Source organism: candidate division KSB1 bacterium (assembly GCA_034521575.1).
Classification (GTDB): Bacteria; Zhuqueibacterota; Zhuqueibacteria; order Residuimicrobiales; family Krinioviventaceae; genus JAXHMJ01.
Genome location: JAXHMJ010000001.1, coordinates 1 through 57671, shown reverse-complemented (window position 1 = coordinate 57671; position 57671 = coordinate 1). Strand labels below are relative to the sequence as shown.

Genomic DNA, 57671 nt, shown 5'->3' with positions numbered 1-57671 from the left:
CCACCAGCATATCCGGATCATTCCAGTGTCCCGGTTCAGCATAACGCCATAATGAATCCTGTCCGAATCCAATTTCCGACATGCTGGTCCAGGTATCACGGATATCCCCGGTGGTGCGCCATAAATTACCGCCCGCTTGTTTACCCCACTGCCAGACGTTCCCCATGCCGTATTGGCACAGACTGTACACAATATCACGGTCCGCCTCGGTAATGACATCGCGCATCCGAAAATAGGGCTTTTGCAGTTCGTCCAGACTGTGATCCTCGGCAATGCGTTCATAACTGCACCAGTCATATTTCAGATAATCCACACCCCAGTCGCAATAGGTGTGGATATCCTGTTCTTCATGCCGATAACTGCCCAGGTAACCGCCGCAGGTCAGCGGTCCGGGAGAAGAATAAATACCGAATTTCAGGCCTTTTTCATGAACATAATCGCCCAAAGCTTTCATATCAGGAAACTTGTCGTTTGCCCGAATCTCGCCGGTATACGAGCGCGCCGGCGCTTCCCAGCCGTCGTCTATATTGATGAACGACCAGCCGTAATTCACCAGTCCCGTGGAAACCATAAAATCCGCCGCCTCGCGAACTTTGGCGTCCGAGACGGTCAGTCCCCAGCAGTTCCAGCTGTTCCAGCCCATGGGCGGTGTCAGGCTGAGCTGGTCACCGATTTTGAACGTCATTTCTTTCTCATCCATCCCCGCTTCATTGTCTACCCTCACAGTCACCGAATAATCATCCGCTGTTTCCACCCGGCCGGTGATGATACCGGTACGGGGGTCCAGTGTCAATCCGTCAGGCAAATTCTCAGCGCTGAATTCAAGCGGCCGTTTGCCACTGACCGGGATGCGGTACAAAAACGGATTGCCCGGTCGCTGTCCATACACCATCGGTCCATTGATAGACGGCGCATCTCCGGGAGGTGGTGTTAAAATATAAGGAACCTGTTCGCGGAACGCGACCGATTTATCAAAATTTCTTGCCGTAAAAACATATTCAGCCTTGTGCATACGCTGCAGATCACAGTTAAATTCGTATTGAAAAGAATCCAGGGCGCCCGAGTTCAGATCAACAGCAACGCTTTTGGTGTAAATTTCCCGCCCCTTGTCCAGGGTTTTGATGGAAACCGTGAATTGCCCGTCAAACTCGTAACGGTCAGAAACATTACGAAAATACAGGGTCCGGCCAAGCTGTTCATTTGGATTTGATTTCAAATCCGGTATAGGCTTTTTGGAATTGCAGATAATCTTTGATGCCCAGCACATGCACGGACAGCGGCTTGTCCGCATTCAATTCCGTGGACAAGCGATCCACATACAGTCCACCGTTGCCGCCGTGATCGTGCACCCGAACGGCCAGTGTATTAATCTCTCCCCATTGAATGCGTTGATCATCAAGGGAAAGGACATAACGGCGTTCGTATTGATAGGCGTCCGGATCACCGGTAAACTCCGGCGGTGTGTCGTACTGTCCTGCAGCAATCAATTGGCCGTTTTGTCCAATCAGTTTTCCGTTCAGAAAGGTCTGTTCCGTATCATCAATGGTGCCCAGATAAAATTGTATGCTGTCCTGAAGAACCGATGTCGATTTGAACGATTCCGGCAGGTCAAACCGTATGCGGTACCAGGCAAACCCGTCATAGGATTCTAGCCCCTGCTGCTCCCAGACTCTGGACGGGGACAGGGACTGCCACCCGGCATCATCATAATCCGGTTGTGCCCACATGAGACTGTCGCCGGTTTTGAACGCCCAGGGGCGTTCCAGGTCGATTGTTTCCGTTTGCTTCTTTTCCCCGTTTGAACAAGCCAGCAAAAACATGAAAATTACAGCTGATAAAATAAAAAATCTCATTTTCCATACTCCCTGTTCAATAAATAGATCCGCAAAAACAAAAACATAATTTGGCTTTCAACAAATGATCGACAAGACTAAACTGATTTCAAAAATTCGTGCATGAGTATCATAAATATCGTGGATGTTCAGAGCATAGCCGAATCCTTGAATCCCTCTCCGATGTACGGATCATAGTTTTCGGTATAACCGCAGGCGCCGGCCAAGAAATTCCAGTAGGCATGCACTCGCACATCAGGGTCGTCAAAATATCCTTTTTCAAAACAAACCATGCAAATATGATAAAAAACAGATTCAGCTTCATAACGCCTCCCTTTTTTCAGCGCAGCAAGGTGCATTTCCGCATGGAAACCCGATCTCCTGAAATCATTTTGATAATATAGGCGCCGCCGGACAGATCAGCCGCATTCCAGGCAAACGTGCTGCACCCCGGCATCGACAAAATCCTGCATTAACGTCCGCACTCGCTGCCCCCGGGTGTTATAAACATCAAAGCGCGTATATCCCGCTTGCTCCAGTTGAAATCGAATTCGGGTCGATTCATTAAAGGGGTTGGGGTAATTTGCCGCCAGCCCAAATTCATCCGAACGACCCCGCCCCTGAGCGTCCCTGACCCGACTGAGGGCGTCCACGCGAATTCGGTACACCGCATCTCCGGAGGTGATATAAAGAGTCCGGCGGTCAGCATCTCCCCAGGCGCAGTTGCTGGTCTGGCCGGGTACCGCAAGGGTGTCCAGTACCGTGCCGTCCGGGGCAAACACCCACACGCCAATCGGTCCGGTGCTATACACATGCCCCGCTGCATCCACAGCCATGCCGTCCGCATACCCGTGCGGCTGCATATAAGCAAACTGCCGTTTGTTGACCAGGACAGAATCATCCCGGACATCCCAGACGTAAATGCGTCTCGTTTCCGAATCATTGACGTACAGATGCGATTCATCCGGCGAGAACACAATGCCGTTGGGACGGTTCAGGGATTGATCCAGTAAATACAATTCACCGTCCGCAGAATAGCGGTAAATGCCGTAAAACCCCAGCTCTTCCTGATGCGACTGAATGCCATAAGGCGGATCAGTGAAAAACACAGACCCATCGGATTTTATCGCCATATCATTGGGACTGTTCAGTCGTTTCCCCTGGTATTCTGTCGCCAGTGCGGTCCAGGTCCCGTTTTCCGGCAGTCGGGCGACCTGACGCTCAGCGTGCTGCGCCAGCAGCAAATGTCCTGCTGAATCCAGCGCCAGCCCATTGGACTGTCCGGAGGGACTCAGAAATTCACGGATGCCGTCGGACTCTGTCCACTGGTAAATGGTATTGGCGGGGATATCACTGAACAGCAGAGAACTGTCCATCCAAACCGGCCCCTCGACAAACTGAAATCCCTCTGCTATTTTTTCCACTTTTGCATCCGGCGACACAGGAGACTGGGCAGCCGCCCCTCCGAAACACAACAGGATTGCAAACAACCCGGCCAAAGCATGCATTGTTTCTCTCCTCTCCGAAAACCCCGTGGGATTCCGAAATGGGTACCCACAGGGTTATTTGAATTTATTGAACGGTTTGATCGAGCGGCAGGCCCATGCTTTCATACAGGCTGCGGCGCCCCGCTTTGTCGCCTTTTAGAACGTTTTGAGCATGTTCAGCCACCTGTTTGGCAACGCGGCGCGGCACCACCACAACACCATCGCCGTCCGCGACCACGACGTCACCGGGACAGACCAGTACGCCGCCGATGCTGACCGGCCGGTTGACCGATTCAATTTCGTTACGCCCCGGACGAATCCCGCGTCCTTTGTGACGCAGATACAGCGGAACCTGCTGCTTGGCAATCTCGTCCGTGTCCCGCGACGAGGCATCAGTAACCACACCGACCGCGCCGGCTTTGTGCCAGGCTAAAATATTATATGAGCCGATAGAGCCGATATCTTTTTCCTCCACATCATCGATCACCACCACGCTTCCTTGTTCGATCAATTCCGTAAACGCTTCGTGGGAATATTTTGTATAAAACTCACCTTCCCACTGGGAAAAATTGTCCAGATTCTCCGGCAGCGGCCGCTTTTGCGTGGGAACATAGCGGACCGTAATGGCAATGCCGCGGAATTGATGCGACAAATCTTCAAAATCTTGCCAGTCCGGATGAATCGACGGATCCACCAGTCCAACGCCGGGCAGTCCCACCGCATCCATACCGTCGGACACGTCAGCGACGCGCAGTTCTTTGTACAGTTGCAATAGTTCTTCATTCTCTTCCTGGGTGTATACCTGGGTTTCGATGTAATTTATACCTTTTTCCAGCTCAGCCTTGTCCTGAGCCCAGACTATTGCGCTCATCAGACAGACACTCAAGAACATCATCAATACAGTCTTCATATCCTTCTCTCCTTTTGTTGATTCATACTCATCGCTCTCTAGCGATTCATTAAATTCTAACCATTTTCACCCAATATTAAAAGTAAACAAATGTCACCTTTTCCATAACAGTCAGTTCAACAGTCGCTGGCTGATTCTTGCGTCAAACCGGTGTATCATTTATAAAAAATCTCAATCCGGCTCATTTGAGTTTCGGCTGTCAGTTTGATTTTGATATAGCGCGCCTCGCTTTGCAAAGCGTTTTGGCTGAACAGAACCGGCCGCCAGTATCCGTAATACCCTTCTCCGGTGTCAATCGTATTGAGACCGCCCTCCACGCGCTCGTACTCTTTTGCATCCGCAGATAGCCATATCTCTGCATTTGCCTCTTTTGTCCGGGTAAAGGTATAAATATTCCAGCCGCAGATCGTGCCGGGGACACGATAGATCAGTTCATCACCGGACTCTCCGGATAGTCGCTGCATATCTTCTTTAAAACTGCGGTCATTCTCTGTCGATACTGTCCAATTGCCGCTTGAATGATACAGTCGATTCAAATGCCCCATTTCATCCACCAAAGCCTGACTGCCGATCTTGACGGACATCACGTTGGAGGGATTGGACCAGCCGGAGGCGTTCTTGGCGATCACCCTATAAAAACAAGTGGTTCCCGGCCTGGCGTCACGGTCGTGATAAAGCGGCATATACTGGGTTGCCGCATCGGAAATATTATAGCCCACAGTCGCCCAGGGACCCTTTGCAGATAAGCTGCGCTGTACGTCATAAGCGCGAGCCCCTGTGGAACCGCGCCACGAGATCTGGGCCACATGATCAATCGGCAGCAAAACCGGCGCATTCGGCACCGGCGGCATGGGATTGTCCAGTCCCTGAATCTCAAAAGCCTTTTCCCGCATTAAATCAATGAGCCGCTTTTCATCAGTACTCTTCCCCGGAATCAAAGCCGGGCCAGTGATAGGCCTTGAACACGCCGCCGCCCAAAGGTTCCGAATGCCAGTAAAATCCGCCGTGATGCCGGTGATAGCGCAGGCTCCAGATCAAGGCGCCGGGAATGGGGTTATCCATGACCCAGTCCAGATATTTTTCAATAACCGGAGTTCCGACAAACCCGAATTCACCCAGTACATACGGCTTGCGGCCGTTGATGTGGTCCAGGTTGATTTGAATATGCTTGAATATTTTTTCCGGGTCTGTTTCATAATGATGAGAAGAGATAATATCCACATTCGGATCGGTAATCGATTCCTCGCGCACCGGACGACTGTCAATGGCATGATAGCCGTCCATCAAAAGATGATTGATATCCAGATTTTTGATCAACCGGGCGATTTCCCTGGTCCATTCATACGGGCAGACCAGCTCATTGCCGGTTTCCCAGCACATGATCGCTTTGTCATCGCGGTATTGGACACCCGTGACGGTATTTTCGCGGGTAATCACATACTCGATGGTTGTTTTGAAATCGTCAATGAGCTGACGATCGGTGTAAAAATCGTCCTCGGATTTTGCCCGGAATGCGGCGTATTGGGGACGGCCGCCCATCCATTTCCACTGATTCAGGAACGGTAAAATAACACGAACACCAACCTGATTGGCAATAGCCAGCACCGTATCCATGGTGGCAAAAGCGCGTTCATTGAATTCGCCGGGACCCAGTACATACTTGGGTACGCCTTCGGCGTCCTCTTCAGAGCGTACCGGAAATGTATAGGCGCGCACCACCCGACCGCCCATCTGCTTGACGCTTTCCAGCGCATCGCGGATTTCGTACGCTGTTGGCAAAGCGTACTCGTGTTCGCGTGTAAAAGCCATTTCATCTTCCACAAAATTAAGATTCGGGATATTCCAGGAAATAAAGCGGAATTCCTGCTCGCCCTGCATCAGTCGCGAACCGTCAACTGTGATAAATTCTTTGAAAACAGATTGGGTCTGCGCCGGCAGCTGCGATATACACCCTAAAAAAACCAGCGTTGCTATCGTTATTGTTCTCATTCTCATAATGTCTCCTGATAAATCAGAATTTACAGCTGCAGGATAAAAGCAACCGGATTCTGCAGCCATCACAGAATCCGGTTGGTAACGATCCGATCTAAATCAACATTTTAATATCCGTCGCCCTGGATTTTGTCGTACCAGTTCTTTTTCAAAAAGAGGCTGGTTGCGGCGATAATCAGCGCGCAGACACCGGCTGCAAAGAATTTCAACGTCACAATATAAATGGCAATCGCCACCAGCGCCGTCTGCCAGATGGTTCCGACCACCACATTGATCATATCGCGGCTGAACACACTGTCATTGACAAAGGACGGATCCTCGGCCACCACCTTTTCATGAATGGGTTTCCAGAATCCCCAGGGCCTTACCTTTTTATAAAAATCCTTCAAAACCTCTTTATCAGATGGCGGGGTTATCAGCGTTGCAATGATACAGCTGGTCAGGGCGATCGCCAGCGTGATCGGGAAATAATAAATCTGACTGCCGCTGGGAATGAATTTGGCGAAAATCAGCGCCGGTACCAGTCCGCCGACCATACCCCAGAAATACCCGTATCCGTTAAACCGCCACCAGTACCATTTCAGCACATTCGAAGCCACATAACTGCCGAACAGACCGGATACGATCCATTTCAGCACACTGTCGATGTTCTGGGTGAAAACACCCAAAATCATACTGATAATCACCAGTCCCAGACCGATGAACTGGCTGACGCGGGCAATATGTTTGCCTTTGGCTTTGGGATTGATATAACGCAGGAAAATATCATTGACCAGATACGCCTGTCCGGCATTCAAAGTGCCGGAAAAAGTGGACACAAATGCAGCTGTGAGTCCCGCTAACAGCAGCCCCAGAAAACCGACCGGTATAAACTGCGCCATAGCAGACGGCAAAATCTGTTCAAAATCAATCCGACCGCCGATCAACAGGTTCAGCTTGTCAAAATACAACAGTCCCAATACAATAAAGCCGGTGATCATCAAATACCGGAACGGCATCAAAATCACAGACACCGAACCGCTCATCATACCCGCTTCTTTCGGATTACGGGTGGACAGAACTTTCTGCATGTCGTAATTGGGCGCAGGCCCGGCCATGGAGACCAGAATTCCCTTGAACAACAGCATCATCATGAAAATCGAAAACAACTCATATCCGTCATTATCGATGACCCGGTTGACCTGCGGGATAATATTGTTCCAGTCCAGGCCCAACCTCCAGCCGAAAAACGGATTAAACCAGCCGTCCGGTACATTCAACTGCCCCACTTCCGCCAGTTTGGTCATGGCAATAATGGCCACCACAATCGACGACAGGGTGATGATCGTATACTGGATCAAATCCGCCCAGACAATACCGGCCATACCGCCCAGCAGACAATACACCGTTGCCGCCAGGGTAAAAATGACGCCATAGACGTGCGGCACAAACTGCGGCGGTACAATACCCGGATTAAATCCAAAAAATCCGGCCACCGTATCCCAGGGGACAAAGATCATGATAAATTTTCCCAGTCCGATAAATCCATACGCGAGAAAGCCCAAACAGCTGATCAGAGCAAACACCACCACAATCATGTGTGACCAGCTGGTGTCCCTGCGGTCGCCGAACCGGGTGCGCAGCCATTCCGCGCCCGTGGTGGCGCCGGAACGTCTCAGCCATTTTGACAAAAAAATCATCAAAAAGATTTGATTGAATACCGGCCACAGCCAGGGAATCCAGATACTCTTCAAGCCGTAAATAAATCCGATCGTGACCAGCCACATCGTGCCGGAAATATCCAGCATACCGGACGCATTGGACAATCCCAGCAAATACCAGGGCAGGCGGTTGCCGCCCAGCAGGTATTCCTTTTCGCCCTGCTCCGCCCGCTTTTTCATCATAAACCCGATCGCCGTGATGGCGATCATGTAAAGCGCAATAATAATCAGATCAATCGTCTGCAGCTTCATACTTTCTCCTTTCCTTTACAGACTCTGTTTCACCGGATCTCTAGTTTCCGGGCGTTTGCTACATTCAGTTTCGCTTCCTGTCGGGTTTCAACCTTGTTCCCGTAAACGCGCAAATTGTCAATGACCACGTTCTCCACCGCATGCTTTTGATTGTAACCCGCGATGACGGAAAACGGCAGCGGCCCGTCCAATATGCTTATATTTTCAAATACGATATTCTTGATATGTCCCCGGTGTTCCGCATGCGCCTGTTTTTTACCCTCCGGCACTTTTTGCACGCCGTCCCAGGCGCCGTGCAGATAGTTCTTCTCGCGATAGGCCGGGTCCGGATGCCGGTCCAGACTGTATTGCGACAAAAAGACCGCCAAATCGATGAGTTTATGATCGGCATTTTCCACCCGGATATCCCGGTAGGTGACATCACATACCGTTGCATAATCGCCGTTGTGTATACTCATCACGGCACCGCGGTCCACATGAATCACATCGCAGTTTTCAAACAAAAGTTGCCGGACCGAATCGGCGCGCAGTTCAAATCCGATCTCCAGGGCATTGCCCCAGGACATGTTCCAGAACACCGAATTGCGCACCGTGATATTGGAAACGTTTACACCCTTTTTCGGTGTTTTCGGATATTTTTCATCGCCGCCCCAGGTTTTGATCACCACACAGTCATCATTGGCTCGGATAAAGGAATCATCAATATGCACATCCTGACACCCCACCATATCAATACCGTCCGAACCGAATTGATGATTGAGAATTTTAACATTTTCGATGCGTACATTGCGGCAGAACATGGGTTCGATGGTCCAGGTGGGATTGTTAACAATAAAAATACCCTCGATGCTTACATCGCGGCAGTGCTTTAACAGAATTTTACGATTTGCCGGCTGGGACCTGCCCGAACTATAGGCGCTGCCGTCCACCACACCCCGGCCGATGATCCGGATATTCTCAGCGTGCTCGGCGACAAAATACCCGCGCACCACCGCACCGGGTTCCAAAATGACGGTCTGATCGCTCTGCAGCTGAATCTCACCGGGCTCGTAGAGTCCGCGTTCGAATACCAAAGCATCTTTATAGATCTCGGGATCCGGAGAAAACGGTGGATTGGCAAACAGATACAGGGGGTGGGTGCTCTCACCGTTCAGCTCGACAGACAACTGTGCCGGTGCATCCAGATGAAAGCTGATGCTGTGATTCGTATAATCGAAATCAATATTATCAAACTTGGGACGAATATCCACCCAGCGAAGATCCTGTGCGGTTTCAATGCGCACATGCAGGACGCTATCCACATCAACGGAACAAAAATCAAATGTATCCGTTCGTGCCACAAACAGTTTTTCCCCATTCACATAGACATTATACATCTGAGAGGCAGCAAAACCGTCAAGGGGTTGATCAAATGCATACACCATGGTTGATAATAGAAAAAACGCAAAAAACAGTCTCATGCTCCGCTCCTCGGAAATCGTTTTCGCAACGTTTAACATAGAAATTTATTTAAAAAATAGCAAGTTTTAAGAAAAAATTTTCAGACTTGATCCGTCTGTTCATTTAATTTTTTTATCTATAAATATGATTGATTTTGATAAACTGCAAGCTGTTTACACAACCGAATCCTTTTATTCATTGCATCTCGAGGTGGGTGATGTCCGCGGACAGGGATGCATTTACTGTTACATAAACGCCCTGAATCAACTAACTGAACGCACTGTGGCATATCATAAATTTTTTGCTAAAATTGATGACCAGCAGACAGATAAAAATTATCTCTGCCGTCATCAGACACGCCCCGGAAAAAACTCACAGGCCCCACGGGTGAGTCAATTTGCAGGCAAAATGAAATTCCCGCTATGGGCTGTTTTAGCATTAAAGCGTTGTTACTCATCTCGGTCAAAGTTGCATTTGTGGAAACATACCCTTTTTTGTACACATTGATGCGATAGCGAAAATGCAGATCATCTCTGGTATCATAAATCAGCTGACCGGAAATCAGTCCATAGCGCTGACGTTGTCTTTGAATCGCAAGTGCTGTATTTTCTTTTGTGATCGATTCTGTCAACTTGATGCCGCCTAATATCAACCAATTGCGGCTGGGCTGAATACCACCGGAAAAACGAAGGTTCTTTTGGTTGACAGCAAGTTGACCGATAAACCTGCCGCGTTGATCGTAGCGAAAGAGAGCGTGCTGCTCATAATAGATTACATTATACAGCGTAAGGAGTGTAGCAAACAACCGATCATTCACAATCGACAGTCCCGCTTTTTGAGAGGTATCGCCCAGGCGGACAAACGGCATAAAGCGTTCGCCCCAGCCGATAAAATTAAAATGTGTTATTTGCAAAAAGCCGCGCAACCCCTCTGTATCATTATATCCGAATCCGATATTTACCGTTCGGGGATATTTTTCCAAAACATAAATATGAACAACGACTTTATGATCTGCAACAGGTTCAAGTTCGATCCATACTTTTTCAAACAAACCACTGGCATAAATCCGTTGAATACCGGCTATGGCTTTATCCGCATCATACAGATTTCCCTCTTTTAATGAAAATTCATTGAAAAGCAATGACCGGCGCGCGCGTTCGTTTTACTTTATAATGCATCACAAACCTAAAAACTATATTTGATTTTAAAATAACCCATATCATTATCCTCATATTGACCAAACCGGCCCTGGTCGCCGGTGAACAAATTGGCGCCCAAAAGGATCTCAAAGCCGTCGGACAAATCATAATAGAGACGCGGCCGAATCAGGGCATCATTATGATTCAGACCGATATAGGAAAACAGTTCCAGCGTCAACGTCTCGCGCAAAAAATCGCGCCGCGCCCGCACGGTCATGGTGTTTTCAAACTCGTCCTGTTCAATACCCGGTTCATAGTCGAGAATCGCCTCCTGAATAAACTGACCGCTGCATTGAATATCCCAGATGCTGTAATCCAGACCCAGCAGATAGTGCATATAATCTTTTTCAACCACCGCGTCCGCAACAGTCGGATCAGCGGTGTTGAAATACTTGCCGCGATAAAAAGCGCCTTCGCCGCGCATGACGACGGGACCGAGTGTCGTGCTGAAACTACCGCCTCCAAGGGTCAATCGATGATGCTTTGGCGTGACGGTCAGGGCATCAAGCTGTCGATTTTGCGGATCAAACCGTTTGCTGATGTGCAAAGTCGGATCATCATCCCAGGCAGTACCGGCCATGATTTCAACGTCAAGAGCCGAAGTGAGAGCGGAATACTTTATAAACCATTCGCTGTTTTTTAGCGATCCCTCGACCTCTTGTTGTGATGTGTCGAATTGCGGCGTTATGGGGAAATCCATACGCGGACGCCAAATCGAGCCTTCTTCCGGCATACGCGTCGGTGTGAACACCGGCAGCCACACCAGTTCCAAAGCGTGATTTCCAATATAATAATCCGCTTTAACCGCGGTAACACCCATACGGATTTCTTCAAAGTCCGGCAGCAAAAACTCGCGTAAATCTTTGGGAGACACAATATCGGTGATGAACACGCCCTGGGCTTTGCCCCAGATAATCTGCTGTTTGCCCACACGCACATCCATGGAACGAAAATAAATATCAATATAGGCCTCGCGCAGCCCGATTTTCTGGTCGCGGTCGCGGTAATGATAAACATACGGATTGGCCTTGAATGCCACATCACCCTTGCTATGCCGCAATTCCAGGTCAAGCGTATTCTGCACAATCAAATATTCGGTATCCTCACTCGTCAAAACACCGGTATACTGACGCACATAACCGTTTATTGACAAGCCTTGCGCCAGAAGCGGATGAACAGCAAACAACAATACCAGTCCTGCCAGAATGAACCGCAGGGCTTTTGGTTTTATTTTGCAATTCATTGAATCCCCCTTTTCATCATGCGTTCGGTAAATTGACGGTCCGGAATCCCTGTGTCAATCTTTAAATCCTTTAGTTTCATATCGGTGGTGTGATCTTTTTGCACATTGTGCATTTGACTATGGGTGATAATCCAGTAACTTTCAATTTCTTTATATTCTTTCACAGTCAGAGTTTTTAGATGACCTCCATCTTCATCATAGAATTCCTTTTTCAGGCCGATCCATTTGCTCGGAATTACCCAACTCAGCGTACGCGAATACATATAATCGTCTTCTTTGGGTATACTTTCTATCACGTAGCATTCGGCGCCGTCGAGTTTTTCCCGACGCAGCAATTTGTGAGTATCCTCGGACGGATGGCGGTCGCCCAGATCATCATAAGTGAAATCAGAGCCCATGAAATAATCACTTTTACTGTCACTGGAAATTCGTTTTATACGTCTCAGCGCCGGTAAATAGATCCACTGGTCGTCATCACGTCCGGTTTCGTCGTAGCTCCAGTTCATAAACGACGTGTTTCGCACATCGGCCGGGGACAGAAAAAACATGATCTTTTTTTCCACATCGCCGAAATCTTTGATAAATTGTTTGATTTCACGCACTCGTTGATCACCGCGCGAATTAATCAGGGTCATGGTGAGACGCCCCTCTTGATCCGTGCCGGTAGGCCGGTTGAACACGTTTTGAACAATGTCCAATCCGGTCAGGTCATTTTGTCCTAATGCGGCGAGCGGTAAAATAACCACTGCGAACAACAGTCTGATAATAATGTGATTAATTTTCATTGTATACCTCCATTAGGTTTTTTATTGTTTTTTTTTGAAAAATATATTAAGCAGTACCAACAGCAAATACATAATGGTAACCGTTCCCAGAAAACTGGTGAACATATTCATGGACACCAGCGCGCCCAGAGCCCGGTTGGGAGGGAACACCGACGCCAGCAACACCAGAAATCCGGCGATCACCACCAGCGCATTGTACGCAATGGCCCGTCCGGAATGCTGCATGGTTTTACGACCGGTTTGTTTCTGATCGCCGGTTTCAGCCGCATAAATCTTGTAGCGTTCGATAAAATGCACCGCATAATCGATACCGATTCCGATGGCGATACTGGACAGCAACGCGGTGGTGGTGCTCAACGGAATATTGAGCAGCCCCATAACACCAAAACTGATAATGGCGGTGATGGTAATCGGCACTGCCCCGATCACACCGGCGCGGAAATTTTTAAACATCAGGGAAAGCAGCAGCACCACCAGCACAAGAGACAACACCAGGCTTTTGATTTGTCCCTGTAAAATCAAATCCGTAAAAACCAGCCCCTTGTACCCGGAGCCGGCATAGTTGAGGGTCACGCCGAGTTTTTCAAAGAGGGGTTTATGCTTCTCAATACGATCCATCGCGCTGTTCAGCGCCATGGAATTATCGCTTTTTAATTGAAATGTCAAATTGGCTTTTTCATAATTGTAATCCACCACCTGCCACAGGTTTTCCGGATCACCGGACATTTCGTACAGCAGCAGATATTGCGCGACCAGTTCCTTGCTGTCCGGTATAACATCATATTCGGCGCTGTCGGCGTGCATGACTTTATTCATCCGTTTCAGATAATCAGTCAAAGCAAACGAGTTTCCCACCACATAGAGCGAGCTGTCTACATCTGTTTGCAGGCGGTTAACGGCGCGTAAAACGCGGGGCTGCTTGAACGCATCCGGTTGTTTCCCGGCATCCAGAATCACATTCAGCGTGGTCGTGCCGCCGAAATGCTTGTTGATAAAGGCATCGGTCTGCACAATATCGCTGTCTTTTTCAAACTTTTCCAGAAAACTCGAATTGATCCATACCTTTGTGGCGCCGAAAACGGACAGACCCACAATCACCGCGGTAATGCCGAGGGTGACAACTTTATGGCGTACCACCTGCCGGGCAATGGCATTGAAAAACTTGTTGTTGCTTTTTACCCCATTTTCGTCTTTGTGCTTCCAGCGGGGCAGACCGAAAACCAGAATTCCGGCCGGCAAAAGCAACAATGAAAACACCATAGCCATCAATACACCAAAAGCGGTAAAGAGACCAAAGTATTTAATCGGATAGACCTGAGACGTCAGTAGAGAAACAAATCCGACAGAGGTGGTAACCGACGTCATCACCACCGGTCTCCACATTTCTTTCAGCATGTCAAACACGGCTGTTTTGCGGTCAGCATGCGGATTTTCTTTCAAAAAAAGATGCAAATGACTGTATAAATGAATACCGTCCGCCACTCCGATGGCGATTAACATCACCGGAATCATGGTTGACACCGCGTAAACAGGAATCCGAAGCGCCGCCATCAGCCCAAAGGCCCAGACCACACTGAACAGCACCACCAGCAGCGTAAAAAGTCCGGCCTTGAAACTGCGCTGCACCAACAGCAGCACCACAATAATCACCGCAATGACAACAGGCACCATGCGCTGCATATCCCGCGGCCCCAGATACGCCATGGTGCCTTCCACAATCGGCCGACCGGCCACATGCAGATTCTCCGGTCCCTCGTATTCTTTGGCCAGATCGAGCAGTCGGTGATAAAAATCCTGCGAAAAGGCATCATCCTCGATTTCCGCAATGATGACCGTCACCGTTTCCCCGGTATTCACCAGGCGTTCATAAATCATCTCATTATCACGCACACTGTTGCGCAGGGCTGTCAATTCCTGTTCGGTTTGCGGCACGTGTTTGAAAAACGGTTTCACATCCAGACCCGATTCGGTGCCGATGATATTATCCGCCGTGTAAAGAGACGTGACATCATCTTTATTGATTTCATCCATCTTTTGCAGTTTTTTCGTCAGATCTGTCACCTTTTGCAAGGTAGAGGACGTATAAATCCCGTCCGAGTTTTCGACGGCAATGATCACCCCGTCCTTGATATTGAACCAGTCCTCAGCCTGATCGCTGTAAACAAAGGCCGGGTGGTCTTGCGGCATATACTCGTCTAGGTCGGTCTGCATGCGCGAGTATTGTCTCATGACCATGAAAAAGATGACCGTTATCAGCGTCATGATCAGCAAAACTGTTTTGGGAAATCCGAGAATACGTTTAAAAAAAGTTTGCATAGAACATCCTCACTTTTGAGTAAACATTCACTCACTTTAATTCAAAAAAAATTATTTTCTCAATATTTGTTCAACCGTCTTGCAAAGTTGTGCGCCCTGTTCTTGCAGGTCGAACGCATGCCTCGACAGCCGCCACCGGGTCACCAAAAGCCGCAACGCGCCGATCACCAGCATGGTTAGTTGATCCGGTGGAACATCATCGCGCATTTGCCCGCGTTTTTGTCCCTCGTCTATAATGCCGGCAACATGATCCAGAGTGCCCTGCATGATCGTAAAAACATGGTCTGCAAGTTGTTTTTCATTTTGAAAAATTTCCTCGGAAAAGATGACCGCCGCCATAGCCGGATTGGCGGCAAATTGCTCAAAATGTTGAGTGAAAAGATTTTCCAATTTTGCCACGGGAGAATTATCCTGATTCTCCATCTGTTTTTGTGTTGAAATATTGTATTTTTTAAATCTGTTTAAAATCCCGACCAATATATCTGTTTTGCTGTCAAAATGCCGATAAATCGCGCCTTCTGGTCCGTCCTAATTTTTTGGATATATTTTTTATGGTCAATTGCTGAATGCCCTTTTCGGAAATTAACTCAATGGAAACATTCAGGATATCCTGCTGTCGTTCAGTAAACTCTTTCATTTCCGGCCCATTGTTAGTAAATATTCACTTACAATATAAAAAATTATTCCTCTTTTGTCAAGTGATTTTATAAATTCTATTCTTGAATAGAAAAAAATGATTTCATTTTAGATAAAAAAAGTGTAAAATATAGCCATCTATGCTGAAATCTTTACACATCGAGGAGGCTCAGTGCCGCGCTCAAAGTTTTCCCCTGGCTTTTATCTGTTTTTGGCAATCTGTATTTTCCTCTTTCTATTTAATCAGACACAGGCGCAATCCCTATCCCGCGATTTCAATATCAACATCGCCATCAACCAGGTCGGGTATCCGACGGATGCATACAAACAGTGCGTCTCGCTTTCCGGTGCAGCTGAAGCATTTCATGTCATTCAATTACAAACCGGCGATACGGTTTATACCGGTGAATTGAGTGCGGCAAACGGAGATTTCGGCGATTATAAAACCGGCGTATTTACACAGATCACCCATCCCGGCCGCTATTATATCAGGACTCATGGCGGCCGTTCCTATCCATTCCTCATTTCCGATGACGTCTATAACGCCGCGCTACAAGCCACGCTCAATTATCTGCAGGTACAGGGTTCAGTAGACAGTCCGGTCAGAGGATTTTTCCGGGTTTCCCGCACACGTCCGCACCTGCGTTCCGGCAGCTGGGTGGGAGATATGCCGCTTTTGTCGCTGTGCATCATGGCAGAAACCTTTCCGCAGCACGACAAACGCGATGAATGGCTGTCCGCTGATGATCAGCCCTTACGGCACGATCAAAGCTGGCAGACATCCGAGTACTGCATACCGCATGTGGGGCATACCCTGTGGTTGTTCTCTGAAATGCATAAATAAAAAGGACAATATGAAAAAACTCTACATACACATTCTTTTGATCACAGCTGCATTGTCTGCTGTCAACTGCTCTCGGAATAATGAAAACATGTTCTGGCAAATCGATACCCGGCAGCAATGGCTGTCGGCAACCGATTCGCTCTCTGATCTGCTGATTCAAGAAAGCGATGATTTAAACGGCGTTATTGACCTGATGGGCACCGGCGCCCTCCTGCTCGACAAAATTCAAAACACGCCGTTTCAGAAAACAACCCCCTTTAAATCCAGCGGTGAATGGATATCTGCATGGCAGGATGCGCAATCCACTGTTCAACTGCGTTCCTTTGCCGCTACCGTCCTCTGCTACGGCAACCCCATTGACATGCGCCGGAACTGGGTCAAATTCACCGGCAATCCGGTGCTGTCCGGTTCAAACACTCTGCTGCCGCTGAACCGCAACAATATCACAAATGAAACCCTGCTGCTGCCCGAACCGGGCGGTGTGCCTCAGGATCAGTCCATTGTACGCGGTACCGGCAGATGGAAGGACAAATGGCTGTTGTTTTTCAATCACACCCCGGACAAATGGCCGAATGAGTATTACTGGAGTTTTGCCGTCGCGGACAGCCTGTCGCCTCTCAAACGCGGCATCAACCCGTTCCGAATCGACAGCACGGTTTTTCCGCTTTACGGTCCTATCCACGGTCAGGCGCCCAATGACTGGCTGCACGTGAACGGTGTCTGGTATGCCCCGGACGAAACGTCTGACGGCGACTCGCATATGTGGATGAGTGAGGATATCCTGAACTGGCAGGATTTGGGTCCGATCCAGGGCATCACCGGCCACGATCCCGGTATAGTCTGGGACGGAGAATTCCTCTACCTGTTCAATGAAACCGGTGAATCGCTAACTTTTAATCGAATGCAGTCACTGACCCGGGTCGATAAGGGAGAAAAAATTCTGGACGTCGGTGATCACACCGGCGATGCGGATCTGGGCTATTTCAACAACCGCTGGCATATGTTTTTCGACGACGGAGCGCATCTGCATTATAATATCGGCTATGCCGTAACCCGTGCGGAAGACTTTCCTTACGGCTGGCAGCTGCAAAACGATATTTACGGTCCGTTTAATCCGGACCAGGGACAGCGCTGGGATGATGATACGGATAAAGGAAACCGTTTTGGCACCGGCGACGCCGATTTTGCCGTCGAAGACTATACCCTGTACCTGTTCACCGAGCGCCCGGTCGGCGCCGCCTATAGGGAACTGCCGGAACTGTTTGAAAACACCGGTCAGACCGTCTTGTTCAATATTGAATCGGATTCCAATGCCGACGGTGTAGCGGATGATTCAACCGGATGGATGAATCTTGAGCTGGGTGTGCATCATCTGTTTCTGCCGAACAAAATAACCGGTTCCCGGTTTCGCGTACATTTTAAACTGCAGAGTGACAATCCGGAAACCGCTCCCCTGATCCGGGAATTCAGTCTGTTCAAATAAAAATCAGATCTCTGCACTATGTGAAATCTGCTGTAAGCTATAAAGAAAAGAGGACAGTATGAACACGTTCCAATCACGCCGCACATTTCTCAAACATACGGCTGGCGCGGGCGCCGCGATCATGTTCTCCGGGTTTTCCTGCGAACTTGCCGAACGCCCGAACATCATTTATATTCTCGCCGATGATCTCGGGTACGGCGATCTGGGATGTTACGGCCAGCAAAACATTAAAACCCCGAATCTGGACCAGATGGCGGCCGAGGGCATGAAATTCACAGATCATTACGCCGGCAGCACGGTCTGTGCGCCGTCGCGCTGTTGTCTGATGACCGGCAAACACACCGGTCACGCGCGTATCCGCGGCAATGCCGACATTCCCTTGCGTCCGCAGGATATTACTGTGGCGGAACTTTTGAAACAAGCCGGCTACAAAACCGGCCTGATCGGGAAATGGGGCCTGGGCGAAGCCGGCAGCACCGGGATTCCCAACAAACAGGGGTTTGACACTTTTTTCGGTTATCTCAACCAAATCCGGGCGCACAATTATTATCCGACATTTCTGTGGGACAATCAGGAAAAAATGAACCTGGATAATGAGGTGGTTATTGCTAAAGAAGGCTATTCCAAAGGCATCGGCTCTGCCGCCACCCAGCGCAACACCTATTCTCATGATCTGTTTGCTGAAAAAGCATTATCCTTCATCGAACAAAACAGCGACAGCCCCTTCTTTCTCTATCTGGCGTTGACCATCCCGCATGCCAACAATGAAGGCCACCTGGTCGACCGCCACGGTATGGAAGTTCCGGAATACGGGATTTACAAAGACAAAGACTGGCCGGAAGCTCAAAAAGGGCACGCGGCTATGATCACGCGCATGGACCGGGATATCGGAAACCTGTTTGACCTGCTCAAAACGCTGGGACTCGATGACAATACCGTTGTCATGTTTACCAGCGATAACGGACCGCACGCCGAAGGCGGCAACGATCCGGCGTTCAACGACAGCAACGGCCCGCTGCGCGGCATTAAACGCGATCTGTACGAAGGCGGAATCCGGGTGCCCATGATTGCGCGCTGGCCGGGACGCATTGCCACCGGCAGCACCACCGATCTGCCTTCCGCGCTTTGGGATGTTCTGCCCACCTGCGCCGAACTGGCGGGCGTCAGTGCGCCTCCGGACACGGACGGCATTTCATTCCTCCCCACTCTTCTGGGAGAACCTGAAACTCAGGAAAAACACGAGTATCTCTATTGGGAATTCCACTGGTGGCAGCCCGCGCGTCAGGCCGTCCGCATGGGACGCTGGAAAGGGGTTAGAAACACACCCGACAGTGACATTGAATTGTATGATCTCAGTGTGGATATTGGAGAAAAACATAATATAGCGAAACAGCATTCCGATATAGTGCAGCGCATCGCATCCATCATGCAGTCGGCGCGCACAGAATCGGAAAACTGGCCGCTTTTACAAAAATAAAAGGAGATTGACATGCAACACGGTATTATTATCATTCTGGCATTTTGTCTGATCATCGGGTTGACGATTGCATCGGATACCAAACAGCAGCTAACTACAAAAGAAATGACACAGGTGGGACTGGTGGTGCGCGATATTGAGGCCAAATCCAAAGCCTGGGCCGATCTTTTGGGCGTGGATGTGCCCGAGGTCATTGTCACGGATGAACGGGACAAAGCCCATACGCAATTCAAAGGCGAACCCACCGAGGCGCGCGCCAAACTGGCGTTTTTCAATCTGGACAATATCCAGATTGAACTCATCGAGCCGATCGGCGGTCCCAGCACCTGGCGCGAGTTCCTGGACACCCACGGCGAAGGTGTGCATCATATCGCCTTTCATGTCGATGATATGCAGCAGCAGGTCCTGATGCTCAAACAAAAAAATATGAATCTGGAACAAAAAGGCGACTTTACCGGCGGCAGTTACGCCTATATTGACGGTCAGGAAAAACTCGGCGTGCTTTTGGAGCTGTTAACCAGCACGGAAAAGTAAAGGACCCTCTACTGACGGGAAAAAAGCAACACACAATACCAACGAAACATCATAGAGCGTTCCTTGAGGAAAAAGACTTTTTTGACATCACCACCTTTGACTTTTCTGCTTTGTATTAACTCTTGATTAATACAAAAAAACTTGCAAGTTATGGTAAATTGAACAGGGTAGATTATAAACGTTATGCGAGAGCTCATGTCTATTATGAAAATATCGATGCAGAGCATAATCTTGATCAGCATAATGACTTTGCTGATTGCTTGTGGCGGTGCCAAAAAAGAAAACACATTCAGATCATTTGAATTCAGATATGTGTCTGCAGATACTGCAGCCAACGGTGAAACTGATCTCAAAGGGCCGACTGCCGTATTTGATTTGGACGAAAGGCTCAAGTTTTTGAGGAATTACGCTGCCTATAGCAAATATTTTTATAATGATCCACATCTCAATACCCATGTGGTGGATCATAAAGACGTGCAAGCCGCGCTCAAACGACTGAAACCCCAACCCCAGCCCACTGTTCGTGAGCAGATTGCACTGGATGACTGGTCGTATTTGGGGTACAAGTCCGGACAGCGGCAAACCGAGTTGGGCAATATTGCCAGTTGGGAAGAGATGGATCACGCACAGGTTGTAGACGGCGCTTTGCATTTGTCTGCGGGTACACTTTGTAAATCCGTGCCTCCTCAGGACTGGCGGATGAAATGGTCATTTCGGATTAAGCCTTTGGATACACTGCAGCATATTGCGATTCGGTTTTCCAATGCGGCCGAGACCGGTTTGAATCAGTCCGGAATGATTTACACCGTGACAGAGGGAGATACCCTTAGTACAGATGCTTACCGTCCTAATCATTTTTATCGGTTTACTGTGGAAATCGATTTGGAAACGGGGCGTTATAATGTATGGATTGATGATGAATTGATTGCCGATTTTGTCCCTCTGATTCAGAACAATCCGGTCACCGAATTTAATATTGAAACCAGTCATGCCGCAATCCTCGATGATCTATGGGGTGTGGGATATACTGTTTATGAACATGGATCGCGAACGCATCCTTATTTGATCAATACATTTATGGATCAAGATTTTACCGCGCGACCGGTTCCGGATGGATTTGAAACGCCGGATTATGATGATTCCAGTTGGCAAACGGTTCCTTATCAACGCTATGCTCACGGCGGCGAACGGAGACGCGGGGAGACTCTGTATCTGCGCCATCGAATCAACATAAAAGACTTTGACCTCGCCCGATTAAACATCGAAAGCATTCGTCCCGAAGGGGATGTTTATATCAATGGGAATCATATACAACGAGTGGGACGTATCCCGGAAAGCCTGGACGTGACCCATTGGCTTCGTCCCGGGGAGGAAAATCTGATCGCGGTCAAGGTGCGCCCCTATCAAGTCGAACAGGTCCGCCATCATATGAGCACCGATAAATGGTCAAGCTGGTTTGCCGGTTTGATGACTCTGGATTTGATGGATTCCACCTATGTCAAAGATGCATTCGTTTATACCGATTACATTGACGAGACTGCGCATGTCAATGTGCAAGTCAATGCGGCTTGCAGAAATAAAGATGGATTTTCCGGTGAACTCGTAACCGAATTTTATCCCTGGTATCCCAAAGAGGAGGAAAGGGCTGCTCGTACCACCACTCCCGTGCAGCTATCAGGCGGGGAAATGAAAATGATACATGAAACCATCACGGTGGACAATCCCAGACTCTGGACCACAGAGAGGCCGAATTTATACAAAGTCCGAATACAGCTTCAAAACCAGACCGGAAAGACAGTGGATGATTATGTGCTGACGACCGGGCTTCGTACGATAAGCCAGGACAGCGGAACATTTCGTATCAATGGTGAACCGGAAGTGTTATTCGGTCCACTGGTGTTTAATCAGCCATATCCGTTGGAACACGTCTCCCAGTGGATGTTCAGTCCGCCGCCATCCAAATGGGTGGAAACCATTCTCGAATGCAAAAAAATGAACAGCAACGCTATCCGCATGAGTGTACATGACAAACGGATGGCCGGTGTAAATGACAAACGGCTCGTGCAAATCGGTGATCAGATGGGCATGATGTTCATCTGGCAGACACCCTGCTGGATCAGGGAGGGCAGTGTAAAAGACTTTGATTTTGATGCCTTTGGCCGCTATATGCAGCAAGTTCACAATCATCCGAGTATTGTCATGTGGCAGCCGGGCAATCATCCCGGCAACTATTCACCGGAATGGTTCGGAAAAGTGATGCAGGTCATCAGTGGTCAAGATCCGAGCCGGCTCATATCACCGGCTGCAGATCTTGACCACATGGCTCTGGACGCGTTTCCCGCTGATGACAGTGATGCGATACCGGGCTGGACGCATCCTCAGTTGGCACGCGGCAACATGGAACAGACCGCTGCTTATGGTAAGGATTGGCGAGTGATCCGAAGATTGGGAACCGGGATTGATGAAAGAGTTGCAGACTGTAACGACAAACGCCGGCTGGAATACCTGAACAGTGATTCCCATGCCTGGTTTGATTATGAAAGTGAAGAGACCATCGGGATGCCAAACTGGAGTTTGCATCAGGGTAAGCCGTATTATCGCATGTATTCTTATGAAAAAGATTATAATATCGGCAATCTCGGACGGATACTGGAGCTTTCCGAGTGGAACGAAAGTCAGGCTTGGCAGGCATTGACAGCGTATGAAGCCTATCGCAAAAAACGCTGGCTGGACTATGACGGCATGAACTGGTGCCCTCTGCGCGGAGGCCCTAACACCGCAACCTATATGAAACCGGTCATTGAATACAGCGGCGAAGCCAAGCTGAGCTTCTATGCATTGCAGATGGTGTATCAAAGGGTGTTGGCCGGAAGCCGCAATGTGGATCTGGTTTACGGCCCCCATGATGCGATTCCGGTGATTGTAATGAATATCGGTAATGCAAAGACTGTCGATGTGAACGCTGTGGCTAAAACCCTGGACGGAAAACAGGTAGCTTTCACGGAATTCAAAAAAGTGTCATTGGCGGCTGGACGCACGGTCACAGATATCGGCATCTGGAAACCAGAACTGAAATCAGGGCAGTATTACGGCTTTGAGTATGAGGTCAAAGAAATTATCAATGACTGACAGAGCAATAATAATATGTTTTATTTACATCTTGATCCTAAACATTATATATATTGATTCTCGAATTCAGACCCAAAGCAGAACCATTACCATTGGCCCCGAATCTGTAACACTGTCCGCAATCAAACAGCTCAATCTGGACAACCTGTTCAGATAAAAACGGGTTCACTCAACGCCAGGTGGAGGGGGCTGTTTTGTTGATGGTAGACCGTTTAATCAGCCAGGGCAGTGAAAACTGGATTCATAGCTATTCGGATAACGTTTTTACAGTAAAAATTATAATGGGTATCAAGCCTTCGGCTTGGTACAAGAGGAAAACGCTCTTTACCGATCAGAACACCAGCTCTATCCGCCATATTTTTCCATAGCATGCGGGAATACGAGGTACATATAGCGCTTGCCGTGGAGACCTCGCGCACCAAGCAGGATTCTCCAGGGATTACCATTTTCAGGCGGCAGGAGAAACTGCTGTGAGGAGACCACCGGCGAGCGGTCGGGGCGTTTGAGTTTGGCCGTCACCGGATTATCGAACTCGTGCCAGGTAAAATAATCGTCCGAGTACACGATACCTATTCGCGTGTTATCGGTATCGGTTTTGGCTACGCCGTTCTGGCAGGCTGCATACCACCGGGTCCCGACCCGGACAGGTTGGCACCAATTAAGGTTCTGATTGGTATTGAACCAGTCGCTCGCGTCAGCGGGGTCAAGGCATATGTTCCTGAACGTCCAGGGACCGGTTAGGTCTCCGGCGCTCTGCATCACGGTCATGCGTGACCAATTGGCCCCATCATGATCACCGCGCCACTGGACAAGAGCATAACAGATCCCGTCGAACTTTTGGAAATCCCTTATATACATGCCCACCGGCGGGTCGTGCGGCCCGGGCAGGATATCGGTGTTCTGCAAAGCAGAATCGGTTTTCACGGTAATAATCGGATTCCCCTCATATTGAGTCCATTTGATCAGATCATCCGAAAACCACAAACCTGCAGCCCGCTTACCCGGTGTGTGGGGACTGGTATCATCCCCCACGGTTGCCATAACCCAGCGTTTGTTTTCTCCATCATAAGTAAGGCTGGTACCAAAAGCCCGACGTCCCTGCCAGTCTGACTCGATACGGTCGAGCACAGGATTCGCCGGATGATCGATCCATAGCCCGCCGCCGTTTTTTGTTTCAGCCAGGCCCGTCGCGATACTGACCCCGTCGGAACCGTCGGTGGAATATAGAAGTTTGGTTAGGGTGCCGTTTTTCCTGAATAAAATAGATTGCGGCCGAACACGACGTTTTTTCGTCATGGTCACCGGATTCTCAACGTGCACGGGGATGCATTTCCCACTGAACCGGACCGGCGGCTGCGCCGCCAACTTGCGAATCTTCGGGTCTTTGATGTTCAGGACTACCACCTGGTGATCGCTTTGAGCCGTAACATAAAGGTAGCCATCTCTGTAAATCAAATCATGGGCATTGCCAGTCGAAGGTCTTTTTTCTCCATTGATGGTGGTATAACGCCTGGCTCCTTTAGCGGTTTTTTCGAACCGGGAGGGAAACGCTTTTTTGTTTTCGAATGAGACCAACACGTCAGGTTTTACAGGATTTGTCAGATCTAAAATTTGCACGGTTTGACTGCCTGCAGCAAACAATATCGCGCCCGAGACATTTAGCCCACAGGGCTCACCCGGAAACGGGAAGACGCTGACCGTCACGGGCTTTTCAGGATTTCGGATATCAACAACCGCAAGGGTATTTGCTTTGTTGCAGCCCACCAATGCATAGTCGCCATAAATGTCCACCCGGTTGGCGCCATTGAGGTCATTGCCGCGCACCGAGCCCGCTACCTTCCAGTGTTCCGGCGTCAACAGTTCCCCGGTTTCCCGGTCTGTCACACGATACAAACGTACTTTAAACGGGCTGCCGTCTTTTTGATCGACAATCACGATGTGATTGTTGTAAGCCACAATGTCATGCGGTGATAGAATAGCGCCATGTTTCTGTGAGTTCAGCGCCCCAACCAGTACGGGATCATTCGGGCGGCTGATATCGATCATGCCGATCCAGCCGGACTTGTTGGCATACAGGATATGCTTTCCCCACGCAATCATGCCATTAATCCGATCGATTTGTGGCCGATTATGCAGACGCTTGCAAACAGTGGCCTTTGCCGGTTCTGTAGCGTCTATGGAATAAAAATCGCGTGCACCAACAAACACATAATCGTCTTGACAAAGTACAGTTTGTGCATCATCACCTAATTTCTTCGACCATACTTGTTCGGGACGGTCAGGCTCGCTCACATCAAGGATGGCAAGCGAACCGCTTTTACCGGGCACATACAAAAAATCACCCTGCAATTCTACATCATGGGGCCTTGAAAGGGCCTTTTGATCGCGCACAATAGACGCAATAGAAACAGCGCTTTTGTCCGGTAATGAACAGCGGGTGTGTAATAGAACCGCTGCCATACACACAATGTATAACACCATCCAGCAAACTTTATATTCGTTCCGTTTTTCTGTACGCATGTGTGTCATGTATTCCTTTCATTCCGGTTCTTGGTTCTCAACTCCTTGTCCGTCCAGCGGTGCAGTGCAGTCACATAGCGCGTCATATTTTTATCGAGGACATAGCTCTAGTTCAGCACTAGTTATCATGATGCCCTACTGAAACCCAAGCACGCACCTTGCAAATCTCATCTTTAATGGAATCATCTTGTTGTTTATAGTTTACGGCAACTATTCGTAAAATGTAAAGGGTACTTTTTATATGAGTAGTTTATAGCACAATATACTTTAGATAACCCAAATCAATGGTGCCGTTTATCACATTCGCTGGATTTGTCCTGTTGGGTGCGTTTTGTAATTAAAAAGATGATACTTCAGGCGTTTGAATTCTCGTCCCGCTCATTGACCAAATGTCAGTCCAAACAACTTTGTAATGTCCAATCCATTTTTATATTGATATGATTTTTTTAAAAGCCTTTATATAAAAAGGCGCTGCCAAAACCACTGCATCAGTGATCCTTTCTTTTTCTTGCTGTGTGTTTGTTCTAAACGTCCAAATAGCCTCCGCGGTCCTTGACAATGCGTTTGACGGTTTCGGGATCAACATCACGCGGATCACATTTATTGTCAACACAAAGCGCTGTTGTAATGCCCGCTGCCTGTCCCATCATCGATCCGGTGGTGGAAACGCGCGCCGAAGACAATGCCAGCTGATCGGCGGAAACGCAGCGTCCGGCCATCATTAGATTTTTGGCGTCCCGGGCGATCAGACTGCGCAATGGTATCTGATAGGGCGGCACTTTTAGTTCATCTTTTGGCAAAATATAGGTGCGTTTGTCGTCATCCGGTTTGTGGCCGTCGAGTTGATAGGTTCCTCTGGCAACCCCGTCTTCAAAGGCGCGACCGGCGCGCAGATCATCCACTTTGAGAATATAATCCCCGACGATTCGACTGCCCTCGCGAATGCCGATGATCGGACTGCAATGGTCCAGAATCCATGCTTTTTTTTGCTGACGCTGAAAATAGTCAAGCACCTCCATCATGCGGCGGCGCGCGGCAATCTCGGCCTGGGTGAGACTTTGCGTGTCCGTGGCGTCAAACATCGGTATTTTGATCTTCAGCGCCGTGCCTCCGGGTCCGTCCGGCCACGGGCTGGTCATGGGCAACTCTTTTTGGCTGGTAACGGGATCAAACCACCCCTGCGGCAGGTGCGCTTGGGCGTGTTCAGGATCGACATGGCGGACAAAATACATCATCGACATGGGCAGCTGATAGCCGCTGGGACCGCCTTTCAGGGTCTCAAAGCCGGCATAGCGGGCCAGATCTGCTTCCCCGGTGCAGTCAATGAATTGCTTTGCCTGTATTGCCTCGATGCCGCTTTTTCCGCAGACCAGACACGCCTTGATTCGGCCGCTGTCATTTACTTTGGCGTCGATAAAACGGGTATGGAGCAGCAATTTCACCTTTCGCCTGAGGAGCATTTCTTGCAGAATAATGGCAAGGATTTCATAATGGAACACGGAATCTTTGCCATACCCGAGGGCATTCCAGGTTTTCAAATGTTTAACAATCTGCTCAAACACTTCACCCTGTTGTGCCATTTGTCCACTGAAATTGGCCACCCCGCCGGTGGTGAGCACGCCGCCCGTAACGGCAAATCGTTCCACAAGAATCACACTGGCGCCCGATTTTGCGGCGGCGCACGCCGCGGACACACCGGCAATGCCGCCGCCGATCACCGCAATGTCCGCTTCATAACGAACCGGTATCTTGCGTGACCAGGTAATAGCATGATCAGATGTTTGGTGCTTTTGTGTTTGAACCGGCTCTGCAGCCAAGACCGGCGTTGCGATCATGCCAGCCATACCGGCCTTGATAAAATGTCGTCTTTTCATCGAAAGAGCTCCTTCTAATGATGTAGGAATATTTCCTAAATTTCTAAACCAAATAATGAAAAAGCTTTATTGTCAAATAAAATTTTGTATTGTGAACAGTGTTTCTATTTCATTTCTACCAGTGTGGTGCCTTTTTTACTTTGTTTTAATTTAAATTCATCAATTAAACGCTGGTCCAAACTCCAGGACTGATAATGCAGCTGTTCCGGATTCAGGGTGATGATCTGGTACAACTGGGTATTCCCGACCTCTACTTTCATTAAATGCGAAAATTTATCATTATGGGAATACATTTTGGGACCGCTGACAGACACAACATAAACAGGACCTTTATCTGTATTGGATACAATCTGATTTTTTACAATTTTATGAGTGCGACCATAATGATGATCATGTCCCTGAAGAACCAGATCTACTCCGTATTTTTCGTAAAGCGGACTTAGCATCTTTCTCAATTCTGGATTATCCCGGTCCTGACCTGTTGAATAGAGAGGGTGATGATGAGAGACAATCAGCCAGGGTTTCTTATTGGATTTCAATGTACGTTTTAGCCAATCCAACTGTTGGGGATTTTTGTCACTCATAGAATTAAAGATCACAAATCGTGCACACTGATAGTCTATATAGTATGCGGTTTCATTTAAAGCGTCAAGTCCTGGACCATTTGGGGGCAGAGCAAAGTGGGCTTTATACAACGGCGCAATGTGACGAATGCTATTTTCCCCCTCGTCCTGTTTTGCCTTGTCATGATTGCCCGGTACGGGCACCAGAGGACGCATCCGCGGAATAAAGCCAAACGCTTTAGAAAAGTTGTGCCACAAATGATCATCATAACCATGATTTGTCATATCCCCGGCAATTAAAATGAAACGGGCGTCCGAAGCATGCGCAAAAGCCGTGCGAAGAAGGATCGAAGCGTTTTTATGAACTTCATTTTGAATATCACCCAGATAGATAAATGAAAACGTACCTGTATCGCTTCCGGCAGTCCGGAACATATTCCATTCGCTCCATGTATTCAAAGTGCCCACGCGATAAGCATAGCGAGTGTTTTGCTTCAGATCTTTGAATCCAACTGTATGGTGAAATACAGATTTGCTGTTTTGGGATAGTTCTTCTGTTTTAGCCTGCACAGTAATGGCGTCTTGATCATATTCGCGTACTGAAGGGCCCAACGGGATAATTTGCCCAACAGGATTTTTTGTTTTATGATCCGTACGCCAGGTTACAGATTGAGACGTCGCAGGATTGCCTTCCCAGGTTAGGATGATACGTTTAGGGGTTGAATGTTCCTGGGCATTGGCGATCAAAGGCAAGTAACTGAATAAAAGTAATGTTATAATGATTATCCGATGTCTCATCTTATTTCTCCTTTACAATTTATCACTATTTTTTTGATTAACAGTTATTAATTCTATACGATATAATATTGATCAGCGGCATCCCGGCCGATAGAGCAACCAGGAAACAGGCTGCCAGTAAAACGACAAACGGGTGTATGCTGAATCTGGATGTAGCCAAAACAATAAAGACCACGGCAATTAGCAATATTAAAATCAAAAGCGGTCCTGTTATCATAAAATATTTTTCCCTTTCATGTGGGAGCTATAATGATGTTGAATATAGAGTCGTTTCAAACAGCAATGACGATGATTCTGTGCTTTGATACATAGGTTATTTATCAAGGAGTCTTGTTGTGTACCTCGATAATCAGTTTCTGATTTTGATCAAGTGTTACAGACAGGCCCCGATGCAGCTGTGCTCCGGTATAGATTTCAGGTTCCTGTTTTCCAGATTGTAACAGAATAGTTTCGTTCCGGTTCAACCGTATACCATTCGGGTAGTGTATTCATACGCGGCCAGTCTTTATGGAATCCCATATAAAGTCTGTGACGCGGTCTGTCAAATTCCAGAATTCCCTGCCAGGGGGTTTGAGCTTGCAAGACGATCACTATCCCATCCTGGTAGGGCGCTGCCCCCAGTTGTATACCGGTTTCCCAGGGCCTGGCAAGAACCCCTTGTGTATGCATCAAGGCGTGCATAATCACCGTACGTACCGCATTGGATTGCAGCTTCATGGTTCCCCAGAGATCAGCGCTGTTTTAAGAGGGGCATCTGCAAAAACGACATGATTTGCCATTTCCCGCTCAACCCAGGTAAAGCCATTTGCGACCGGAATTCGGTTCAGCAAATACAAGGCACCTTCAATGGAATCAGCAAATCCGTCTATGGAACGTTCCCATCGATAGTTTCGATAAGCCGGGTTCATGATGTTGTCCAGTACGTTTTTTACAAAAGGAGTAAAATACTCGTTTTCAGTGGCCATATCATAATCCAGAAAACCCACATAATTATATCCCCACCCGTCGCTGAGTTTCTGCGTATCTTTCGAATTATTTGACGGCATTTGATCATACATAAATCCATGTTTATTGGTTCCCTTTTTCAGAATGGTTTCAAACATCGTTTTAATTCGCGCGGCATATGCATTTGCTTTTTCGGGATAATGAACTGACTCGACGGCCAGCAGCAAACCCAGTCCGCCGATAATTTCACACCCATGATCTCGCAGCCGGCTGGGGACCCATTCCATATCCGATAGATAATAATCCGCCAGCCGTTCTGCATTGTGCAAATATTTCTCTTCACCGGTCATTGTAAACAGTCGGGTTAACGCCTGAATTTGCTCTCCATTCACTTCGACATTTTTGGAAGGAATTTTGCCAAACTTTGTTTGAATACGGGCATGTTTCCAGATATCATCTTCAATGGCCCGCATGCGGTCCAGCCATTCATCATCGCCGGTCACTTCCACGATGGCGATCAGGCCGTCCTTGACATATTCCGAAGCCTGGAACATCATCTCGTCATAATCGAGAATGATTTTTTTCTTTTCCTTGAGATCATAGGGCACCGGAATTCGGTCCACATGGTTACACAGTTGTTGTTCGGCATCCAAAACGGAACGAACCTCATGGTTCAACACCTCCTGATCCGTAGCCCAGGCCGCCCAGGTGAAGAACGGATAGCAGTCCGCTGCCGTATCCCGGTAATTCCAGTGACCGTCCGCAATATAAAGACCGGTTTCTTTATCAATGGCCGGCAGTGCTTTTTCATACAGCCATCGTTGAACCTTGCTCAACGAATAGCCGGCTATCTTTGAGGATGCTTCAGCCTGCTCCAAGGCCTTGTCTCGTTCTTGAGCAGAAATCATAGTACCTAATAAACAGAATAATATCAATAGGACATATTTTTTCATTCGAACGCCTCCTAAAAAACATATTCTCACCTTAATTTTCCTAATTTAGAATAGAGCAATAAATATGTTGCACTAAAATGTTTCACAACGTGGATCGTCAATTTCTTTCATTTTTCCATTCATTTGTTTTTGCAAAGCCTCAATGGCCTGTCTGACCTCCGAATTTTTAGAATCTATTAAATTATTCCTTTCCTCAGGATCATTGATTAAATCATAAAATTCATCTTTGTCGGGATGTTCAAAATCGCGTATCAACTTGTACCGATTGGTGCGATATGTGCGCAGGTCGGCGCCTGTCTGGTGCCATTCCCACATATCGTATTGACCAAACACGTCATTTTCCCATTCAATATCGCGGCCACGTAACAACGGAAAGAAATTGTTGCCGCGGATGATTGTGTTTTCCGGGACTGGCAATCCGGCCATTGACAGCAGTGTGGGATACCAGTCCAGATTCGTGATGTTTTGTTCTACGATCGTACCCGGTTTTATTGTTTTCGGCCAGTATACCAGAGTCGGAGTGCGCATGGAATTGTCGTACAAATTCGGCCGCGGTTTGTTGGGATTGCTTTTCAAAAGCCATTTCCCATTGCCCTTGTGCCAGATGCCATTATGTCCCATGTTGAATCCCTGGTCAGCCGTGAAGATAATGACTGTATTTCCAGTCAAACCAAGATTATTCAATGTATCAACCACACGCTTGATATTACGATCCACAGCGGCAATGCTTGCCAGATACTCCCGCATCATGCGTTTGGTGCGCTCGACATCCAGTCCATTGATGTCTGTTTGCGGCAATTTTGGTTGCATTTCCTTGAAACGGTTCCAGATTTCATCTCGCACCGGCAGCCATGTTCGGTCACCGTCCGCTGTGTAATTACCATTATTGGCGTGCGGTGCCCAGAAATGCAGCGAAAGCAGAAAAGGCTTTTCCTGTTTTCTTTTTATGAAATCCAGGGCATGGTCTGTGAGTATATCAGGGGTATAGCCGCTCACCTTTTTTATCTCTCCGTCTATCTCAATTTCAGGATCTTTTGAAACCCGGCCGCCCGCACGAAATCCGGTAAATTCCTGATAGCCGAACCGGCTGGGATGATATCGATCCCGTGCTCCGAGATGCCATTTGCCAACCAGGGCGGTTGCATAACCATGATCGGAAAAAACCTCGGGCCATGTCACAAATTCAGAATCAAGCCCCAAATCAGGTTGATCGCGCGAAATGTAATCAGGAATGCCGCACTCTGATGCATATCGGCTGGTCATGAGAGAGGCGCGCGCCGGACTGCACACCGGACATGTAGAAAAACAGTTCTTTACGTAAGCACCTTGCTTTGCCAGTGAGTCCAGATTGGGCGTGTAAGCATCTTTATTTCCGCTAATGCCCCATGCCCAGGGCCCCTGGTCGTCGGTCATGATGAAAATGATATTGGGCTTTTTTCTTTCTAATCTTGATTCCGAACAACCTGTAATTGCCAGAGTCAAAAGGGAAAGGCTCGCATCTCTTAGAAATCTACGTCGCGTCGCAAAAAATCGATTCGTGTTTTGCATGGACATCTCCTTATCCTTTTATTCATTGCAGCTACAACGGATGAAAAATCGGATTACGGCTTTGTCTTTTTTCGTTTGTTTCAGTTTTTTAACTGTACCGTCCCAGTTATAATAAAAAATAATTAAAAACGTTTCATTTGGGGGTTCCTGTTATCATTAAAAAAATATTATAAATCAAAGCTTAATATTAAATATTTTTTAATTTTCATCTTTTTCCTCACTATCTAGCATTCATTCTATCACGCGCTTTTTGTCAATAATCAGCAGAGGATAATCCGTAAGTGGAATAGCTAAAAACTGAATAAAATTATTTGTTTTCTCGTATTTTATTTCATAGATATTACCGGTCAGCAAATCAACCAATACCGGTTCATCAATCTCTGTTCTAAGCTTGAAATGAATTTGTGCCGGACGAATAATTTCTTGCATTCGCCACGGGAGCCAATAGACAATCGCCGGCCCGCCCTTTCCGCTTACAGCGAATCGTTCAATAGGTGTCGGCGCTTTTGCTTTAGAATACGGTGTGCCAAAGCTTTCAGGATATTTGCCTCTCACTCCATAGAAGCAACCGTTATCAATTACTTGAATGTCGGATTGGATATCATGAGCCTGATTCAAATCCTGATCAAAGAGTCGAGTCAAATGCTGCAGAGCTCGGTAGGCGGGCTTGGCTTGCATCGTTCCATGATGCAGCAACCCTTTGGCATTGATTCGTTCGCCTTCCTGGGGTTCCCGAAGAATAAAACAAACAGATACCGGAATATCCTGCGAAAGATCAATCAAAAATCGTCGCAACAACCATTTGGCCTGGATATTTTCACCCCAGGGTCCGCGTCCCTGCCAGCTTGAACTGTTAGCTGATGAGGGATAGCCGCATTCACCCTGCCATAATTCGATCGGTTGATTTTCACGGCTCAACACTGTTTGCAAATCCGAAAGTGAATGGCCGCTCCGCATATATTGTTGAGGTGTTTTTACAGGGACATAAAACGGGTATTTTACAGATTCCGGAAATTCATTATAGGGATGATAGGTGATTACATCAGTGTGTGGTCCGATCCCGCGCTCAAGGATTTCTTTTAATCCCTCCACATCCATGCGGGCCAGTGACCCAGCCAAAATCCTGGCCTCTGGATCGATTTCTTTAATAGTCTTAGACGCGCGAATGACCAATCGGGCATAGTTGGCATTGAGTTTGGGTTCATTGAGAATCTCCCAATGCTGAACCTGACTCTGATATCGGGATACCAGTTTTGTTACATACCTTAACCACAATTCTGTTAAATTAGGATTTAACGGTTTTTCCTGGTTTTCCCATTCCCCTAAAGCTTTCTGATCAAATGTAATAAAGAGCGCTATTTTTCGTTTCTTCAATCCGTGTACAACAGAATCCAGGACAGACCAGTTATAATATCCCTGTTCAGGCTCAACGGCATATCCATCTGTTTGAACCCGAGCCCATTTCACTCCGCTGTCTGCAATGCGATTCAGCATGATCTCCAGATCGGGCACGGCATATTTGTTAAACTGAAGCCCCCATCTTGAAGCTAAAATAGTTTCCGAGCGGCGGAATTGAAGCTGTCCGATGTTTTCTAATGACTCGAACTGTTCCATCTGACCAAACATTGCTCCGGCACAAACAAACAGTAACAAAAATGATACACCATACCTCATATTTCTTATTAGATGACACTTTAAAAGTTATGGTATTTCATTATACAACATTTCCTATTCATCAAAGGCAAAACTTGGGTTATTTAAACAAGACAGAACACCCTACAGTTTCCTTAATCCGGTTGATCCAATACAACCTGCTCTTATGAGTCCGGTCCCAGGCCAGTCCCTGTCCCCGATTATCCAAAGAAAGTGTGTCCACCCATTTTAAAACCGATCCGGCGTCCGGGAGCTTTAATACATAGACGACAGCAGAATCATGACCGGTGCAGTAAAGATACCCGTCGCGCCCCCAGGAGCCGCCAGAGTTGCTCATGGGACGAAAGTAATTTAACAGAGAATCCGGAAACACCCAAGATTGCCGTTCCTGCCATTCATTATTGAACTGAACCAGCGTTGTCCATCGGTTGTTTTTACCGGTTCGTTGTTGAAATTTATCATAATGGGCGAATACCGCCCACCAGCACTGCCTGTAACGATCAATCCAGGTACAAGACCCCCGGTATATTCCAAAACTGTGCGATCCGACATGCTGCAGCTTGCGTGTATCCCAAATCTCCACAGAGCTTGTCATGGGTATATCTGGATAGTTGGAATGGGCGCAATACAGTTTGTCTTCAACGATGACTCCGCTGTCGAGATGAAGTATGGGACCGTTTTCGTTTTCACACCATTTTTGAACATATTTACCGGTCTCCTTCTCATACTTTGCAATTTGCCGCGTGCCAATCCCATAAATATAATTTTGATCGACTGCCACACCTTGGCGGGCTTCAGGAATTAGATATTCAGCAATTTTTTTTAATTCTTGTCCTGCGGTCTGGAAAGAAAAAACCAGCAAAACAGTATAAAAGCATATTTTTTTCATGAATTTTTGATTTTAAAAAAAGCTTTGCATTTTATTGGACACATTCCTTAACTGTTCGACTTCCAGTTTTTGACCGGCTGTAAACCTGTTTTGATCCTTTACCCGTGAAAACAGCTGAACCGGCAGGCCTTCTCTCTGTAAATGATATTTTGCATTCACCGGATAAAACTGATATTCAATTAGAGATGCCACACTTAGAAAGTGAAAACAGTACTCCGCATCGGCAGATGATGTTTGGAACAATTTCAGTCCTTTGACATACAGCTCGGGATGAAAATTGGCCATCACACCGCTGTAGCCGGAGGCGCCCACTTTCAGACTGGTGTATAAAGTGGCCGAATTGGCGTTATAAAGCTTTAATCGAGTCCCGTTTAACAGCGTTAACCGTTCATTTAATATACGTTCATCACAACTGGTGTCCTTTAAAAAATAAAACCGTCCCGTAGACACCACCCATTCCAACAACTCTATGGATAACATACGCTTATAGGGAAACGGACATTCATAAAGTCCCAAAGGGATTGAATCGGGAATATGATCAAGAATTTTCTGCAGATTGGCTTTCCAGCATGCATCAGATTCATCTTTACGCGCCAATCGATTGGTGACCAAAACAAACGCGTCGATCCCGGTTTCCGCTATTTTTTCAAGTTCACGGATTTGTCCCTCAATGGTATCAGAGACGTGACCAGAAGCAATCACCGGAATATGCGACGGCGCGTGATTTTTTACAAAGGTTGCCAAAGCAGTACGTTCCTCAAGTGACAAATCAAACATCTCACTGGATTGACACACGGCAAACAAACCGTCGATTTTATGATCGACATACCACTCGATTATCGCTTCCAATGCAGAATAGTCGATTTTGTTGCTGCTCGTAAACGGTGTAATCATGGTAGGCCACACGCCGTCCGGGAACCTGTTTTTTGCTGACCTGTTTATGTTTTGATGGTTCAAGATATGTCTACTCCTTATTACCAGGATTTAAAACAACATATTTAATTTTTTTTCGGTTATAGGTATAGGTAATATGGATGTTTCCGTCCTGACTTTGTATAACAGCCGGATAGGAATATTCACCTTTTTCGGTTTCCAAATCCAGTATTTTATTCCAGTCCACTCCATCTGCAGAAACTGCAACGCTTAATGGAAAGCGCACCCCTTTGTGGGTTCCCTTGATCACTCCGGTTGGATTGTAAACGAGCAAATGCCGGCCGTCTGCCAGTGTAACCGCATCTATCCCGGAATTTGGATTGGGCAGACGGGTGGTTTGCAGTTCACTCCAGCTTTTTCCTGCATCCTTGGACCAGCTCTCAAGAATCCAGCCGCATTGGCTTCGGCAAAGCAATTGCAGACGCTCACCGGGATGAATCAAAATTGTGGGCTGAATGGCGTTATAGGTTTCCCCTGAATGGATGGGACCTGTAAGCGACCAGGTTCTCCCCAAATCCGGTGTTCGCTCCAAATGAACCCTCCAACCGTCATCTTCGGTACTTGAGGGGCATAGCAAATCACCATTGTCCAGCAGGATCGGCTTGTTTTTTATAGGCCCCAGAATATCTTCCGGCAATCGGCAAGCTCGTGACCATGTTGTTCCATGATCACGCGATGTTTTGATCATACCCCACCATGTTTGTGGACTGGGACCTACCTTGTAAAACAGCAACAGCGGTCCGTTTTCCGCCTGATACAGAACAGGATTCCAGCACGGATAGCGTTTGTTGTCGTGTTGTACACCATCGGCAACCTCAACCGGTTCAGTCCATTCATTATTTATTTTTCGTGAGACCCAGATCCCCACATCTTTATGCCTTTCATGAGTCCCGCCGAACCAGGCGGCTATCAATCCTTTTGGCGTTTCCTCGATTGTTGAGGCATGACATTCCGGAAACGGCGCATCATTGTATATAAACTCTGTAGACTCGATTGTAATAGAATCTGCGCCTGCCAGGCCGACGCCAATAACAAACATTAATAATGTAAAAAGTAATTTCATTTTCGGTCTCCTATTTATTATAGTTTGGGTTTAGGGTATGCATTTTTGTGTCAATAGATTCAAGCCAGTTTACCAGTTTGGTTTGCAACTCATGTGCAAGATGCGGTTTCTGCTCAGCCAGATTACATTGTTCACTCTGATCATTTTCCAAATCGTATAGTTCCAATCCAGGAGGGTCATAACGCTGTATGAGCTTCCAGTTTCCGGATCGAATAACCGCTCCCGGATTTTTGGCTCGAGGACTGTAATGCGGATAATACCAATATAAATCACGTTCCTTCCAGTGTTCGGTTTGCAATAAAAGCGGCAAAATACTTTTTCCGTCAAGATTATTTGATAGATAATCTTGGCCTGATATTTCCATCATCGTGGGGTAGATATCTTCACTGGTCACAGGAACTCTGCAAATCGAACCCGGACGTATATGGCCGGGCCATTTTACAGCCATGGGGACTCGAATACCGCCTTCGTATAAATAACCTTTGCCCGCGCGGAGCGGGGCGTTGTTGGTAACTTTGGACAAACCGCCATTGTCGCTCGCAAAAATGACCACCGTATCTTGCGTCAACTCCAGGTCCTGCAATGATGTCAGCAGGCGTCCTACATTTTGGTCGAGATTTTCAATCATAGCTGCATAGACAGCGTTTTTTTGGGAACGATCGCTCTTGAGCTTGTGTTTGTATTTCTCAACCAAATTCCGGGGTGCCTGCATCGGTGTATGGACCGCATAATGAGACAGATACAGAAAAAACGGACGATTTTGATTGTCCTTTACAAACTGAATCGCTTCATCGGTCAAACGATCGGTTAAATATTCGCCTTTTTTTCCGTCTTTTAATGTGGGAATATCAGCGTTCCAGTCCTTTTCCGGGTTTTCGTACGGCGACCAATATGTCGGTGGACTCCCATGCGTATATCCGGCAATATTGATATCAAATCCCTGTTCAGTGGGCCAATATTTCGGTTCATGTCCGACGTGCCATTTGCCAATGCTGGCTGACGCATATCCTGCTGGTTTGAGGGCCTCGGCAATTATGATTTCCGCCGGACGGATGTACATACGATCATCGGGCGGAATAATCCGGCTGTTATCCGGATGGCGGTGACGTTTGTGCCGGGTAATATGGCCGGTAAACTGCAGCCGGGCCGTATCTTTGCCGGTTAATAAAGCCGCTCGTGTCGGTGAACAAACCGGACATGCAGAATAGGCTTGAGTGAACCGCATGCCCTGCTCGGCAAGCCGGTCAATATTCGGTGTTTCATAAAAGGAACTGCCTTGACATCCCAAATCCATCCAGCCCAGGTCATCAACTAAAATAAAAACAAAATTAGGCTCACGTTTTAAAGTTGCACAGGACCCGATACACATAAAACTGCCAAGAGCAGAAATTGCCATTTTCGATATAAATTCCCGCCGATGCATATTGATCTCCTCTCGCATTAGTCAATAATTATAATTTCTATCTAATATCCGGTTTTCCAAGGCACCTCTCGCTAACTGCAATAAATCGGTATAATATTAATAATATTTAAATCGAATTTCAATACTTTTATTATAATTGAAAATTATTTAAGAATATTATCAATGGATACAATTGACACACATATATCTTCTTTGCGCAGAGAGTACTGTACATATAATTTATCATTTTTAACAAGCGCCGAAGGATACTGGCCGCCACCACTACCTCTGCCCTTAACGCCCTCAACCCGAAACTCGCCTCGACCTGAACGCAAAGCAAAAACCCGATCAAATAAATAACCATTCAAACTGACTGCAATAGTCAAAGGATCGCGTTTATAATGTCTGGGTTCTGCAGGGTTGTCAAATTTCGGAGCAGTTTGATTTCCAATTAAAAAAACTGTGCCTTTTTCAAGAGTCACCGTGGTACTAAGACTTGGGGAATCTGGAATATCCGTCGGCATAGCCAATTTCCAGCTGCCCTCTTTTTCGCGAATGCTAACATATATTCTGTGAGAATGACTTAAATCACGCAAAAGACAGAGTTGTGTTCCATCTTTTGCCTGATAATAGGTTGGTTCACATAATCTCACATTGTCTACGGATTCCGGTTGATTAGGTGTTTTATAAGCTTCTTTTAAGGCTTGGACCAATAAACTATCCTGTCTATTTTGGGGAGTCGTATAAGAAAAATCGAGTTGTGCGGTTGGCGGTAAATTGTCGGAGAGAGGAAAGATATCACCCAACCGGCCATCAGGATACACACGACGAATAAAATCACTGTATTGTATCCTTTTTATGAAATGATGTTCCTTGTCCCGGGTTGCACTGAAACTGGTTCCATCAGAATTTTCAAATCCCTCCCTTAAAGTGCATAATGCCCGGGCATATACCTTGTCTTCTATAACAGCCCAGCCACCCGCCCAAAAAAACAATCCATTTTGGTCCCATCCTTTAACATCACCTGGAGGTGGAAATAATTCTTTCCACGAATCCCAATTTATCCCGTCATTTGACATCGAATATAACACTCGCTGACCAGCGCAATCTTCTCCATGGGGATGATTAGACCACATGGCATAAAATTTCCCTTGGTAATGAAACAATTGAGAATGATGATTATAAGCTCCGGTTTCCGGCGTCGCTTTAAATATACAGATATGAGATACATTTTGCAGTATTGGAAATCCTGCCGCCGATTTATCCGGGTTTGGCATGGGAGCTTCCCACATATGAACGATTGGTGTACCTTTAGCTGTTTTCTGGTTTAATAGTATTAATTCATTTGCTTTTTGGTTACAGGATAGCGACAGAACAATCAACAACAGCGCTAAACCCGATTGAACAGCTTTTATTATGATCATTTTATTCTCCGAATGAATAGTCCATTTCTCAAACAGAAACATTAGATTATGCATACATGATTTAGCTCTTTCTAATCGTTAATTTTTGTCAAGGGTACTGCTATCAGTTCTGCTGTTTATGGCATAGAATAAAAGAGCCAACACAATTAATACAAAAGTGCCTACCGCGCCGACAATAATGGGATCAAATGTACATTCCAGCCAGGTCCATGACCGCGGCAAATCACGGATAAAAGTGCCCCAGCTGATGACAAGGATACTCAGCCCTATGGTCGCGAGTCCCTGCCATAACCTGAGCCGAATCTTAAAAAGGGCCAACAGAAACAATCCCAAAATTCCACCGCCGAAAATGCCGGAAATCTGCCACCAGACATCCAGGGCACTCTGCGCTCTGATCATCAACAAAGCAAACCCGGTGCCGATAAATCCCCATAATACCGTGGTCCCGCGTAAAAAAAGCATACTACTTTTTTCGTTCATGCCCGGTTGAACATACTGTTTCCAGAAATCCAGCAATAACACCGTTGCCGAACAATTTAAAGCGGAATCAATCGTACTCATCGCCGCGGCCAAAATGGCGGCAATAATCAATCCCTTGAAAATAACCGGGACCTGTGTGGCTATAAAATACGGGAAAACCTGATCTCCCTTTGTAATTTCAACCGGAAGTGCTGTGCCGCTCGAGGAATAAAAGGCAAACAGTGTCGTGCCGATATAAAGGAACAGCGCGGTTAATGGGATATAAATCAGCATGGCGATCCAGACGGAACGCTTGGCTTCTTTTTCGGTTGCAACGGATGAATATTTTTGTACATAGTTTTGATCCGCCATCAAATTTCTCAAATTTTCAGTCAATCCGTAAATAATCATAACCCAAACGGTACGGGAAGATAGTGACAATTTCAAACTTCCAAGACTAAATTTATTCTGTTCGATCGCGTAATCAATCAGTTGGCTGGAATCAAACACAACAGCTTTTGTTAGGATAACAGCACAGAAAAGAACACCAACAATCATAACCAGAGATTGCATGACATCGGTCCAGATTACGGCTTCCATTCCGCCCAACAGGGTATAGACAATGGTGACGATGCCAATGACTATAATAACTATGACAATATTCCACGGAATAAATGAAATTAAAAGCAAACTGGCCAAATATAATATCACAGCGATACGACCGATCATGTAAAAGACAAATGAAAATGCCGCATAAATGCGCCCCCAATTCCCGAGTCGGTGTTCCAGAAAAGAATAAACAGAAATAATGTGTATTTTTCGATAATACGGAATGACAAAATGCGTAACCACCCAGGCCACAGGCAAAATAGTCAGGGCGAAAATAAGCGGATGCCAGTTGGTATCAAACGCTTTGCCGGGTGTCGCAATGTATGAAAGACTGCTGGTATAAGCGCTCATGACCGCCAGGCCGGCAGCCCAGGCAGGGATGGAACGATCTGCTACCATAAATTGATTTGATGTTCGGCATTTGCGCGTATAATATCCCCCCATAAAAACCAGTATCATAGCATAGATAACCAGGATTATAATATCCAGCACGGAAAGTGATGCAGTCAAGCTTTACCTCCTCTAAACTTCATGATCGACAAAAACCAGACGAATTATTCAATTAACAATTCACGATATCAACCTGACAGATAGCAGAAATCATTGCCTGCCGGTTTAATGAACAACCGGCAGGCAATGCGAGTAAGGAGATTCTCATTCATGGTTTGAGAACTCACCTGTCATGCCAGGACCCGTCATACAACCTGGGACTATGGAGCTTTTTGGGTTTATAGGGATACAATTTGGCCTGTTTCTCATTCAATTGAATACCCAATCCCGGTGAATTTGGCGGCAATGCATATCCTTTCTGAAAAACAAGCTTTTCTCCCTTGAATAAACTTTGAAACTCGAATGATTCCCTTCCCACTTCAAGAATTGTAGCATTGGGCGTACACACGTTGATGTGAAGCGAGGCCATGGTACACACCAGACTCTGGGGATTATGGGGAGCCATCTGAATCCGATTGGCTTCTGCAATGGCCCCTATTTTTTTCAATTCTAAAATACCACCGGCATGCACAATATCAGGCTGCACATAATCCACCAGATGTCGTTCACAAATATCACTAAAAATATACTTTGTAAACAAGCGTTCACCGGTAGCCAGGGGCACTGAGGTGTGTTCACGCAAATGCTGCAGCTCTCCCAGGTCTTCAATTTGAGTTGCCTCTTCCACAAACATAGGAAAGAATGCTTCTGCTCCGTTGCAAAATTCTACCGCCATCGGCGGTGTGGCTCTGCCGTGGAGCTCGACCAGAACATCAAAATCTTCTCCGACTGCTTTGCGAACGGCCTCCAGATTGCGCAGCCCCTGGCGTACCGCTTTGGTCGTTTCTGCGGGGCGCATGCGCTGATCAAAAAATTTCAGATACGGCCCCTTGCTTGCGGTCCACCCGTCTGCTTTTCGATTGGCCCACAATTTAGCATATCGTTCGGCATCATAAAAGATGTCGCGGTTAAACGGCTCGGCTTTAGGAGTTTTATAAGGATCGTTTTGATCAAAAGATTGATTAAAATGAGGATAAAAACGGACTCTTTCTCTAACTTTGCCCCCGAGCAACTGCCAGATTGGCTGCTCCAGAGCCTGTCCCAAAATATCCCAAAGCGCAATTTCCAATGCGCTGATTGCACTCATGAGAATAGGACCGCCCCGATAGCGAGGGGCTCTGTACATGCCCTGCCAGTGCATTTCGATATTTGCCGGATTTTTTCCCATAAGAAAACGTCCATATTCCAGGATGGCAGCCTCAACAGACTTTGCCTTTCCGGCAAGTGTGCCTTCCCCAAGACCGACGAGTCCTTTGTTTGTATAGATTTGAACAAAAACAAAATTCTCGTCAGATTGTTGGCGATTCACCAAAAAGGTCTTGACGTCTGTAATTTTCAAATCAAGACGATTGACTCGGTCCATTTTTGCCGCGAACGATTCATCAAACAACAGAGCGGATCCAAATACAGGCAGCGAAGCAATCCCGAAAATCTTTAAAAAATCACGTCTTTTCATCTGAGCAATACCTTATATTAAATTCATCTTTACATCAACAATCAATAACCGTATCGTTGATACTTGACTTTTAGCGGATCCAGTTGCGGATATGTATCTTTGTGAGACTCTTTCATCAGCTTTTCCATTTCCGATACAAGTTCCGGATGTAGTCCTGCAACATCATTTGATTCTGATACATCCGTATCAAGATTATAAAGTTCAATCTCACCGCTGGCATGGTTTCGAACTGCTTTCCATTTTCCTTTTCTGACCGCTTGATCCAAACGACAGGCCAAACCGTCATCATTATATTTCCCATACTCCCAATACAAATAATCATGAGTTTTTTGATTGTTTTTGCCCAGCAACGTGGGTAAAACCGAAATGCCGTCAATATTTTCAGGGATATGAGCGCCTGCAAGTTCGCAACACGTGGGCAAAATATCCGGAAAATACCAGACCAGATCATTGTTTGTTTTTCCGGCAGGGATTTTTCCCGGCCATCTTGCGATCATCGGCACTCGGATACCCGCCTCGTACAATTCGCCTTTTCTACCCCGAAACGGCCCGCCGGATTCAAAAAAGTCATAGAATTGCCAGCCGCTTCCTCCACGGTATCCCCGATGTCCATTATCAGACATAAACAGCACCACTGTGTTTTCATCCAGGCCCATTGTTTCAAGCGCCGACATCAATTTCCCAAAATTACTATCCATATATGAAATAATCGTCGCAAATACTGCTTTGGGATCGCGGACATCAACTTGTCCCGGACGCGGATCATTAAACCATTCTTCCTCAAACTGTCCTTTATAGGACTCGTACAATTCCTGATCAGGCGGTTTGGCCAGTTCCACATGCGGGATCACCGACGACAGAAAACAAAAAAACGGTCGATCCCGGTTCTCTTGGATGAAATGCAGTGCATGATTCATATATTCATCCGGGGCATACTGAGTACGGTTCCCCAATGCATTGCCGGGCAGCTTGTGCAAGACCTGATTTCCGGGCAGCGGCCATTTTCGGTTGTTTTTCCAAAGATAATCGGGATAATAAAAATGAGCATGCAATTGATGCAGATACCCAAAGAATTCATCAAACCCCTGATTCGAGGGTACGCCCTCTGTGGTTATATCACCCATTCCCCATTTCCCGAAAATACCGGTTGTGTAACCGCTTTGCTGCAGCAATTCGCCAACGGTTACGGCTTCATCACGCAAAGGAATGCCGCCGCTGTTGCCGCGTACCTGAGTATGTCCGGTATGCAATCCGGTCAGCAGCGAGCTGCGCGCCGGAGCACAAACGGTACAGGCCGAATAGGCTTGAGTAAATTTCATACCTTGTTTGGCAAATTGGTCAATATAAGGGGTACGGATATATTTTTGACCATAACACCCCAGATGACCATAACCCAGGTCATCGGCCAGGAACAAGACAATATTGGGCGGCCGCTCCGATGCTTTTGCTTTTTGGGCAGGCAAAACACCAGCCACAGTGAACGCCGCCAGCGTGGAGCCGGCAGTTTTTATAAAGGAACGTCTGTTGAATCGTTTCATAAAAATCTCCTATATTTTGTTCAAGCCATATTTTAAAATCTACAATGATTCAAGTATAAATGGGCTTTAACATATTGTCTATAAATTTCATACTTTTTTCTGCAGAAGCACGTGGTGCCAATTCTGTGGCGTCCTGCTCCACATTAATCCAGCCTTTATATTTTATTTCCCGCAATAGCCGCATCACAGCGAGAAAATCGATCTCGCCGCTGCCCAGTTCACGTAAATTGGGTTTAAAATCGGGGTAAGTATATTCACCCGCGGCATCTTTGAAATGAAAATAATTGAGACGTTGCTTATAAGTGGTCAATATCTCTACAACATCTCCACCACCCAAATGGATATGGCCAGTATCCGGGGACATGTAAACGAAACGGGGATCGGTGGCATCCATGATGGCATGAATATCCTCAGGCGTTTCTATTATGGTTTTCAAATGCGGATGAATGCCGATTTCCACGCCCTGATCCTGTGCGATTTTCCCCAGATCATTCAGGACCGGCCCCATGGACTTTATCGTCTCCAGGCGATTGCCAGCTTTTGAAAATCGCGGCGGACCGATGATGATATGCCTGGCATTAAAAAATTTGAGACTGTTAATTTTTTGCTGTAATTCCTCCCGGATTTCAGAAAAACTGGATTTATCATAAAAGGGCCCGGAAAAATAATGCCCTGAAACAGCAAGTCCATAATCATCCAGCATTTCTTTTACTCTTGCAAGCGTCACATTAAATTGTTTAAATTCCCGCTTCCGCAATGTCAGTTCAATCCCGTCGGTGCCAAGGTCTTTCAAATCCTGAAACGAGTCGGTTAGCGTCATTTCCTGTTCATCATATTCCCGCCACAGGATCCAGCCCATCGCCCACTTTATATTTTGAGAATCGTTCCCTGCTTTTTGGCAATTTGTCAGGCCCAAATAGGCAACCGGGCCTGCAAGCAAGAGTCTTTTTAGTAGCTGTCGTCTGTCCATTCGTCACCTCTACATTTCGATGATTCGTGTTTGATCTGCGCTCAGAGTTGTGCGCCGGCCTGACCAATAAGCCGCAACCGCCAGGTGGGACGGTTTAACCGCCTGCAGGCCCACATCGATATTCGCCGAGGGTTGACGATTATCCCGAATCGCATTAAAAAAATCAGTAACATGTTCTTCGTTCAAATCTTTTTTCCGTTTGATATATTGGGACTCTCCGTCATGAGGGGTATAAATATAACCTTTACGGAACAATTCCAGTTTTCCCTTGGTCCCGTGAAACAAGACCGAGGAGCGTTTGTTGTTAACCGGCATGATCGAGCATTCAAAGGTAAGATTGACGCCGTTTTTGTACTGCAATATACAATTCACCGTATCCGGATTGGACCGTCCGTCTTTTAAATAATAAATCCCGCCGGTGGTCACGGCATTCAATGGATGGGAGTCGTCCATCATCCATTGTCCGACATCCGCCCAGTGGGTCAGCAAATCGGATAAAATACCGGCGCCATATTCCTTGTAATTGCGCCAGGCATCGTAGCGCGCCCAATCGTATGGCACACGGGTGCGGGTCCCAGAAACCGTTCCCAATCAAAATGGTCTGGTTTGGGCCGCGGCTCAATTTTACGGCGCTGATGGCTAAAATCACTCCATACCGTTCGTATAAACACAATATCGCCTAACAAATTTGAATCGCTGAAAAATCGTTCTTTGGCTTCGATATAGTGCGAACTGCTGCGCTGCTGGGTCCCGGTTTGGCATATCATACCGCTTTGCTTTACTGCGTTTTTAATGGTTTTGTTTTCTTCATAATGCAGAGTGACGGGTTTCTCCAGATACAAATGCTTGCCCGCTTCCAGGGTTTGAACGGCATAATTCGTATGCAGGTGATCCGGCGTGGCAATCAATACCGCGTCAATATCATCTCGGGCAAGCGTCTCTTCCAGCGCCGCGGTTTCCGCAACAGAAGATAATCCCAGTTCATCCTTTGCGCGCTGACGCTGAACATCCCACACATCGCACAGGATTCGAAGCTCTGCCCGTCCGGTTTTCAACATCTCAGACATGACACGCCGTCCGCGGCGTCCGCTGCCCACCAGAGCCATATTGAGTCGATCGTTGGCGCCGAGAATACGACTATATGATGCGGATGCAAACGAAACAGCCCCGACTGTTGTTATGAATTTACGTCTATTCATATTATCCCTTTTGTGTATGTTTATGTCATCTATTTAATATGACAATTGACTGTATTCGAGTGTATATTCATACACTTTTTCATTATCAATATTGTATATACTGTAACTGACAACAGGATTGGTCGGTGTTGTATCAAAAGTCAGCATCCCAAAGGAATTTTTTTCATTATAGGCATAGATAGAACCGGGCATTTTTTTATGCGTGTGCACATTGGTCAGACGGCTGCTCATAAAGTCATACAAATCGTATCCGTTCTCCCGCTCAATGCGCCAGATATCAGAACGATGTCGGTCTGCAGAAATTAAAACCACTCCATTGATTTTTTCTCTTTCCAAAAAAGTAAAAATCTCTTCTCGCTCATCAGAGAAACCTTCCCAGGTATCCGTATGATGAGGCTTGGGTTTGGCGCCAAAGGCCCAGGGAACAGGAGATGCGATAACTTTGAATGTGGCATCGGAATGCCTGAGCCGGTCAAAAAGCCATTGCTTTTGATCCGGGCCCAGCATGGTCAGATTTTTTGAATGGGGATTCGTACGATAGTACCTGCCGTCCAGCATAAAAAAATCTACATCAGCAATACGAAAATCAAACCAGCATCCCGGACGTTCAAATCCGCCGCCATAATAGGGATTATTCCAGTTCTGCCTAAAGATGTCCCATACTTTGGGCTTCCATTTGGGATAATAGATATTGGAGCCACCCCAACTGTCATTATCCGCAAAATCATGGTCATCCCATATAGCATAGATCGGCGTTGACGCGGCAAAATCACGAAACGCTTTACTGGATTGTCTTCGGTAATAACAATATTTTTGCACATCCGGATATAAGGGGTGATCGATATAGACATTATCACCAAGCAAAAGAAAGGCATTCGGATTATTTGAAGCAATACTTGTCCAAATGATTTCATTCCATGGCGTATATCCCGCACCGCCGCCGAATCCTACTTTTAACCTGCCCGAAGCATACTGGGGCGGAAAGGTGCGAAATGATGAGGGTTTTGAAACAATATGGCCGTCGATAACAGGAACATACTCATAAACAGTTCCCGCTTTTAATCCCTTAACACGAACCACAGCCGTATAATCCTTGTCACGATCACTGGTTACAGCTTGAGAGTACACAGTATCCGGACCATTACCTTGTCTATAGATCGCAACCTGCACTGGCATTTCTATTGCGGTACGCATCCAGAATTCTGCGCTCCGGCTGGTTACATTGCTAACAAGCGGACCGTGAATCAACTTGTTTTTATTCAAAGGAACTAGAGTATGAAAGTGTTCATTTTGATATAATTTCTCGGTCAAATTGCAGGGTCCTGCCCAAAAACGTCCTGGCGGCAAACCCGCATCGATCGCCTGTTTAACATATTCAATTGCCTTTTGCCTTTCACCTTTATGGCTATAAGCCAAAGCCAATGCAAATAACGCCTCCGCATCCTCTGGATGTTGCTTAAGATACGTTTGCAAGTCAACAGAGACAGAAACAAAGGTGTTCGTGTCGTCCTGCTGTATGGCATGCTTTTCCTTTATATAATTTTCATATTCATTCTTGTAAGCTCGTCTCACGTTTTCCAGATAAGCAATGGCTGAATCCGTTTTACCGTCAACCAGCATAGCGATGGCATCTCTTGTGCGTTTTTTATAAAGCTTGTCCCGCGGTTGAATGGTTGATTCCTGAGTGAATCCATTAATGGTTAAGCAAAGCATTAAAAAGCAAAAAAGTCTCATGATTATGTCTCACGGGTTATCATTAGGTTTTAAGTTATGGTCAAGTAATTAACATCTTGTAAAAAACGTTCAAAATGATGCATCGACTCTAATATTTTTGAATGACTACAGAAGAACCATCTTTTGCTCTAAATGGAATTTGTGCTTTTTCAAGTAGGTTATCAATTAGTGAAATTTTTTGATTCTTATTGCCGCGCAGCTCCAGAAATATCCCGGTACCCTTTACAGCAGTACAGTTTCGCACCTGCACGTCTTTGACGTTTTCCAGCGCGATAACGGGTTCGCCCGGCACTGGTGTTTTTGTGGTAATTTCATCCAAGTCGACAATTGAGGCATGGCTGATTGCAAAAGCAGAGCCTTTTTGCGCCTGTATCTCAATATTGTGAAAATCGACATTATCAAGAAATCGTGCCTGAATGCCGGTTTCCGCCTGCAAATCAATATCGATGAACTGCAGATTTTCGATAGGCGCTTCCGGCAAACCGGTTATTTTTGCTGCATACTTGATATCTGTTCCGGTTATGTGGCTGTATGATATATTTTTCAGAAACGGCGTGGTTTCATCAACAGGCTTTACCGTATACTGCTCATCATTTCCGTCATAATACATGTCCAGAGAAATCGCCGTCTCCACATTATCCATAATAATATTGGCGGCACGAATATCGCGCACGACATTACCACGGCCCCGCGCGGTTTTAATACGTAGCCCCCGGTACGTGTTTTGAAATACGCAATTGTTGATGGTCACGTTCCATATGCCGCCTGATGTCTCACTGCCGATTCCGACCGCGCTGCGTCCATGCGCCAAAACACAGTTGGAGATCACAATATTTTCACAGGGCTCATTCACCCGTCTTCCGTCCTGATTGTATCCCGACTTTAAGGTAATACAATCGTCTCCACAATCTACAAAACAATTGACGATTCTGACATTGCTGCAGGACTCGGGATTAATACCATCCGTATTCGGGGATTCATAAGGCTGAATAATACTAATATTATCAATGGTCACATTGTCGCAATATACAGGGTGAACCGTCCAGGACGGTGAATTTGTAATGGTAACATCCCGGATCAGGACATGATTACAATGATAGAGATTGACCATTTTGGGTCTGGGCCATTTGAGCGGCGAACCCTGAGGATTCTCGGGTTCCCGCTCTGTGATCCCGGCCTGACGTCTGAGCATTTTTGTTTTACGATGGGCGTTCCACCAGGGTTGTCCCTGTCCTTCAAGCGTACCGCCTCCGGTTATGGAGATATGATCCAGATGATGACCGGTGAGCAAGGATGCATAGACTTTACGCTCAATACCTCCGGCTCGACCGTCAATTGCCGGATAGGCATCGATCGTTGTATCGGCAATCAGGGTTGCTCCCGTTTCGATTTTAAAATTAATATGACTTTTAAGAAAAATTGGCCGGGAAAGATAGTCTCCGGGAGGAATAACAACGGTTCCTCCTCCTGACTCTGCACAATCATCCACAGCGTTTTGAATGGCCCGGCTGCACAGAGTTTCGCCGTCCGGTACGGCACCATAATCCAGTACATTGTAATAGCCGGAACGTGCAAAAACGCCTGATACACTCATACAAAAGAATAACAGACCCACCCAAATAATCGGCTTTGCTTGTATTCGTTGCAAAACTCCAGTATATAAATTCATCTTCGCAGGACTCATTTTCAATTATAAAAGTCACCTGTTTTTTCGTATCATCCAGCGTGATACGCTAATCAAAAGACAGATACATCAACAATCCATCTTTGATATTTTTATTATTTTGGTACAATTGATCAATCTCTTTAATGTTCAGGACACGGTTATAAGCACGGATGTCATCAAGCACACCATTTGCACTGCCATTGCCCTGATAATCATGTCTGTGCGCACCGAATGTAAATGGCTCAAATTTCGCAAAATCTTGACCGTTCATTGTCGTACGCCCAATCTCCTCACCATTTACAAAAAGAGCAATGGTATGAGGTTGCTCTGAAAAATCCCAGGTTACTGCAATATGATACCATTGATTACTTTTTAACTGATGAAACTTTGGCAAAACAGTGGTTTCAGAGACTTTATCTTCCGGTACTTCATAATCACGATCCACCTCGTCTTCCATGCGAAAGCTTAAATATTCGCCTCCATCTCCCCACGAGAGTTGAAATATGCGTTTGGTTTCAGCTGCTGCGGCTTCAAACAGTGTAAAGCCTGTATGATTTTCAATAATCGCATGGCGAAATGATTCCCGGTTGCGATAGTCCCAATTGGGTTTGTACCAGAGGCAGACTGTTGCCGCCGGTCCCAGGTCATTGGGCGTAAGGGGTACTTCAATCCGGCTGTAGGCATCGGGGGGGCCTGCTGCCAATTCTCGGGCCAGTCAAATTTCAATCCTTTGCCAAAACGGCCTGCAACCCATAGCGGATTCTTGAAAACGTGCGCATCATGGCCTTTTCCGGAATGATCCTGAAAAGTAGACGGAGGTGTGTTCATCCCCGCTTTGACCCTCACTGGCTCCTGTTCATCCAGCCTCACCGTATGAGATCCTTTGGAAAATGCCCATGTGAAGCTAATATCCTGAACCTCTCCCGGCGACAAAACGATAGATTTGCGTTTAACCGTTTTATCATCGATATTCAACTCGACCCCTGTTTCCCGAGTCTTGCCGGTAATATTTTTAATGCTTCCTTGAATCGTGGCGGAATCACCAGGAGAAAGAATGGTACGATCAATTTCTATGTCACTGAATTGAAAACATGTGTCCGGTTTCCCCGCTTTGACAACCAAAATCTTTTCAGGTAAATCTTCGATACGGATCTTGTGTTTTCCCGGTTGATACAATCTCATTGTAAACTGTAGGGTCCGGGATTCTTTGGGAGCAAGCGTTAATTTTTTATGTTGCGCTCTCTTGTCATCAACCCAAAGCCGAACCGTCTGAGTTATATCAAAAGGATGCTCATTGGTCAGTTCAGCAGTTATGGTAAAGGGGTCGTGAGCATTTGCTTTTTTTCTGGAAATATCAAATCCCCGAGGCCGCAATCGATTGTACACGATCGCGTCATAACGTTTCTTTATTTTATTCACTGCGTTTTTTATAATGAGTGAATAATTTCCAGGAGATTGCGGCGCAATTGAAAATTCAGTTGATACGCTTTCGTTTTTGCGCGCCAGCACTTGTTTTTCACCCACAAGCTCATCATTCAGAACCAACAATATTTTTGCGCCATCCCGGTATTCGGTATCGCTGATTGTGAGAACCGCCTTGAATGCTTCTCCGGCTATGGGCTTTTCAGGTTCTGTTTTGAACGACTCTATAGAAAACTCACCGGATTTTGCCCAGGCATATACCGTTTGATCCATATCGGCAACTCTGATTTGATGGTCTCCGGACTGTTCAAACGTGTGGTTAAACATCAATTTTTTCTGTTCCCCCGGTGCAAAAGTAAGAGTTCGTTCCGAAATCCTGCTGCCGTCAACAAAAAGTCCAATCGTTTCCGTTTTAGCAAAGCTGCCTGTGTTTGTTGCGCTCAGACAGATCACCGCCGGTTCACTGGCTGTCAGAATACTTGATTCAAGTAGTGCATCTACATTAACATCTTTTACCCTTGGAGAGTAAGCATTCAGGTCTGAAAACAAAATCTTGGATTTGACGGCATCAATATATACATCGGTTTGTTTGTCGTTGACGCGGAGTACATGTTGACCTTTTTTATAAAGCCGTATATCTGTGAATATGATTTCACTGTTTTGATCCGGTGACAACCACACATGCTTTGTTTCAGCCGTCTCGCCGTCAATCATAAGCTCAATTTCTGCAAGGCCTTGTTGATGGGCTTGAGCGGTTGCACGCAGGGTAATGGGCTCGCCAGCCATCGTTTTGTTTTTTGACACATCCAGAGACTTGATTATCGGATCAATCAGTGTGATATCAGCTGATTCATAAAATTTTACATGTTCATTTTTACCGCGAAAGACCACAGGCGGGGCACCATCAGGGTGCCGTTCGGTTTTGATTCCGCTAAGCTGCATATCTTTAACATCTCGAAACACAAATGCCGGTCGCAAGTCAGGTTTTTCAAATTCTAATGAAATATTATCAAATTGAACATTCCTGGCATGTCGAACGTAAAATCCAAAGGCAGGAATAATTCCGAAATGTCCGGGCTCCGGGTAGATACCGACATTTTCCGGCGGTATCTTTTCAGCCATTTCACGGGTGCCGCCACCTGTACAGATGATACGTATATTGGATAGAGTGATGTTTTTAACATCATGTCCCGGGATACCGCTGATCACCGACGTAAACTGCGAGTTCGCACCGGTGGCTGTTAAATTGCTGATGGTGATATTGGATAATTTACCCGGCGGGGGATTCTTGGGGGCACGCGATGGAGAACGATCGCCCAGCCGAATGTAAATCGGGCTGTTGGACACATTGTGCATGACCACATTGGATATGGAGATATTCTCCAGCACGCCTCCATCTACAAGCGCCAAATCCAGGCCTTTACAGTGATCAAAAATGACATTGTTGATGGTTACATTCCGAAACCCGCCACCGACAGAGCTGGTTCCAAATTTTATTCTGCCAATCCCCCCCCCTTTTTTAAACGTCCCGTCATAGACACTGCCGGGCTGGTAACCACTGACATAAGCATTGTTAATCGTGACGTGGCTTGTCGGTGTGTTATAGCCGTTATTAACTGCGCTTTTCAATACAAGCACATCGTCTTCGTCTGAATTGAGAACCACATCAGAAATGCGGATATTGGTGCCGTTCACTTGCAAACCGTCCCGGTTGGTATCCATCAGAATGGACTCAATTGTCACATCATGGCTGCCTCCCAGGTGCAGAGCCGTTTGTCCGCCGTGGAGTATGGTGATCCCGTGAATGTGCACATGCTTTGCACTGTTGAACTGAATAGCGCGTGAGGCACATCCCGGTGTATTGCAGCCGCTGGAAACTCCGCCGCCGTCCACGATTCCCGGTCCGACGATCGCCACATGATTGACGTGCATGCCTTCAATCACCGCGCTGCGGTTTTCTCCTCTGCGGCCGTAATGGGGATGATCATAGGGCAGTCCCAGAATACGGGCCCCCGCACTGAGATAAAGTGTCAAATGATCAATTAGATAGATTGTACCCGTCAAATAGGTGCCCGGGGGGAAATAAAGAGTGCCTCCGCCTGCCTGTGCAATCGAATCAATAGCCGTGGAAATGGACTCTGTATCCGGTGTGACACCGTCACCCGCCGCTCCGAATCGGTCACATTGAAAACCACCCTGTTGCCAGAAGGGTGCCAGCCGGCGAAAACAGACAGACTGCAGATTGTGAACAGCACAAAAAAAGTGATGCGTTTCGACATAAAATGATCCTTTTTTTAAAATTCAAGGGCACAGAGACATCTGTGCCCTTGCTCAAAACGTATTTAGAGAGAGTAATCGATACCGGCTGAAAACCAGCGTCCGTAGTATTTGATCTCATGAAGCCGGGTCTCGTCCAGTGTGGGTTTATATTCCCACTCCGGATCGCCGGGAGAGTCCAGTAAATTCTTACCGCGGACATAGACACGAATATTGTCTGTGAGAGCATAGTTCGCAGAGGCATCCAGTCTGTGAATCGGAGTGTTCCAGATCGGTACACCTTTCTCGTATTTTTCAAACACCATACCGTTCCAGTTCAGCCCAACAGTACCCGAAAATCCGATATCCGGATTGTCATAGGTCAATGCAAAATTGATGACGTGTTTGGGCATTTGAGCCAGAATCTTGCGGTCTTCGCCTTCCATATTGATGTACGTCCAGTTTGCCTGGACACCGAACCAATTCAGAGCCGGTACACCCAGAAAATGCAGTTTTTGATAGGTCGCCAGTTCAACACCTTCGATACTCGTATCACCCGAATTGATCGGAAAGTAAATTTCATATTCTCTGCCTTTGTACATTTCTCCTCGGTCTCTAATGTCATGATATTGTTGTCGAGCTGTTTGGCGAACACACCTACGGAAAAATAACCCAGTCTGGATGTATAACGCTCGAACATCAAATCATAACTCAGAGCCGTTGTGGGTTCAAGATCCGGATTGCCACGGCTAATCGCATAGGGAGGAGGATTGCGTTCTTCTCGGTCTATCGGAGCAATTGATATCGGAGCAAGTCTGGATTGCGTACGGGTGATCGATCCTCTCAGATTGGTCTTCTCTGTGATATTGTATTTTGCAATAAACGCCGGAAAAAAGTCGGTATAGCTTGCACTGCCGCTTTTGCCGCTCCACATTTCGGTAAAGGAGTTTTTGATATGCTCAACACGCACTCCGACTGTGGTATGCAGCCTTTGATGCAGCCAGGCGGTGCTGTTCATGATATATCCGGCAGTCACTTCGGCGCTGTTGTCATTCGACGACGTATGATCAGTCGGGTCCATGCCCTCATAACTGAATGGTCCATCCAGATTGAGATTTTTCACTGTGGACGAATTAATGTTTTCAAACAACAACGGCCATTCGTCAGTTATTTGCCACGTCTCACCTTCCGCCAGATCTGCCTTTGTGCGCATTCGGCGTTGTTGATTGTAATTGCCTTCCCTCTTTACGCCGACTTTTAATTCAGATGTCCGGGATGCGTTGATGGGAAACGACATATCAGCCTTGACTTCATAATGATCAGATTGATCATCACTCCATGAGCTCTCCAGGCCACCAAAGTCCAGCACACCGTTAAACGACGAATTCATGGTCAAGTTTTCAAACTCGTCTTTGGTCAGATCGGCCATGCTGGGTTGTTCGCCGTCCCATGCCGCTTCAATTTGATCATCCTGTATGGATTCATCTCTGAACCAGGCCGCGGAATACTCTAATTTGACATTGCCCAGCCGGTTGAGTCCGTTAAACTTGGCAAAGGTGAGATCATGCGGCCGATTGTAATGGCGAATCGATTTTTCGATTTCACCTTCGGGCATTTTCTTTTCTCTTCTGTCAAATTTAATTTGACCGCGAGCTTCGTCTCTTCTGTATCGGCCTTTGCTGACCAGCAGATAGTATTGATTGCTTTCATTGGGTGTGTAATCCACATTGAAATAGCCCATCGTCCGATAGCGTTGCACATCATATTTTGAAAAACGATGGCGGACAATATTGCTGCCGTCGTCTGTGTAACGCATGGATTCAAACGACACCCCGCGGCGGCTCCCCAAAAAGCGCACCTCCGGCCCAGAACGCCGATTTTGTCATTCATAAATCGCCGGCCGCCTTTGACAAAAAATGAATAATTGTTATTGGCACGATTTTCAGGGCCAAACTCCAGAGTATTGATACCACCCTGGGCGCGAGCAAAGAACTGAGGTTCGGACGGTGCAACCTGCACTTTCAAAATCAGTGGCTCGCCCATCGCATCGGCATCCATATCCGGAGTAATCACCTTGCTTAGGGAAACGCTTTCCAGGATATTTGATGGAATCATCGCCAATGCTCCGCCCGGTGCTGCCATGCCGTTGATAAATACTTTATTTTTATCATCAGACATGGCGCGAACGCGAAGACTGCTTGGAACACCCTGGCTATAGTCAATAGCGGAAACACCCGGCATTCTGCGCAAAGCTTCCCCGGCTGTTTCATCCGGAAAGCGGCGGATAATTTCATGGCTCACCACATGCTCGATACCAACCGCATTCTGCTGCATACTCAATGCTTTGGCCTGACCTCGGGTGATTTCACCGTAAACGGTAACCTCTTCTCCTTCAACAACTTGCCGCTCATCCATGATGAAATCCGCTCGTACCACATCGTCAACTCGGACCTGTACCTCTTGAATATTCTGCTCGTATCCGATATAGTTTACTTTGACGTTGTACGATCCTGCAGGTACTTTCGTGATGACATATTCACCGTTGTTATCCGTTGCTGCCCCCATCGCTGTTTCGCCAATGATAACATTCGCAGCTGGCAGAGGATTGCCTCGTCCATCGGTTACCCTTCCGGCGATTTTCCCTGAATTTACCTGTGCATATCCAGCATCAACAAAAACACTGAATGCAAAAACCAGCATGAAGAATAATGCCGCCACCGGCAAAATTCCCGGTCTTGATGCACCTTCCACATCTGCTCTAAAAAGTGCTGAAAAGATTTTACACATAACGTTGCCTCCTTTTCATAAAAGGTTTATTATTTGGTTTAAAAAACCGTGACGATTAATCCACTCTTTCACCTCCCTTCAACCAATCGATCCTCGTTTGACAAGCTTTGTTTTATAGGTTATTTCAACATGTTGTCTAAAATCATTCATAATCATCTGAACCAAAATGCGCACCGCTTCAGAATACACAAATCCTCTCTTTACTTCAAAGGTTGTCAAGGGAGGGTCTAAATAGGGCGCATAGCTCAGACCATCAAAACCGATAACCGCCACATCATCCGGAATTTTCCGGCCGGTGGATTTGATGGCCTTGTAAGCCCCCACAGCCAGCACGTCTGTCATGGTAAACAACCCATCAAAAGTACCGCCTGTTTTGAAATACGCTTGTAATGCCAAGTGAGCGCCATATTCATTATATTGCTCCAGTTCGATAACGTCCGGCCTGGGTAGACCCGACTCTATAACCCGATGGGTGAAATTATCAAAGCGTTCTTTTGTGGACTGGGTTAAAAATGGAGGTTTGAGCACAGCTATTTTTTTTCGATGTTGGGATATCAATACGTCCGCTGCTTCTATCGCTGCAGATTCATCCAAACGTACGGTGCAGTAATCTGAAATTCGCCGGTTGATCAGAACAATCGGCATGGAAAGGCTGGCCTCTTCCAAAAACTCATCGTCTGTTGCATTTGTGTTGGCAATAATGGCAGCTTCTATATCCTTTACAGAGAAAACTTTTTCCAAATGCCCCACATGAAACGGAGTCAGTGTGATTGTAAAACTCATGTTTTCAACACTCACCTGCTCGATAAATTTTTCAATTGAAATCAGCCAGGCATTGATCAATACCAACGGGGCTTCAAATGAAGTCATTAGAGAAATATTCATATTATATTGACCACTGCGCATGTATCTGGCGGACATATTGGGCATATAGCCATATTTTTTCGCCGTGTTCAGTATCTGGGTAACGACTTGTTCCGATATACTTCTCTCTTTATATTTTCCGTTCAATACAATGGATACCGTACTGACTGAACACCCTACAGCATCAGCAATATCTTTTAAGCGAATTTTTTTATTATTATTAATCATCTTTGTTCTACCCTATGGAACAAACATTCGCATTGAATTGTCACTATTCTATAATAGCAAAAAACAACCATAAAATCCGGTTCTGGTTATGTGTTTTTATGCTTTTTAAA

General features: G+C 46.7%; 44 protein-coding genes and 1 pseudogene (1 of these 45 running past the window's edge). 5 read left to right on the top strand and 40 right to left on the bottom strand.

The window, feature by feature from the left end; translation table 11 throughout:
* From U5R06_00225 to U5R06_00160, 14 genes are all read right to left on the bottom strand, one after another.
* Positions 1–1216, bottom strand: partial view of a putative Ig domain-containing protein gene (locus tag U5R06_00225; GenBank protein MDZ7721272.1) — the 5' portion only. 284 nt of this gene lie to the left of the window's left edge; 1216 of the gene's 1500 nt are visible here — the first part of the coding sequence; it begins with the start codon at positions 1214–1216; its stop codon lies beyond the left edge, outside the window.
* On the bottom strand, positions 1197–1853 hold the full coding sequence (locus U5R06_00220) for a hypothetical protein (protein MDZ7721271.1): 657 nt from the start codon (positions 1851–1853) through the stop codon (positions 1197–1199). The genes U5R06_00225 and U5R06_00220 overlap by 20 nt, the downstream gene beginning before the upstream one ends.
* A 128-nt stretch (positions 1854–1981) precedes the next feature.
* Positions 1982–2191 carry a hypothetical protein gene (locus U5R06_00215; protein ID MDZ7721270.1) on the bottom strand — a complete coding sequence of 70 codons (210 nt, stop codon included), beginning with the start codon at positions 2189–2191 and terminating at the stop codon, positions 1982–1984.
* Between the two features lie 60 nt (positions 2192–2251).
* Positions 2252–3340 (bottom strand): SMP-30/gluconolactonase/LRE family protein, encoded by a 1089-nt coding sequence (locus tag U5R06_00210; GenBank protein MDZ7721269.1) that lies wholly within the window; start codon positions 3338–3340, stop codon positions 2252–2254.
* A 64-nt stretch (positions 3341–3404) separates the two neighbouring features.
* Positions 3405–4229, bottom strand: coding sequence for an RraA family protein (locus U5R06_00205; GenBank protein MDZ7721268.1), 825 nt, complete (start codon positions 4227–4229; stop codon positions 3405–3407).
* Between the two features lie 155 nt (positions 4230–4384).
* Positions 4385–5122 (bottom strand): fibronectin type III domain-containing protein, encoded by a 738-nt coding sequence (locus tag U5R06_00200; GenBank protein MDZ7721267.1) that lies wholly within the window; start codon positions 5120–5122, stop codon positions 4385–4387.
* Positions 5123–5144: 22 nt separating this feature from the next.
* Positions 5145–6224 carry a cellulase family glycosylhydrolase gene (locus U5R06_00195; protein ID MDZ7721266.1) on the bottom strand — a complete coding sequence of 360 codons (1080 nt, stop codon included), beginning with the start codon at positions 6222–6224 and terminating at the stop codon, positions 5145–5147.
* 104 nt (positions 6225–6328) lie between these two features.
* Positions 6329–8173 carry a sodium:solute symporter family protein gene (locus U5R06_00190; protein ID MDZ7721265.1) on the bottom strand — a complete coding sequence of 615 codons (1845 nt, stop codon included), beginning with the start codon at positions 8171–8173 and terminating at the stop codon, positions 6329–6331.
* Positions 8174–8202: 29 nt separating this feature from the next.
* On the bottom strand, positions 8203–9633 hold the full coding sequence (locus U5R06_00185; GenBank protein MDZ7721264.1) for a glycosyl hydrolase family 28 protein: 1431 nt from the start codon (positions 9631–9633) through the stop codon (positions 8203–8205).
* Positions 9634–9917: 284 nt separating this feature from the next.
* Entirely contained in the window at positions 9918–10754 is an 837-nt protein-coding gene (locus U5R06_00180; GenBank protein MDZ7721263.1) for a hypothetical protein, read from the bottom strand.
* A gap of 44 nt (positions 10755–10798) precedes the next feature.
* Complete coding sequence (locus U5R06_00175; GenBank protein ID MDZ7721262.1) at positions 10799–12055, bottom strand: DUF1302 family protein; 1257 nt, start codon at positions 12053–12055, stop codon at positions 10799–10801.
* Positions 12052–12840, bottom strand: coding sequence for an outer membrane lipoprotein-sorting protein (locus U5R06_00170; GenBank protein ID MDZ7721261.1), 789 nt, complete (start codon positions 12838–12840; stop codon positions 12052–12054). Before U5R06_00170 ends, U5R06_00175 begins: the two co-directional genes overlap by 4 nt.
* A gap of 21 nt (positions 12841–12861) precedes the next feature.
* On the bottom strand, positions 12862–15156 hold the full coding sequence (locus U5R06_00165) for an efflux RND transporter permease subunit (protein ID MDZ7721260.1): 2295 nt from the start codon (positions 15154–15156) through the stop codon (positions 12862–12864).
* A 51-nt stretch (positions 15157–15207) separates the two neighbouring features.
* Entirely contained in the window at positions 15208–15633 is a 426-nt protein-coding gene (locus U5R06_00160) for a TetR/AcrR family transcriptional regulator C-terminal domain-containing protein (protein ID MDZ7721259.1), read from the bottom strand.
* Positions 15634–15964: 331 nt separating this feature from the next.
* Here U5R06_00160 and U5R06_00155 point away from each other — a divergent pair, with 331 nt between their 5' ends.
* From U5R06_00155 to U5R06_00135, 5 genes are all read left to right on the top strand, one after another.
* Complete coding sequence (locus tag U5R06_00155) at positions 15965–16636, top strand: cellulase N-terminal Ig-like domain-containing protein (protein MDZ7721258.1); 672 nt, start codon at positions 15965–15967, stop codon at positions 16634–16636.
* A gap of 10 nt (positions 16637–16646) precedes the next feature.
* Positions 16647–18119, top strand: a complete 1473-nt coding sequence (locus U5R06_00150; protein ID MDZ7721257.1) for a hypothetical protein — start codon at positions 16647–16649, stop codon at positions 18117–18119.
* A gap of 58 nt (positions 18120–18177) precedes the next feature.
* Positions 18178–19596: a sulfatase-like hydrolase/transferase gene (locus U5R06_00145; GenBank protein MDZ7721256.1), complete on the top strand. Its 1419-nt coding sequence runs from the start codon at positions 18178–18180 to the stop codon at positions 19594–19596.
* Between the two features lie 105 nt (positions 19597–19701).
* Positions 19702–20130, top strand: coding sequence for a VOC family protein (locus U5R06_00140; protein MDZ7721255.1), 429 nt, complete (start codon positions 19702–19704; stop codon positions 20128–20130).
* 249 nt (positions 20131–20379) lie between these two features.
* Positions 20380–23259: a glycoside hydrolase family 2 TIM barrel-domain containing protein gene (locus U5R06_00135; GenBank protein ID MDZ7721254.1), complete on the top strand. Its 2880-nt coding sequence runs from the start codon at positions 20380–20382 to the stop codon at positions 23257–23259.
* Positions 23260–23604: 345 nt separating this feature from the next.
* Here the strand turns inward: U5R06_00135 and U5R06_00130 are convergent, their stop codons facing one another.
* The 26 genes and pseudogenes from U5R06_00130 to U5R06_00005 all read right to left on the bottom strand — a co-directional run bounded on the left by U5R06_00130 (position 23605) and on the right by U5R06_00005 (position 57561).
* On the bottom strand, positions 23605–25779 hold the full coding sequence (locus U5R06_00130) for a hypothetical protein (protein ID MDZ7721253.1): 2175 nt from the start codon (positions 25777–25779) through the stop codon (positions 23605–23607).
* 524 nt (positions 25780–26303) lie between these two features.
* Positions 26304–27653 (bottom strand): FAD-dependent oxidoreductase, encoded by a 1350-nt coding sequence (locus U5R06_00125; protein MDZ7721252.1) that lies wholly within the window; start codon positions 27651–27653, stop codon positions 26304–26306.
* A 104-nt stretch (positions 27654–27757) separates the two neighbouring features.
* Positions 27758–29014: a metallophosphoesterase family protein gene (locus tag U5R06_00120; protein ID MDZ7721251.1), complete on the bottom strand. Its 1257-nt coding sequence runs from the start codon at positions 29012–29014 to the stop codon at positions 27758–27760.
* A 414-nt stretch (positions 29015–29428) separates the two neighbouring features.
* Positions 29429–29731 carry a hypothetical protein gene (locus U5R06_00115; GenBank protein ID MDZ7721250.1) on the bottom strand — a complete coding sequence of 101 codons (303 nt, stop codon included), beginning with the start codon at positions 29729–29731 and terminating at the stop codon, positions 29429–29431.
* On the bottom strand, positions 29728–30912 hold the full coding sequence (locus U5R06_00110) for a hypothetical protein (protein ID MDZ7721249.1): 1185 nt from the start codon (positions 30910–30912) through the stop codon (positions 29728–29730). The genes U5R06_00115 and U5R06_00110 overlap by 4 nt, the downstream gene beginning before the upstream one ends.
* Before the next feature lie 72 nt (positions 30913–30984).
* The gene (locus U5R06_00105; GenBank protein ID MDZ7721248.1) at positions 30985–32460 is read right to left on the bottom strand and encodes a sulfatase-like hydrolase/transferase; all 1476 of its coding nucleotides are present in this window, start codon (positions 32458–32460) and stop codon (positions 30985–30987) included.
* A 231-nt stretch (positions 32461–32691) separates the two neighbouring features.
* Entirely contained in the window at positions 32692–34086 is a 1395-nt protein-coding gene (locus tag U5R06_00100; GenBank protein ID MDZ7721247.1) for a hypothetical protein, read from the bottom strand.
* 127 nt (positions 34087–34213) lie between these two features.
* A complete protein-coding gene (locus tag U5R06_00095) occupies positions 34214–35002 on the bottom strand; it encodes a hypothetical protein (GenBank protein ID MDZ7721246.1) in 789 nt (262 codons plus the stop codon).
* 12 nt (positions 35003–35014) lie between these two features.
* On the bottom strand, positions 35015–35959 hold the full coding sequence (locus U5R06_00090) for a dihydrodipicolinate synthase family protein (GenBank protein MDZ7721245.1): 945 nt from the start codon (positions 35957–35959) through the stop codon (positions 35015–35017).
* A gap of 7 nt (positions 35960–35966) precedes the next feature.
* Positions 35967–36998 carry a sialidase family protein gene (locus U5R06_00085; protein ID MDZ7721244.1) on the bottom strand — a complete coding sequence of 344 codons (1032 nt, stop codon included), beginning with the start codon at positions 36996–36998 and terminating at the stop codon, positions 35967–35969.
* A gap of 10 nt (positions 36999–37008) precedes the next feature.
* Positions 37009–38421 carry a sulfatase gene (locus tag U5R06_00080; protein MDZ7721243.1) on the bottom strand — a complete coding sequence of 471 codons (1413 nt, stop codon included), beginning with the start codon at positions 38419–38421 and terminating at the stop codon, positions 37009–37011.
* Between the two features lie 143 nt (positions 38422–38564).
* The gene (locus tag U5R06_00075) at positions 38565–39824 is read right to left on the bottom strand and encodes an exo-alpha-sialidase (GenBank protein MDZ7721242.1); all 1260 of its coding nucleotides are present in this window, start codon (positions 39822–39824) and stop codon (positions 38565–38567) included.
* A gap of 78 nt (positions 39825–39902) precedes the next feature.
* On the bottom strand, positions 39903–41402 hold the full coding sequence (locus U5R06_00070; protein ID MDZ7721241.1) for a sodium/solute symporter: 1500 nt from the start codon (positions 41400–41402) through the stop codon (positions 39903–39905).
* 163 nt (positions 41403–41565) lie between these two features.
* Complete coding sequence (locus tag U5R06_00065; protein ID MDZ7721240.1) at positions 41566–42897, bottom strand: enolase C-terminal domain-like protein; 1332 nt, start codon at positions 42895–42897, stop codon at positions 41566–41568.
* A 41-nt stretch (positions 42898–42938) separates the two neighbouring features.
* Positions 42939–44435: an arylsulfatase gene (locus tag U5R06_00060; GenBank protein ID MDZ7721239.1), complete on the bottom strand. Its 1497-nt coding sequence runs from the start codon at positions 44433–44435 to the stop codon at positions 42939–42941.
* A gap of 49 nt (positions 44436–44484) precedes the next feature.
* Positions 44485–45405, bottom strand: coding sequence for a TIM barrel protein (locus U5R06_00055; GenBank protein MDZ7721238.1), 921 nt, complete (start codon positions 45403–45405; stop codon positions 44485–44487).
* A gap of 9 nt (positions 45406–45414) precedes the next feature.
* Positions 45415–45966 carry a Gfo/Idh/MocA family oxidoreductase gene (locus U5R06_00050; protein MDZ7721237.1) on the bottom strand — a complete coding sequence of 184 codons (552 nt, stop codon included), beginning with the start codon at positions 45964–45966 and terminating at the stop codon, positions 45415–45417.
* Entirely contained in the window at positions 45888–46604 is a 717-nt protein-coding gene (locus tag U5R06_00045; GenBank protein ID MDZ7721236.1) for a Gfo/Idh/MocA family oxidoreductase, read from the bottom strand. The genes U5R06_00050 and U5R06_00045 overlap by 79 nt, the downstream gene beginning before the upstream one ends.
* A gap of 33 nt (positions 46605–46637) precedes the next feature.
* Positions 46638–48338, bottom strand: coding sequence for an alkaline phosphatase D family protein (locus tag U5R06_00040; GenBank protein MDZ7721235.1), 1701 nt, complete (start codon positions 48336–48338; stop codon positions 46638–46640).
* A gap of 88 nt (positions 48339–48426) precedes the next feature.
* The gene (locus tag U5R06_00035; protein MDZ7721234.1) at positions 48427–49986 is read right to left on the bottom strand and encodes a glycoside hydrolase family 28 protein; all 1560 of its coding nucleotides are present in this window, start codon (positions 49984–49986) and stop codon (positions 48427–48429) included.
* 85 nt (positions 49987–50071) lie between these two features.
* Positions 50072–50707: a LamG domain-containing protein gene (locus U5R06_00030; protein ID MDZ7721233.1), complete on the bottom strand. Its 636-nt coding sequence runs from the start codon at positions 50705–50707 to the stop codon at positions 50072–50074.
* Positions 50708–52566: 1859 nt separating this feature from the next.
* A pseudogene (locus U5R06_00025) lies at positions 52567–53643 on the bottom strand (glycosyl hydrolase family 28-related protein).
* A gap of 125 nt (positions 53644–53768) precedes the next feature.
* Positions 53769–54284 (bottom strand): TonB-dependent receptor, encoded by a 516-nt coding sequence (locus tag U5R06_00020; protein MDZ7721232.1) that lies wholly within the window; start codon positions 54282–54284, stop codon positions 53769–53771.
* A complete protein-coding gene (locus U5R06_00015; protein ID MDZ7721231.1) occupies positions 54167–55297 on the bottom strand; it encodes a TonB-dependent receptor in 1131 nt (376 codons plus the stop codon). Before U5R06_00015 ends, U5R06_00020 begins: the two co-directional genes overlap by 118 nt.
* A complete protein-coding gene (locus U5R06_00010) occupies positions 55192–56469 on the bottom strand; it encodes a carboxypeptidase-like regulatory domain-containing protein (GenBank protein MDZ7721230.1) in 1278 nt (425 codons plus the stop codon). The genes U5R06_00015 and U5R06_00010 overlap by 106 nt, the downstream gene beginning before the upstream one ends.
* A 78-nt stretch (positions 56470–56547) precedes the next feature.
* A complete protein-coding gene (locus U5R06_00005) occupies positions 56548–57561 on the bottom strand; it encodes a LacI family DNA-binding transcriptional regulator (protein MDZ7721229.1) in 1014 nt (337 codons plus the stop codon).
* Positions 57562–57671: the final 110 nt, after the last annotated feature.

Excerpts from the sequence above, each read along its gene's own strand:
- U5R06_00220 (MDZ7721271.1), bottom strand. The coding sequence starts at position 1,853 with ATGAGATTTTTTATTTTATCAGCTGTAATTTTCATGTTTTTGCTGGCT.
- U5R06_00215 (MDZ7721270.1), bottom strand. The coding sequence starts at position 2,191 with ATGCACCTTGCTGCGCTGAAAAAAGGGAGGCGTTATGAAGCTGAATCT.
- U5R06_00210 (MDZ7721269.1), bottom strand. The coding sequence starts at position 3,340 with ATGCATGCTTTGGCCGGGTTGTTTGCAATCCTGTTGTGTTTCGGAGGG.
- U5R06_00205 (MDZ7721268.1), bottom strand. The coding sequence starts at position 4,229 with ATGAAGACTGTATTGATGATGTTCTTGAGTGTCTGTCTGATGAGCGCA.
- U5R06_00200 (MDZ7721267.1), bottom strand. The coding sequence starts at position 5,122 with ATGCGGGAAAAGGCTTTTGAGATTCAGGGACTGGACAATCCCATGCCG.
- U5R06_00195 (MDZ7721266.1), bottom strand. The coding sequence starts at position 6,224 with ATGAGAATGAGAACAATAACGATAGCAACGCTGGTTTTTTTAGGGTGT.
- U5R06_00190 (MDZ7721265.1), bottom strand. The coding sequence starts at position 8,173 with ATGAAGCTGCAGACGATTGATCTGATTATTATTGCGCTTTACATGATC.
- U5R06_00185 (MDZ7721264.1), bottom strand. The coding sequence starts at position 9,633 with ATGAGACTGTTTTTTGCGTTTTTTCTATTATCAACCATGGTGTATGCA.
- U5R06_00175 (MDZ7721262.1), bottom strand. The coding sequence starts at position 12,055 with ATGAATTGCAAAATAAAACCAAAAGCCCTGCGGTTCATTCTGGCAGGA.
- U5R06_00170 (MDZ7721261.1), bottom strand. The coding sequence starts at position 12,840 with ATGAAAATTAATCACATTATTATCAGACTGTTGTTCGCAGTGGTTATT.
- U5R06_00165 (MDZ7721260.1), bottom strand. The coding sequence starts at position 15,156 with ATGCAAACTTTTTTTAAACGTATTCTCGGATTTCCCAAAACAGTTTTG.
- U5R06_00150 (MDZ7721257.1), top strand. The coding sequence starts at position 16,647 with ATGAAAAAACTCTACATACACATTCTTTTGATCACAGCTGCATTGTCT.
- U5R06_00145 (MDZ7721256.1), top strand. The coding sequence starts at position 18,178 with ATGAACACGTTCCAATCACGCCGCACATTTCTCAAACATACGGCTGGC.
- U5R06_00140 (MDZ7721255.1), top strand. The coding sequence starts at position 19,702 with ATGACACAGGTGGGACTGGTGGTGCGCGATATTGAGGCCAAATCCAAA.
- U5R06_00130 (MDZ7721253.1), bottom strand. The coding sequence starts at position 25,779 with ATGCGTACAGAAAAACGGAACGAATATAAAGTTTGCTGGATGGTGTTA.
- U5R06_00125 (MDZ7721252.1), bottom strand. The coding sequence starts at position 27,653 with ATGAAAAGACGACATTTTATCAAGGCCGGTATGGCTGGCATGATCGCA.
- U5R06_00120 (MDZ7721251.1), bottom strand. The coding sequence starts at position 29,014 with ATGAGACATCGGATAATCATTATAACATTACTTTTATTCAGTTACTTG.
- U5R06_00115 (MDZ7721250.1), bottom strand. The coding sequence starts at position 29,731 with ATGAAGCTGCAATCCAATGCGGTACGTACGGTGATTATGCACGCCTTG.
- U5R06_00110 (MDZ7721249.1), bottom strand. The coding sequence starts at position 30,912 with ATGAAAAAATATGTCCTATTGATATTATTCTGTTTATTAGGTACTATG.
- U5R06_00105 (MDZ7721248.1), bottom strand. The coding sequence starts at position 32,460 with ATGCAAAACACGAATCGATTTTTTGCGACGCGACGTAGATTTCTAAGA.
- U5R06_00100 (MDZ7721247.1), bottom strand. The coding sequence starts at position 34,086 with ATGTTTGGTCAGATGGAACAGTTCGAGTCATTAGAAAACATCGGACAG.
- U5R06_00095 (MDZ7721246.1), bottom strand. The coding sequence starts at position 35,002 with ATGAAAAAAATATGCTTTTATACTGTTTTGCTGGTTTTTTCTTTCCAG.
- U5R06_00085 (MDZ7721244.1), bottom strand. The coding sequence starts at position 36,998 with ATGAAATTACTTTTTACATTATTAATGTTTGTTATTGGCGTCGGCCTG.
- U5R06_00080 (MDZ7721243.1), bottom strand. The coding sequence starts at position 38,421 with ATGCATCGGCGGGAATTTATATCGAAAATGGCAATTTCTGCTCTTGGC.
- U5R06_00075 (MDZ7721242.1), bottom strand. The coding sequence starts at position 39,824 with ATGATCATAATAAAAGCTGTTCAATCGGGTTTAGCGCTGTTGTTGATT.
- U5R06_00065 (MDZ7721240.1), bottom strand. The coding sequence starts at position 42,897 with ATGAAAAGACGTGATTTTTTAAAGATTTTCGGGATTGCTTCGCTGCCT.
- U5R06_00060 (MDZ7721239.1), bottom strand. The coding sequence starts at position 44,435 with ATGAAACGATTCAACAGACGTTCCTTTATAAAAACTGCCGGCTCCACG.
- U5R06_00055 (MDZ7721238.1), bottom strand. The coding sequence starts at position 45,405 with ATGGACAGACGACAGCTACTAAAAAGACTCTTGCTTGCAGGCCCGGTT.
- U5R06_00045 (MDZ7721236.1), bottom strand. The coding sequence starts at position 46,604 with ATGAATAGACGTAAATTCATAACAACAGTCGGGGCTGTTTCGTTTGCA.
- U5R06_00040 (MDZ7721235.1), bottom strand. The coding sequence starts at position 48,338 with ATGAGACTTTTTTGCTTTTTAATGCTTTGCTTAACCATTAATGGATTC.
- U5R06_00020 (MDZ7721232.1), bottom strand. The coding sequence starts at position 54,284 with ATGTACAAAGGCAGAGAATATGAAATTTACTTTCCGATCAATTCGGGT.
- U5R06_00015 (MDZ7721231.1), bottom strand. The coding sequence starts at position 55,297 with ATGCCCGAAGGTGAAATCGAAAAATCGATTCGCCATTACAATCGGCCG.
- U5R06_00010 (MDZ7721230.1), bottom strand. The coding sequence starts at position 56,469 with ATGTGTAAAATCTTTTCAGCACTTTTTAGAGCAGATGTGGAAGGTGCA.
- U5R06_00005 (MDZ7721229.1), bottom strand. The coding sequence starts at position 57,561 with ATGATTAATAATAATAAAAAAATTCGCTTAAAAGATATTGCTGATGCT.